Raw genomic sequence first — 52,796 nt, 5'->3', positions numbered from 1 at the left:
AATGACTTGAAGGTTTTCTTCTTTCAGCAATGTATTGACCACATCCGGCTTATCATCAAAGTAATAATCCAGACCTAAACGTCTAATGATTTCTATTTTTTCACCGTCTTGCATGCCATAGAAGAAACGGTCATCTTGAACTGGGAAGCCTTGTGCTTTCATCCATTCTTTTGTTCGTTCTCCGTGTTCTTTCGGTCTTGCGGTGATGTAATAGATTTCATGACCTTGCTGATCGAGTTCAAGTAATGTTTCTAGAGCATTCGGATAGACGGGGCAGTCCGTATAGTAGATGTCTTCTAAAGACGACTTCCACATCTCGCCGCCTTGCTCGTCCGTCAGATCAAACAGCTCATGAATTTCAACACGCTCTAATTTCTGGAACTGATCGAGCGGCACGTTTTTGCCTAGTTTTTGATTGTAGATGTTAAACGCGTGCTTGCGTAAATCGATTAATGTATCGTCGATGTCGAAACCAAATTTCATGGTGCAACTCCTTTAGCTGTGATAGATAGGGTAGCCTGTAAGTTTAAAATCTTTACCGATTTTCTCAATTTGTGTAGCGGACAATTCAATGGCCTGATTCATTTTTGCGAAGCCAGTACCTTCTAAAAACGTAGGTGCGTCTTTCCCGCCAATCAGCTTCGGTGCCAAGTATAAAACCACTTTATCAATCAACTGATGTTCGAGAAAAGCCGCATTGATGGTCCCGCCTCCTTCAAGGAGGACAGAAGAGACGAGACGCTCGCCTAAAATTTCAACGACTTGTTGCACATTGACGTGTTCTGAGCTGTCTGTCCGAAACACTTGGATTCCCCGAGACTGCAGTTCTGCTTCTTTGTCAGGGTCTGCATTTTGACTTGTGAAAATCCATGTTTCTGCTTGTTGGTCGACAACCACTTTAGCCGTTAACGGAACCTTCAAATGGGAATCGATCAGTACACGGATCGGATTGCGACCGTTCGGGATTCGCGTCGTCAATTCGGGATCATCTTTTAACACGGTATTCACACCGACCATGATGGCCCGGTGCTCATTTCGCAAGTGATGCGCGTCTTTTCTAGATTCTTCTGAAGTAATCCATTTGCTGTCTGACGTATGTGTGGCAATCTTGCCGTCTAGCGTGATTCCTGATTTCATCGTGATGAACGGGGTCTTTTGCGTGATGAATTTGTTGAATACTTCATTCATTTGACGAGACTCTTCCTCACAAACGCCTGTGATGACTTCAATGCCTGCTTGCTCTAGGATCTTGACGCCATTGCCTGAAACTACTGGATTAGGATCTAATGTAGCAATGACTACTCGTTTGAGACCCGCTGCTACGATGGCTTCCGCGCACGGCCCCGTTCTGCCATGATGGGAACACGGCTCAAGCGTGACATAGATGGTGCCACCTTTTGCATGCTCACCGGCCATACGAAGAGCATGGACCTCCGCATGCGGCTCCCCTGCTTTTAAATGAGCGCCGACTCCCACAATTCGGTTGTCATTGACGATCACAGCGCCCACTAACGGGTTTGGATCTGTCTGTCCTTTCATGGCCTGCGCATTCTTAAGCGCCAGCTCCATATAAAATGTATGATCAGTCATGAATGAGTGTTCCTTCCTCTTGGATATGGCCAGACCGTTTTACTTTTGTCTGCAGATATTTCTCATTGAACTCGGACAAATCTCCCCATAACGGCTGGCGGTCGGATACTTCTAGACCTGCTTCTAGCAGAGCATGTAATTTTTTCGGATTATTCGTCATCAATCGAATTGGTTTAGAGCGAAGTGTCTTCAAGACTTGAATGGCATCACTATAGTTCCGTGAATCGTCCACAAAACCTAAGCTTTCATTGGCATCTACAGTATCGTAGCCATTTTCTTGTAGAATATAGGCCATCGCTTTACTGAAGAGACCAATCCCTCTTCCTTCATGATTAGCCAAATAGAACAAAGCCCCTGTACCGTGATCCACAATCATCTTCATCGACTCTTTCAATTGATAGCCACAGTCGCATCGTTTACTTCCGAAGATGTCTCCTGTATGACAAATCGAATGCATACGGATAATAGCATCTTCTTCATTTGCGAAATCCCCATAGACTAGGACGCTTGATTGCTGGAGTTCAGCTAAATTCGATGAAGAGAGCTTTTCAATGATGCGACTCACATCTTTTGTCACTTCAGTGCAATTTAACCAGCAGTACCACTGAAAGACGACAGTTTCTCCGTACAGATTTACAGGCAGGCGAATCGGGCCGACTAAGTAAAGCGCCCCTTCCTCTGTATGGACTAATTGAATTTTATCCTGTAATACCGCAACTACTTTTGAATCTAATTTTTCTTGTATCATACCAAACACTCCTGTTCCGGTTCTGAATTTTGAATGAGTTTTCCATCATTCTATCACGAAGAATCCAAAACCCGTGAGGAAAAGAACTTGGGATTTTTCAAGTAATGACGGGCTTCGACGGCCTTTAGATAGTACATAAACTTTAGACAAACAGAAAAAAAGACTGCAAATCTAGTAGCGATTTGCAGTCTGTTATTGAATATCCAGAGCCATTACGTAAGTCGCCTCATCCTCTCCCCAATACTTCTCTACGACTACTTTATCGTCATGAACCATAAGAGTAGATTCATAAAATTTCAATTTTTTGAATATTTTCAGACGCGTTCGACTACTTCGGTAAAATTTAGTGCCTGATAAGCAATAGCATATTTTACCGTTCTCTTAAAATGAGTTTGCTAGTAATAGAAGTGCTAGATGGAATACCCAATAGTTATTTGATAGATAAAAAATGCAAAAACCAGTAGTGCAAGAATCGGTGTTCCGTATTGGATGATTGGGTGGATGCGACTACTCCCTAAAAACCTGAATAAAAGAAAGAACACGATTTGCATGACACTAAAAGTATAGAGATACATGATAAATGAAGATCTTTCTTCTTCAGCTGTAAGATCTCCCGGAGCTTGTTCTGCAGCAAAAAATCTAGCACCTCCCGTAAAGAAGTCTGCAAATCCTACTGAAAACCACGTAAATAAGCTGACTAGAAGTATATAACTGAGTGATTTGATGATTTTTCTCATAGTGCCCTCCTAAAGTATGAAACGAACTATTCTTGTGGGGAAACATCCTCCCATATAGAGTAGCCAACTGTTATATCGTAAATAAAAAGTACAAAGATAATGATTGCAAGAATTGGGGCTCCGTATTGAACAATTGGGTGAATACGAGTCTTACCAACAAATCGAAATAGTAAAAAGATAAAGATGTTAACTATCGTTATGGAATGGCTATTAAAGTAGAAAGAGGACCACTCTTGTTCATCTGTTAAGTCTCCCGGTGCATATGAGCTGGCATCGATCCGCGAAACCATTATTGAAATGTCTACAATAATAGCTAAAGCACACGTAGTCAAACCAACGATAAGTATGTAACTAAACGTTTTAATACTTTTTCTCATAAATCTCCCCAGACTGTGAAGTATGTAGATTCAATTTCCGACTCAGCTAGCAACTTTAAATTTGATGCTCCATTCTTCAGCAAGGTATTGTAGATGTTTGCTAGTAAACTATCATCCTTCACGATTACAGTAATGAAGCTCGTATCCACCACTAGGATGATGAATTGACAATCACTCGAGACGAATTCTTGGAAGTTTGTTATAGGACGAATGCTTTCTACGTCGGGGAAGGCCTTCCATTCAGCGAATACTAGATAGTGGGGATGGTCTGCAAGGCTTTTTATAAATTGCTGGTTTGAGAGTGTTGTAGGTGCTCTGAAAGCATCCTTCATATTCCCATCGACCATTTGATAGACTTCACTGACCTCAATTGCCCACGTCCAGGATTCCTGATTAAAAGCATCCATTACAGGGCTTAGAAAATATCCATAGTCATTTGGCAATTCGCATTTGATTGCTTTCATAAACTCTCTTCCCCTTTACGCTGAATTTCCATTCCATATATTTCTTTATTTTACCATCAGAACAACATATTTGATGTACTTCCTTTTGTTATACTTAAGAGACGTTTTACTGATTCGGAGGATGCATCATGAGATTAGTTTCTACAAAAGATACCGGTAGGTTATCTACTGAAAACATAGGATTCAAAAATTAAACCAGTGTACAATTTTTCAGTTATACATAGGAATTCAAAAACCCACTCACCTCAATTTGAGATAAATGGGCTTCGTTTAGTTTGAAACTACTTAGCTTTCGCCACTTCGCGAGCAAAGACTTCGAGATGCTCCGTGATTCCTCGTTCGAGAGTAGGAAGGTCTCGTGGATCTTCGATTTGAACATCCTCTACTTCATTCTTCAATAGCTTGGCAACATTCCACCGAGGAAACTTCGAGTTTGAGTTGTCTCCTTGCTCGAAAAAGAAAAAGAACTTTTCTCGCCAAAGCAGCTTCATCAACTTAGGCGTTGGCTTGTAAGAGAGGTAAGCCTCATCTTGATTGGCCCTAGTGATCATCTGATTATAGAGGTCGTGAGGACCCTGATAGTACACTCGAATCGTGTACAGGCCTGCATGCTCTTCAAGTAATGTTTTAAACTGATAGGAATCTTTCATCAACTAATCCTTCTTTCCCGCTTCTAACAACAAAAATAGCGGTTTTTTCCTGCAAGCTTTGCTTTATAAAGCGCTTGATCGGCTTGACGGAGTAGTTCAGGTAACTTTACATCACTTGATAGTTCGTAGACAATAATCCCCATGCTTGCGGATAGGTTCTCTTCCGGTTCCCACTTGCTTAACATGTCTAATAATTCATCTGCCTGTTTTAGCAGCTCTGGTTCAGAAAGTTCTCCTGTACGATGGACGATGAATTCGTCCCCTCCAAGCCGAACAGCAAAAGCTTGTTCTTGCTTTGCCACAAAGTGACGTAAACGATCAGCTACTTCTTTTAGTACTTCGTCTCCTCTGTCATGTCCAAACGTATCATTAATGCCTTTAAATCCGTCTAGATCCAACAAAAATAAAGTACCCGGAGCTGTACGTTCCTTGTCGAAAAATCCGACTAAATAATGGCGGTTGTACAGGTCTGTTAGAGGGTCTCTATATGCACGTCTTTCCAGTTCCAAGTAATAGGTGAACAGTCGGACAATACGTTGCAACAACTCTATCGTATGGTCATCATACTCACTAGCCTTACTGTCCGCTACGCAAAGCGTACCGAAACGTTCGCCATTCAATTGAGAAATGGGCAACCCAAGGTACGACTTAATGTTAACATCTAGTAGGAGGCTGCGCAGATGCGTAGATTCCATCTCATTTTCGACGTCCGGATACTGTAAAGGACGTTGCTCTTTAAAGTTAATTCGGTGACACACAGAATTTTCTAATGGGACTGTCATTCCTTCAGATATGGCAATGTCGGCATGCTCATCTGATACTTTTAAAATAACTTGCTCCGAATCACTCAATGAAGAAAGGTAAATCAACTTATCTGGTAAAATTTCCTTAGCTAAATCAATCACATCTTCTGCAAGTTCGTCAAAATTTCGATAAAACGGAATGTCTTGATTCACTGAATTCATATGGATCCCCCCGTTCCCTTCATACTATAGTTTTATTATACCGTATCGGAAGTAGATTTAAAGTTGAAAAGACGGCAGTTTTCGCACATCTATTTACTGAAATAAAACATATATTTATTGATATTCGATAACATCAACTTTATAATTGGTTTAGTAAATGGTTGTGAAGGAGAGATCTTTATGAAAAAAGGAACGACTCTGTTTTTAAAAGCGGCTCTAGTGGCGATTGCGCTTCCCGTTGCCGCACTTTGCATTTTCTTACTACCTCAACTTGTGCTAGAAGCTTTTGAGCAAATGAATGGGGAAAATGTCTTACCATTCATTATACTTGGACTGGTCACTGTAGCTCTTTTATCTGCCGTCCCGTATTACATCGCTTTATTTCAAGCATATACATTACTCCGTTTGATTGAAACTAGTGACGCTTTCTCAAGTGCTTCTGTACAAGCTCTGCGAAAGATTAAGAAGTCAGCGTTTTGGATCAGCTTGTTTTACACAATAGGATTACCGTTTATATTTATGGTCGCACAGTGGGACGATGCACCAGGTCTTGTGTTAATCGGGATGGTCATCGTTGGTGCTTCGATTGTAGTAGGTGTGTTTGCGGCAGTTCTCGAGGCTTTGCTTCAAGAAGCCATCACGTACAAAACTGAAAACGAATTGACGATTTGAGGTGAGAAGATGGCGATTATTATAAATATTGATGTGATGTTAGCAAAACGCAAAATGAGTGTAACCGAACTGTCGGAGAAGGTGGGTATCACGATGGCTAACCTCTCCGTATTAAAGAACGGGAAAGCCAAAGCTGTCCGCTTCTCGACGCTTGAAGGAATCTGCCGGGCACTCGATTGTCAGCCTGGAGACATCTTGGAGTACGCCCCAGATTCAAAGGAGACAACCTCTGATGATTAGGCCTTTATTCACTTACAACTGGCAGGTTCGAGACGAGTGGCTGACCTGGTGCGATGAGTTGACTCACGAGGAATTGGTGAAGAAGCGCCACGGTGGCATGCAGTCGTTCTTGCATACCCTCTATCACGTCGTCTACTGCGAGCATATCTGGGTCAGTCAGTTGCTCGGCCGCGAGATCCATGTGCAGCCGATGGAAGAAGTGACGTCGCTCGATGAAGTCCGTTCGTTTGCCGATTCGACTCGTCTTCTTACTGAGGAATGGTTGGCACGCCAAGGAGAGTTCCAGCAAGCGATTCTTGACCTGCGAGGACGTACGTTCAGTCACGCGAAAGTCATGACTCACATTGCAACTCATGAGGTGCATCATATCGGCCAGCTGTCCGTATGGGCACGAGAAATCGGACGTGCCCCTGTGAATTGCGATTTGTTGCCAAGGGAAGTTGACATTTAATCAACGTGAGGATGTGAACAGATGGACAACCAAAATAAAAATAATCATGCCCCTGTCTGGGCATATGAAAAAGTAGAAATCAAAAGCCACAACTCAAACTGGAAAACTAAAGGTGCTCAGTATAAATGTGATTTATTAGATTTACTCTCTGCATATGGAGTCCGAACTATAGAGCATGTAGGTAGTACCTCAATTCCGGAAATGCCTGCTAAACCGATAATTGATTTGATAGCACTAGCGCCTTCTTTTGAGAATTTAGATGATATTGTTACGTTGCTATTACAACATGACTGGAATTACATTCCACCAGAGCTCGACAGTCAACCTTGGAGAAGGTTTTTCGTCCATGTCAAAGATGATAAGCGAATGGCTCATCTTCAACTAATACTTAAGGCAGATTCTCGTTGGAAAGAGCAGGTGGATTTTCGCAATCTCTTGATTGCTGAACCTGATCTCGCAAAACAATATGCTGCACTGAAAAACCGATTGGCAACTCTCTATTCTAATGACCGTGAGAGCTACACTCGACATAAAAGTAAGTTTGTACAAACTGTATTGAATTCAGAAAAGGATAGTCCGTCAATCAGTTGACAATTCATAAAATCAGTATAGTTGCATACGCTTTAGACCCACCGTATAGTGGATAAGTCATCTTTAAGCAGATGAAAGATACACATTATGAAAAGAGGTTTTCCCATGAAGGTTTTTGTACTAAACGGGTCTACACGCGTCGAGAGCAACACGGAAATGTTAACAAATCAAGTTCTAGAAGGTATTCCTCATACGACCAGATATTTACGCGACTATACTATTGTACCGATTGAAGACAAACGCCATGAACCAGATGGATTTGCTGTAGTGCCTCAAGATGATTACAGACAATTGATCAGGGAAATGCTTGAGCACGACATCGTCATCTACGCAACTCCTGTCTACTGGTACGGGATGTCAGGAATTATGAAGAACTTTATTGACCGGTGGAGCGAAAGTCTTCGTGATCCAGAAATTGATTTCAAAGCTCGCATGAGTCAAATTCAATCTTATGTTGTGACCGTAGGCGGAGACTCACCTTATCAGAAAGCGTTACCTCTGATCCAACAGTTCCATCACATTGTTGATTTTGTCGGAAGTCCTTTAAAAGGATATCTAATCGGTGAAGGGAATCGTCCAGGTGACGTGCTTCAAGATGCTCGCGCATTAGCAGGTGCCGCTGCTTTGAATCAACAAATCCGTTCAGACGTTTAATTCTATACAACACAACAAAAGGCTTGCCTTTCCAATCGGAGAGACAAGCCTTTTTGATATTAGTTTAGATGTGAATTGAACATAGCGAAGGCTAACAAAGCAAATAACAAGGCAATTGCAAAGCCTCCTACCACTTTACCTACTGATTTTGATGACGTCGGTGTCTGCTGATTCTCGGTTTGGTTACCTGATTCTTTTTCCATGCGTCACCCTCCTGTCGTACGGATTTGATATAAGTATACACTGATACTTGGTGACAGGTAAAATCATATAGATGTGATATTTTAAATAAATTTCTGCAAGACCTTGCCCTTACCATCAACAACCTCAACTTCTGCGTAAGCTCCGTTGATTAAGGTGACTTGAGGCGGGACATGCCCACAATCAATGTCATAAATGACTGGCAAACCAAGATCCTCTGCAAGATCGGCATAGACCTCTTTTATTGTATAGTTATCAACTGGTCCATTAGCATCGCTGCGTCCAAAGAGAACGCCGGAGCAATTAGCAAACCAACCTGCAAGTTTCATTTGTACTAGGGCACGACGCAGATCCGTCGTCTCCATATCACAGTTCTCGAAGTACCAGAGGATCGGTTCATCTTGCAGATACTCTTTTTGGAAAGTCGCTACATCCCCAAATGGTGTTCCCACAACATTTCGGATAATATCGATACAGCCACCAAGTAAACGACCACTCACCTGTTCAGGAGCATTTGAGACCGTCTTCCAGTCAGTCTGCTCCGTCAGATGAAATATGATTGGCGTTGGATTTTCGTGACTCCATTCTCTTTGATACTTAGCTGAAGAATGCTGCTCTACTGAATCTCCTGCTTGCGTCATCAACACGTGTTTCCACAGTGCCGTTGTATCGTCTGAAGCCTCTCCTCGTAAATCCACCAAGTTCGCTCCGTGAGCAGTTGCAATTCCTGTCTTCAGCGTCATCGCAAACAACAGTAAGCTTGTGTCTGAATAGCCAAGCACCCATTTCTCTGAGAGCAGGTCGAAATCCAGGTGTTCCAGAATCTCAATCAATAGCTCGCCACCCCAAGGTGGAAGCACCATATCGATTACAGGATTTTGCATCATGGAAGTGAATTCAATAGCTCGCTGCATTGCTGGCGCAGACTTCGCCTTATCCTGTGTCCAAACTGTATCTCCAATCACTAACACATGCCCTTCTCTCTCAAACCGCTCTTTAGCTTTTGTGAGAAGGTGATGCAGTTCCTTTCTGACCCCAGACGACGGTGCGGTGACACCAATTGTCGCGCGCTCTTTCAGTTGTGGATAGCGAATCATCACGAATCTCCTCCTAGGATGGTCTTACGATAACGGAAATAGCTGATGGCGATTCGGATAACTGTCACTATCCAAAGCAGTGTCATAAATAAAAGCAATCCCACCAAGACACCTGAAATAGGATCTCCCTGATTTCTCTCAGGCATCTGAGAAAAGTTCATTTGAAATAAGTAAACCATCATGACAGAGAAATAAATCCCCCACATAAAATTCATCGCATAAGTTTTATTCAAACGCTTTAATCGATTCGACTTTTCATAACCAGCAGTAGGCTTTTCCTCACCTTCCGCATATTCCATAGACCAGATGGTTGTGTTTAAAAAACTAAGAGAAGATGTATGATGCAGTGTCCACCCGAAATCTTTAAATACAGAATAGTACGACGTACGGACTCGGAAGTTAAAATCACAGATATACGCCCGGTGATGCGGGGTTCCTTTCTGAAAGGAGAAGCCTAATGAATGCACGCGCCGTAACGAAAATCCCTGCTGAGCCATTTCTTCCAGCCAGTGTTCTGTGCGAAGTGGATCATAAAACCATAAGGGGCGCCACTTGAATTTTAGTTGGTCACTAGAGCCGGGTGTCACTTCAAGTTGCATCTCCTGCTTCTTCAACTCATTGTTTTCCAAATACATCGTATACATCCAAACTAGTAGAAAGAGGGTCCCAAAGAAAATACCTACTTGGATACCAACCCCACCACTCCCCATTCCCCCTGAAGACAGCAACAGATCCATCATTAAAAAAGGAATAGAAATCAACAAATAAGTAAATAAGATGGTCATAGTGATATAGAAGTGGATCTGATTGCGGAAGAGTAATTGATCACGAACCGGATACAAAGTAGGTTCTGTCGCCTCTAACACGTTCCAGTTCTTTTGACTGACAGCTTTTGACCACCCAGCCTGTTCAAGCCTTGAAGATGCATCTGCGCCTTTTTTGATAGTGGTAATCCTATAGTGCTTTTTTTGCTCCTGGCCTTGTTTCAATGTAAACTGCCTGGTCAGCAAATGAATATCTTCTAAGTGCCAGCCTTCAGCGGATTGCCTTGAAAGCCAGTCTTCCGTGTGTTGCAATCGGTAACTCCAAAACGGCCGAAACACTTTTTTCATAGAAACTCCCCCTTGTACCGCTCTTTGTTTCGGTGCAGCTCATCCAAGCGGTCAAACTCTAGCCGCAGAATCTGTTTTCCAATGTCAGTGATCTCATAAATTGTTTTTCGCTTCTCGTCCGAATAGACCGTGATCATGTCATCATCCTGCATCTTACTAAGCGTGCCGTATATGGTTCCTGAGCCCAGTTTCAAACGTCCCGCAGTCATCTCTTCGACTTGTTTGATGATGCCGTAGCCATGCCTTGGTTCTGTGAGAGCAAGCAATATGTAATAAGCGGACTCGGTCATAGGAAGGTAGCGTTTGATGCGTTTGTCCATTACCAGACCTACTTTCATTATGTCGTATCTCGACTATATCACGTTGCGACATAATAGACAACCTATTTTTGGGAACTAAAAAAAGAGCCCCGAAGGACTCTTCTATTTCACTACTAAAACCGGCGCTTTGACTCTCTTCACTACTTTGTGGCTGACACTCCCTAAAACCATCTCTTGTAGCGAGTTCAAGCCACGGCTCCCGATGATCACAAGGTCGGCTCCCTGTTCATTCACATATTCTACAATCGTTGGTCCCGGCTCGCCGTGAAGGATTTTCACCTCATAAGTGATGGCTTCCGCAATTAGAAGTTCTTCCACCGGACGAACCTTTTGACGCCTTTCGTACTCAAGTGCTTCATTGCTCTCCGCATGGAGCACCTCATACTTCGCTTTTTTAAAGTCGGCTACATACACCACTTCAATCTTCCCATCACCGAGCTTGGCAAGTGCCACGGCATGCTTGGCTGCTCGAAGAGCATTGTCTGACCCATCCGCTGCTAACACGATATGTGAGTACATGAGTATTTCCCCCTTTGTCTAGTGAACAGATAGTTTTGCGTCTGCTTGATTGTATATGGCGAGCTTGTCCACAATCTTGCGACTGGATGAATTGAGTCCTGTAATGAGGACTTCGTTCTGATTTTGACGAAGCTTCATAACCACCTTGTCGATTGCACCCACAGCTGAGTCGTCCCAGACGTGAGATTCAGTGAAATCGATATGAATCTTACTTTCTCGTTCTGTCAGGTCAATTCCTGCAACGAAATCTTCAACAGATGCAAAGAATAATTGGCCCTGTACGTTGTAGCGGATGACGCCACTCTCTATCGCCTTGTCTACTTTTAGTTTCGAGATCTTCGCAACGAAGAATATCGCACTGAGCAAGACTCCGGCTAGTACGCCTTTTGACAAATCGTGAGTAACGACAACGATGGCTACAGTAGCTACCATGACAAACGCATCGGCACGAGGTGCTTTTCGTATATACGTAAACGATCCCCAATCAAATGTTCCAATCGAAACCATAATCATGATTCCGACAAGAACTGGCATCGGAATTTGAACGACCAGGTCGCCCAACACGATGATCAAGAACATCAGTAAAGCGCCAGCTACAAAAGTCGATAGACGCCCACGTCCTCCACTTTTCACATTGATGACCGACTGACCGATCATTGCACAGCCTGCCATACCCCCAAAGAAACCTGTTACAAAGTTGGCAATCCCTTGACCACGAGATTCTTTATTTTTATCGCTTTCCGTATCTGTCATGTCATCTACAATCTGAGACGTCAACAACGACTCCAGTAAGCCCACAATAGAAAGGGCGAGCGCATATGGGAAGATGATTTGTAGCGTTTCAAATGTAAACGGCACATCTGGAATAAAGAAGCTTGGCAGCGTCTGTGAAATCGTTCCTAAATCTCCTACTGTGCGAAGTTCAATTCCTGAGAAGATAACGACCGCTGTCAGGGCCACAATCGCAATCAGTGGTGCGGGGACCGCTGTAAAGAAGCGCGGTAAGATATAGACGATAGCTAGTGTGACTGCTACAAACACATACGTCATCGTACTGATCCCTAAGAAGTGCGGCACCTGCGCCATGAAGATTAAGATGGCCAAAGCATTCACAAAGCCAATCATCACAGCACGCGGAATGAAGCGCATAAGTTTGGCTACTTTCAATACACCAAATACAATCTGAATGATTCCTGTTAGAATGGTCGCAGCAAGTAAATAATCCAATCCATAATCTCGTACGAGAGGAACCATTAAAAGTGCCATAGCACCTGTTGCAGCCGAGATCATTCCCGGTCTTCCGCCGACAAATGCGATAATCACTGCTATACTAAAAGATGCGTAGAGCCCCACCATCGGGTCCACTCCAGCAATGATTGAAAATGCGATAGCTTCTGGAATAAGGGCAAGTGCCACTACAATTCCAGCTAATATATCTGCACGAATGTTTCCAAACCATTCGTTCTTAAGTTTAGTTATCAACGTATACACCTCTTACTATTTGTTTAGACTCAATCAGTCTATCACGGTTAGTCCCAAAAAGGAACCCTTTTGAAACCCGATATAGTAAGAGCTTCTCGAAAGGATGAATCTCATGAACTATGGCTATATAAGAAATACCGCAATTGATAGTGAAGGAACTATGCAACGACAGGCTCTTTCCCCCTATGCAATTGATCAGATCGTTTACGAAGAACAGTACCGTTCTAATGACCAGCTAGCAGAGATGATCGACGGCTTACAAGAAGGTGATCAGGTATACACAGCATCTCTCACTTGTTTTGCTCAGTCATTGAACCAACTGCAAGCACTTCTCGAGAGGTTTACCAAAAAGAAAGCGGTCCTCTACTTTGTAGAAGAAGACATCCAAATCGACCAGACACTTAAACAATCGTTCACCGAACTAGTTCATCTCTTAACCACCTTTCAAACACAAGCAACAAGCTTGATGACGAAAGCAGCAATGGAAGAAGCGAAGGAACGTGGTGTCACGACTGGACGGCCTCGAAAAAAGGATGACAATGTGAACCGGGCTATTGAACTCTATCTAAGTGGCGATTACACACTCAAGCAAATCAAAGAGCTGACGAATATCAGCAAATCTACGCTCTACCGCTATTTGAATGAAGACTATTAAAAAAAGAGAGGCCGCGGCCTCTCTTTTTTTGTGCTCTATTTAGTTTCCTGTTTTCGCAAACTCTTCGATACGACGACCAATAGCGTCACGCACATCTTGGAACACGGCCCATACTTCTTCGTCTGTCCCTGTCGCTTTCGCAGGGTCTGGGAAGCCCCAGTGTTCGCGACGAACCGATGATGGTGTCACTGGACATTTATCAGCTGCATCTCCACAAAGAGTTACAGCGATTGTTGCACGATTTAACAACTCTGAATCAATGATGTCAGAAGTGTTTTCCGAAATGTCGATTCCTACCTCGTTCATAGCTTTGATTGCCTTTGGATTCACACCGTGTGCTTCGATTCCTGCACTGTATACTTCCCACTCGTTCGAATCAAGAAGCTTTTTTGCCCAACCATCTGCCATCTGGCTACGGCATGAGTTGCCTGTACATAAAAAGTAGATGATTTTCTTTTCCATTTGAAAACACTCCTTCTAGTGGATGATTAATAACCAAATATAGAGACCGAGTAGTGTGATAAACAATGTCGGAATCGTCAAGATGATACCCGTCTTAAAGTAAGTTCCCCAAGAGATCTTGACGCCTTTCAAGCTCAACACATGAAGCCATAAAAGCGTTGCAAGGGAACCGATTGGCGTAATCTTTGGCCCCAGGTCGGAACCGATGACGTTCGCATAGATCAGTGCTTCGCGGACAATCCCCGTTGTGTTGGTGTCAGCAATAGCAAGTGCATCAATCATGACGGTTGGCATGTTGTTCATTACAGACGATAAGACGGCCGCAATAAAGCCCATTCCAATCGTCGCCGCAAACAGGCCTTGGTCCGCTGTCCATTGGATGACGTCCGTTAATACAGCTGTTAGACCGGCATTTCGAAGTCCATATACGACTACATACATCCCAATGGAGAAGAATACGATAGCCCACGGTGCGCCTTTGATGACCGCTTTTGTATGGACAGCTGGACTGCGACGAGCTAGAGCCAAGAAGACGATAGCTACAATCCCTGCGATAAATGATACCGGAATGTGTAAAGGTTCACTCGCAAAGTAACCGACTAATAGCACGGCCAAAACAACCCAAGAAATCTGGAACATCCGGTTGTCTTTGATGGCCTCTACCGGCTGCTTCAAATCGGATACATTGTAGTTCTTTGGTAAACTTTTACGGAAGAACAGATACAATACTAAAATACTCGCCCCAAGCGAGAAGAAGTTCGGGACAATCATGCGGCTCGCATATTCGATAAAACCGATTCCAAAGAAATCTGCAGAGACGATGTTCACTAGGTTACTGATGACAAGTGGCAACGACGTCGTATCCGCAATAAATCCACTTGCAATAATGAACGGGAAGATCATTTTCTCTTCAAACTTCAAGTTCCGTACCATCGCTAGTACGATTGGAGTTAGAATTAACGCCGCTCCGTCATTTGCGAAAAGTGCTGCGACGATGGCACCAAGTAAGATGACATAAATAAACATGCGCAGTCCATTCCCACCTGCGATGCGCGCCATATGTAAGGCTGCCCATTCGAAGAACCCGATTTCATCGAGTACAAGGGAGATCAAGATGAGCGCAACAAACGTCAGTGTGGCATTCCAGACAATGGACGTCACATCTTGGACGTCACCAAAGTCGACGACACCGACGAGTAAAGCAAGGACGGCACCTGCAGTGGCAGACCATCCGATTGACAAGCCCTTAGGCTGCCAAATAACAAAAAGCAGCGTCACCAAAAAGATGGACGCTGCTGCTAAGACTTCAAACAAAGTTCCAGACTCCTCTCTAGTTGCAGCTGACACGTAGACCGTTTTTGGTCAATTCTTCAATGCGACCACTTTGCTCTACTACTGCATCAAGCACAGTCTCCAACATTTCCGCATGCGGATAGTTCGGATTCAAAGAGTAGAAAATCCAGTGGCCATTACGCTTCTCTTGCACAATGCCTCCGTCTTTCAACTTCTTCAAATGCTGACTGATTGCCGGTTGGCTGATATCGAACATTTCAACGAATTCACAGACGCAGCATTCAAATGACTGCATCACCTTTAACATTGTAAGGCGAGTTGGATCGCTGATGAGTTTTAGAAGTTGAGACATATGGTCAATGGATAAGTGATGGTGAATAGTTTGCATAGAAGTACCTCCATCTATCGATGATTATATAATCGTTTTATTATATAAGTCAATTGTTATTTGAATTCTTTATGATTCCATATTATAGTGCGCTTATTTTCTCAAATTTTCAAGTCCTGAATTTCAGAAATGTATATATAGGTAGAAATAGTGAAAAAAATAGAGTGCAGCGAAGTTCCACTGCACTCAAATCCCACCTAAATTTTCCGTAATTTTTCAAGTATTACTTGTACATCATAGCCTACTTGGAAGTCGTACAGTTCGGCTTCCTTACCTTCTACTGCCGACACAAATGCATCGATCAGCTCTTCTGTTCGGACCTGCTGGTCGAGTGGGATTATGGTCATCTCTTCTCCCACCTTTCCTGCTGACAGGTTGGAGTAGTTCGAGAGCTTCACCGTGCCTTCTGTTCCGTAAGCCGTCAGCTCAATGTCTTGGCTATGCGTGCCCGCCGTGTTAGTGATGCCATTGAAGTAGACGTTTGCTCCTTTTTCGAGAGTCATCGTAGCGAAAATTCCCGTCTCAGACTTCGTCGGATCTTCTGGTAACTCTAAATCAGAGACCACTTGTGTAATCGGCCCAAATGTGCGAAGGATCTGCTGGACAAGGTGCCCTGCCACTTCAAACACAAAGCCGCCTTGCTCACGTGTACTGATCCAGCTGTTCTGTTGGCGAGGACGTGGCCATTTCGGAAACTCCATGCGAAGCTCGACGCGTCGTAGCTTACCCACATAACCTTCATGCATAAGCTTCTCAAACGCACGAGTGCCTTCTTCGTAATTGAGCGGGAAGTTCATCGCGTTCACGACTCCCTTTTCTTTTGAAAGAGCGAGCAGTTCGGCTGCTTCGTCTACAGAGTTCGCCAGTGGCTTCTCGCAAAGAATATGAATCCCCTTTTCAAGGACTGCAATTGCCACTTCATGGTGCCACTTTGGAGGGACTGCCACGTAGACGATATCGAGAGTCTCATTATCAAGTAGGTCTTGGTAATGCGTGTATGCAGTTGTTTGGAACTGAACTGCTAATTCGTTGACTCGCTCTTCGTTCACATCACAGATTCCTGTAATCTGAAGTTTTGGATGGTTCTCAAAGCTATTCATCATACGCTCGGCCATCATACCAGTACCGATGACACCGATTTTTAAAGGTGTGGTCATTTGGTTTATCCCCTTACTCTACAGTTTTTTGACGAATTCCGACTTTAATTTCATGGCACCAAAGCCATCGATCTTGCAGTCAATGTTATGGTCACCTTCCACCAAGCGAATCGATTTCACTTTCGTTCCCTGCTTTAAGACAGAAGAGCTGCCTTTGACTTTCAAGTCCTTAATGACGGTGACAGCATCCCCATCAGCTAACAGATTGCCGTTTGCATCTTTTGCGACGATTCCTTGTTCGGTAGAAACTGGCGCCTCAGTTGGTGACCATTCATGGGCACATTCTGGGCATACTAGCATATCCCCGTCTTCGTATGTATAGGGAGATTGGCATTTTGGACACGCGGGAAGAGTTGTTGTCATGGTGTGAGCTCCTTTTGTTTCGTTTCCCTAAGTGTAGCATTATGAGGTGGTCTTCGGAAGATGTGTCAGTTGGCTTGTCCACGGAAATGAAGAGAGTGAGTTTAGGTTTTGTGCCCTTAGCCCACTGGTTTGTGCCCTTAGCTCACACTTTTGTTTCCCTTGCTCTCCTATTTGTGCCCTTAGCCTGCCCGTTTGTTTCTTTTCGCCCTCAAACAGAAAAAAAAGCCGCAATCGCGGCTCCTCCAACTAGATTTAAGCTAAAGCTTGCTCCAAATCCTCTAGTAAATCTTCTACATCTTCAATCCCGACACTGATTCGCACCAATCCGTCCACAATGCCAAGCTCTGCACGGCGTTCTGAAGGGATCGAAGCATGCGTCATACGAGCTGGTACAGAGATCAAGCTTTCGACCGCCCCTAGACTCTCCGCCAATGTGAAGTAGCGAAGTTTCGCTAGGACCTCGTCTGCTTTTTCTGCGGAACCGACATCAAACGAAATCATTCCACCAAATCCGCGAGACTGCTTCTCCATGACGTTACGGCCTGGATGTGCAGCAAGCCCTGGGTAGTAGACCTTCCCTACTTTGTCGTGTGCATCTAGATACTCGGCAATCTTTTGTGCACTCGTGATGTGCTCTTCTATACGAAGACCTAGTGTCTTGATCCCGCGAATCAATAGCCACGAGTCTTGTGGCCCCAACACCGCTCCAACTGAGTTCTGCACGAAGTGCATGTCAGTCGCCAGTTGCTCGGAATTCACGACGACAAGACCCGCCACAACGTCACTGTGTCCACCCAAATACTTCGTCGCACTATGAAGTACGATGTCCGCGCCTAACTCTAAAGGCTTCTGCAAATAAGGTGTCATGAACGTGTTGTCGACAATCGTCAACAAGCCTTTCGACTTCGCCAGTTCCGTCAATGCAGTTACATCTGAGACTTTCAATAACGGGTTTGTCGGTGTCTCAATGAATAGTGCCTTCGTGTTCGGCTGAATAGCCGCTTCTACTGCTTCTAAAGAAGATGTATCTACAAAGGTTACATCTAAACCAAATCGGTTTAACACTTTCGTCAATACGCGGTAAGTTCCGCCGTAGACGTCATCTGTTGCGACGATGTGGTCTCCTGAAGAGAACAGCATCATTACAGAAGTGATAGCCGCCATTCCTGAACCGAACGCAAATCCTGCGTGCCCGCTCTCTAAATCTTTGATCAGTACTTCAAGCGCGTGGCGCGTCGGGTTTCCTGTCCGAGAATATTCGTAGCCGTTGAATTTGCCGACGGCCTCTTGTTTATAAGTGCTCACTTGATAGATAGGTGTTGAGACGGCTCCTGTTGTGGCGTCTCCTACGATTCCTGCATGGATCAACTTCGTTTTTTCACGCATGTGAATCCTCCTCTTTCCATAGTTCGTATACATCTTTACTTAAATAACGTTCACTTGAATCGGCAAATACGGTGGCAATGACACTTCCTGCTGGTAACGTTTCCGCTTCTTTCAGGGCTGCCGCAAATGCTGCCCCTGCAGAGGAACCGACGAGCAGTCCTTCTCGTTTCGCTAACTCGCGCATCCAGTAGAATGCTTCTTTGTCCGTGATGGTGTGAATGCCTTCCATCAATTCTTTCTTCATGAAAGGCGGTAGAAATTCCATGCCGATGCCTTCCGTGTCATGAGGACCACTTTCCCCACCGTTTAGAATCGAACCTTCAGGCTCAACGATGACGGTACGAATGCTCGGGTCTTGCTGCTTCAAATACGTGGCGACTCCCATAAACGTTCCACCTGAACCTCCTCCTGCTACAAACGCAGTAAGATTCCCTTCAAGTGCTTGGTAGATTTCCGGGCCCAGCGTGTCGACATAGGCACCAGGGTTAGCCGGATTCTCGAATTGACCTGGAACAAAACTGTTCGGAATCTCTTTAGCGAGTGAATGGGCCTTTGCAATAGCGCCTTTCATCCCTTCAGAGGTCGGAGTATTTACGAGCTCCGCTCCTAAAGCTTTCATCAGCTTTTGCTTCTCGATACTGAACTTCTCCGGTACAACACAGATGACTCGGTAGCCTCGTCCGATTGCTGCGAGTGCGAGCCCGATACCAGTGTTACCTGCCGTCGGTTCGATGACCGTTCCACCTGGCTTCAGTTCGCCTCGTTTTTCCGCATCACGCAATAAGGCAATGCCAAGACGGTCCTTGACACTGCCTCCCGGATTTAGATATTCCAGCTTTGCCACGATGCGACATTGATTGGGGACCGGGATCTGTGAGATTTCAAAGAGCGGTGTGTTCCCAATCAACTGGTGCACGTGTGTATAGATCATGCTTCTTCGCCTTCCTTGAATACGATATGCCACTCGTCTTTCTTCGCTAACATGTCGCGTGCAATCTCTTGCGCGCCTTCAAGTGAATGATTCGCTGCCCAGCCGCACTGCACGACGTTACATGCTGGCACTTCTGTCGCTTTCAAGACGTCTTCTAACGTGTTTTCAAGGACAGTCAAAATTTCATCGTAGTTGTCATGGTTGATTACAGATAGATAGAATCCTGTCTGGCACCCCATTGGGCTGAGGTCCACCACTTTATCTGTATGGTTACGGATGTTCTCAGCCATCAAGTGCTCAAGAGAGTGAAGACCTTTCATCTCCATGAACTCTTCATTTGGTTGCTTGAAACGGATGTCATACTTCAGCACTGTATCTCCTGCTTGTCCTGACTTCGTCCCTGCTAGACGGACATAAGGGGCGTCTACTTTCGTGTGGTCTAGGTTGAAGCTTTCTACATTCATTTGTTTCATGCGGTTTCTCCTCCTCGTGTGGCATCCATGAGCCAGACATAATCGTTCATTTGTGTAAACGTGACTTTGAAGCCTGCTTCTGTAAACAACTTTTCTAAGATGGGAATCGTCGTGTAATACTCACGTTCCAGGTCTTCGGCAACTGCAGTGAAGCCTCGTGCTTTCTCTTTTGCAATCTGGTCCTGTTTGGCTTGCTCTGTGATAAAGGCCGTGTCTGCAAAGACGACTTTCCCGCCAGGCGGTAAAAGCTTCGCGTACGCTTCGAGGGCCTGACCTTTTTCTTCGTCAGTCAAGTGGTGGAAGACGTAGCTGCTGATGAAGCCATTTACTTGTTGTGGTGCGGTAAAGTCAATCAAGTCTCCTGCTTGAACAGGAAGTTCAGCAAAACGCTCTGCGAATAGTTCACGCATCTTGTCATGAGGTTCTACTGGAATTACTTCGACGTTTTTCATAAGAACCCTTTTCGTCAAATTGCCTGTCCCAGGTCCAAACTCAATTACAGTTCCAAAAACTCGAGTTGCCACAGCCTCTAAAATCTCTTCATATCGTTCAAACACATCCGCATATTGAGGATCTTGGCCACTGACACTTGCATCGTACTGCTCTGCCCACTCATCAAAGATGTGTAAAAATTCTTTACCCACGTTTTTTTCCTCTCATTCTAAATATAATTAATCCTAGTCGAATACTAAGGATATTTATAACATATGTTTTTAAAATTGAAAAGTGAAACGTTGTCATAGCCTCATACGTTAGTATGTAGAGAAGGGGTGGATTTATGGCGGGCTTCGAAGAGTTTTTAATGTTTATACCCATGATGATCCAATCTGTGCTTTTCATTTTTGGAGGAGCCATTTTAGGGTGGATTTTTTGGAAGAAGAAGTGGTTCGGCCTTGCCTATGCAGGTTTCGGCCATTTTATAGGTGTTCTAGTCGCTTTACTTGCGACCATGTGGGTAGCACGTGATGATGGAAGTTTAGGAATTGCTATTATCGTAATTTATCCTTTTTTCACCTGTCTGTTCATCATCATCGGGGCACTAATAGGACGCAGTAAACAAAAGCAAATTCAGTTAGAAGATAAGAGAGGCGACGACTATGTTGGAATCGACCAGTAGTTTACAGTGGATTTTCATTTTCTTTCTGCTGTTCGGCGGTCTTCTAGCCGGGTGGGTCTTACGTGCTCAAAGACGAGAACTCGCTGCAAGTGTCGCTTTCGGACATTTTTATGGATCATTAGCAACCGTTGCCTTCGTACTCGGGATGGTGCAGGAGAATCCGGAGAGCGGTGTAGTGGTACTTGCGGTATATCCTCTTTTCACAACGATCGGGATGATTGGGAACGGGATTCGCTATAAAACGAAAAGCAAAAAGAACCCTACTGTCCGCTAAAGGTCAGTAGGATTCTTTCGTTTAGTAGTAGACGCCTCCGCTATAGATTTCTTCCACGGGGCGATCTGCAAGCTCAGGAATCCATAAGCGAGCGTACTCACCTTTTCCATCATAGTCTAAGCCCTGTTTTGTGACATTGAATTTCCGTCCAGGTCGTGGGTCATTCCCGACTCCTGCTACATACATCCAGTTTCCATAGTTGCTGGCCGTGTCGTAATCGATGAGCCAAGATTCAAACCATGCCGCGCCTAAACGCCAATCCAGATTCAAATCATGCACCAGATAGCTTGCTGCATTTTGTCTGCAGCGGTTCGACATGAACCCAGTCGCTTTAAGTTCTCGCATCGCTGCATCGACTAGCGGTGCTCCTGTTTTGCCTTCTGCCCATTTTGCAAAGTCTACCGGGTCTCTTCGAGTAGAAATGCGTCTGCCGTTTAGACCTGTACTACTAAAGATTTTCTCTTTATGGACGCGATGGACTAATTTGAAATAGTCTCTCCATAACAGTTCAAAAACCACCCAATACGTACTTTGGTTGGCGCTGTATTCTCGCTCATAACGTTTAATGTGCCAGTAAATCATCCGTGGAGAAAGACAGCCTAGTGCCAGATACGGCGAAAGCTTTGTGGAATCATTCCAAGCAACTAGACCGTTTCTTGTCTCTTTATACGTATCTATAGCTCGTGTACCAAATGTGAAATCATGTAACCTAGCAAGCCCCGCCTTTGTACCACCGCGAAAACCACTAGGCGGCTCTTGTGTCCAATTTTCTTTACTGTGCGAATCCGGTCTCGTAAAATGTGCAATCGGTGGATAAGCTGGATGCACAAATAACTTCGCTTCTACTGCTTTTCGGAAAGGTGTGAATGTTTTGGGCAGTTCTTCTAATAGAAATGGCAAATCTTCAGGATGAATTAAATGGTCTCCGATAAACGACTCCATTTCAAGATCCGGAAGACGCTCCCAGATGTCTTGTTCTGCCTTTCGCTCTTCTGTGCCTTCTAAATCGTGGTAATAAAGTTTCGTCACGTCGTGCTCTTTTGCGTAGTTCGCTAAGCTCTCTCCCACTTCTCCATGCAGCTCATCTAATGGGATACCTGCTTCGTCTAATTGTTCTCTTAAATCATCTAAACTCTCCCGAATAAACTGTGCGCGAAACTCGCGCTGCTTCGGAAACCCGAACTCCGACTGCTGTTGAAAGCGCGGTTCATGACAGTACACTGCTCGAACAGGCTGTCTTGAAGACACGGCTTTCAGCAGGGGTTCATGATCTGCCGTCCGCAAATCTGTGCGAAACCATACAACCGTTGTTGACATGTCAATCCCTCGCTTTCAGTTAACGTTTTACAAACTTTATACAGTAATTATACAATAGAAACACTAGCTTGTCATTTATTAGTCGAACCTTAGAAAGAGGTGAACCGATGCAACAGATTGTCTGGTTAAAACGAGATTTACGGGTGCACGATCACCAACCTTTAGCTGAAGCCGCCAGAACGGGTCCTGTCCTCGTGCTTTATGTAGCAGAACCATCCATATGGGAGCAATCCGACCTCTCCCTCCGTCACTTTCACTTTGTACTAGAAAGTCTACAGGAGTTGGAACAGATCGTTCGTTCTCTCGGTGGGCAGATGGCGTACTTCGTTGGAGAGATGGAGGATGTCCTAGAACATTTATATCAAGCATACGGTGAATTTCGTCTCCTGGCTCATCAAGAACACGGAACACCTGCCACTTTTGAACGTGACAAACGTCTTCACACGTGGATGACATCACACGGACTTGTCTTTGATGAGTTTGCACAGAATGGGATTGTGCGAGGTGCGAGGAAGCTGTCAGGGCTTGCCGATCATTGGGAGGCTTACATGCAACAGCCTCTCATTTCCGTGCCTCAGTATTTCCTCTCGTCCGATACTCTTCCGGAAGCATTTTCAGAACGCCTTGAAAGTCTGGAGAGGTTTGAAGTGAAGGGAAGAGCACTCTATGCGGGACAAAGGGGCGGGACACGTGAAGGTAAGCAGTTACTAGAGAGTTTCTTATCAAATCGTTTCCCTAAGTATCACGTGCACATTTCGAAGCCTTGGGAATCTCAAGTGTCAAGCAGTCGCTTGTCCCCATATCTAGCGTGGGGGAATCTGTCGATGCGTGAGGTGGTCCAGGCAACACGACTGAAGCAGCAACAACTATCAGACCGATTTGAAAAGCGAGCTTTAGAGATGTTCGAAGCTAGGCTTCGCTGGCAAGGTCACTTTATACAACGCTTCGAGTTTATGCCTGAACTTGCGGAACAAACCTTGAATCCTGCGTTTGATTCGGCTCGCACTACAGAAGATGAGGCATTGTTCCGCAAATGGTATTACGGTCGGACGGGGATTCCGATGGTAGATGCCGCAATGCGAGCACTGCATGAGACGGGATGGATCCACTTCCGGTCTCGTGCGATGGTGTTGTCTTTTGTTTGCAATACATTACGCTTCGATTGGCGACGTCCCGCACATGGGCTTGCGCAACTCTTTATCGATTACGATCCTGGCATCCATTTCAACCAAATTCAGATGCAGGCGGGTTCCTCAGGCTTTCACACAATCCGTATTTACAATCCTGTGAAGATGGGGCAAGAGCAAGATCCAAACGGTCGCTTTATCCGACGCTACGTTCCTGAGCTTCGCGGCCTTTCAAACACGTTTATACATGAACCGTGGCTCTCCCCTCATTTTGCAGAACTCGATTATCCGGAACCCGTCGTCAACATTCATGACGCGAACCGATTGTCTCGTGAGTTGTTCTACTCGATCAAGAAACATCCTGATACTGTCACCCGTGCCGAGGAGTTGTTAGAGCTTTTTGGGAGCAGTCGGTCTTCTGCGCCAGATAAACGACGCACAGAAGGTGAACAACTGACGTTTGAGTTGGATGACATTTAAACAAACTCCCTAAGACCTTTGTCTTGGGGAGTCTCATTATCTAGTAAGCCTATAAATCCCTTTACGGTCTCTTTCTAAAGCACCATTGTTGTTCATAACGCGAATCATGGCCTGATTAGCAACATCAGTGCTTCCTACATAATGTTTTGCCCCCAGTTTTTTTAGAAATCGCAACGCTTCTCCGTGACAGGGAGTCGCTTTTCCTCGCGAACGCCACTTTGGCATGATTCCAAAGTAAAACAGACGTCCCTCGTCTTTCGTTCCTGCTTCGATGTGTGGAATGGCGATCCCTATTACTTCATCTCCTTCTAAGAACAACATGGCAAGTGAACGCCATTCCTCCCCGAGCTCAAGTCCCAACGACTCCATGATTTGTTCAATTGTAAACAGGTTGTTTTTATTCGCCGAACCGCTTCGACATGCTTCATAAATAGTTGCGAACTCGGCATCTGAATAGTCAGAGTTTCCGAGTGTTATATAGGCATGGGTCGGCAACTCTTCTAACTGCTCAACATCCCGTTCATGCTCGACAATCGTAGAGACGTGATGAAATCCGAGCTCGTTCAAGTGTCTCTCAAACTCAGGATCCATAAGTAACGAAAGGTAAGGCGTGTCTCCCTTCCTCCAATTCGCCACCAAATTCTCAAGAGCTCGCACAACCTCTTCTTTTGTTATACCGATTTGCTTCTTTTGATCCGCTAACGTGTATTCCCCTGGTTTGGTGATGATCTCAAACATAGCGATCCTCCATCTTAAGAATTTCTTCAGAATCTTCGTAGCTATTTCCTAATATTCTCCACTTATACTCAAACTATATCAGAAAGGACGTGCTTCCATGATCTTAATTTCAGAGCTCAACCACACTTTTAAAATCGGTAAGAAAGGACAAGAGAAAGATATCCCAGTCCTGCGAAATGTGAATTTAGACGTAGCGAAAGGAGAAATAGTCGCTATTCTAGGTAAAAGTGGTTCTGGGAAATCAACGCTACTCAACTTATTAGCTGGCTTTATGACTCCTGAGTCTGGTTCCATCCAAGTAAACGGTGAAGAACTTGTCGGAAAGACGGAAACCGAAAAGGCGAATTTCCGCTTACAAAATTACGGGTTCATCTTTCAAAGCTTTCAATTGATGCCTGGTCTCACGGCATTTGAAAACATTGAACTTCCTCTCAAACTCCAGGGTGTGGGCAAGCAACAGCGTATGATTCGCGTGAAAGAATTACTCCAGCAAGTAGGGTTAACTGACGTTAGTGATCACTATCCAAATGAACTCTCAGGAGGGCAACAGCAACGCGTCAGTATTGCACGGGCACTCATTGGCCGTCCTTCTATTCTACTCGCTGATGAGCCGACGGGAAGTTTAGATTCCGAGACGGAGCAAGAGATCCTGCAATTGATTCAGCTACTCAACCACCATTACGGCATCACATTTGTGATCATCACTCACGACGAAGAAGTGGCACGTACTGCGCATCGTCAGTACCGCATGCACGACGGTGCCATCCAGGAGGAAATGCATTATGTTAGCTAAAGACCAACGCGAGTTTATCTCACAGCATATGAAGCGCAACAAACTACGAGTGTTTATGACTATACTTGCCGCCGCTATGGGTTGTGCTTTTTTGATTATTTTAGCTTCAGTCGGATTTGGGTTACATAAGACGATTCAAGACGAGGTCCTCTCGAACCGCATTGTCACAGAAATTGAACTGGCTGGAAAAGAAGGCGCAGATGAGCGCGTCACTCCAGAAGAAGTCGATGCCATCCGCAAGATGGAACATGTTAAGACGGTAGTAGAGCGCGTCATGGTTCCAGGTTCCGCCACTGTGAAATTGGGCGAGAAGGAAGGATATGGAGAGTTAGTCTACACAGACTTAGCTGCTGAACAACTTGCCAACTTAGCTTTAGATAGCGGGAAGATGCCTGCTTCTTCAGAAGAAGTTATCGTAGGCTATCAGTTTGCCAACAGCTTTTTGACAGAAGAACAGTACAAAGAAATCGAGGCAGCTGACGACTATTTAGCAAAAGAAACGGAGCTTGCACAAGCTATTCGAGACAAATTGGTTGGACAGACTATCACCGTAGATGTAGTGGACTATGAGACAAATGAAGTTCGCGCCACACAAACCTATACTATTTCGGGCATTGCTAAAAAGCCAGGCCGTGATTGGTACTATGATCAAAAGATTTATGCAGACACATCGAAAAGTTCGGAAGTTCTAGCTGCTTTTGATATCGAAGCACCTGATCGCTCCATTACAGTACATGCCACAGATTTTCAATATGTAGAAGATTTAACAAACTCACTAAAGGATCAAGGTTTCTATGTCTATTCCGTCACCGAAGAGTTGGGTGAAATGAACATGTTGTTTACAGCTATACAGATTGGTTTAGTAATTGTAGGAACTGTCGCTGTCTTGATCGCTTCCATCGGTATCTTCAACACAATGACAATGGCGGTGACAGAGCGAACTCGAGAGATTGGAATCATGAAAGCTATCGGCGCACCTCCTTCTCTCATCCAGCGGCTCTTCCTACTTGAAAGCACACTAATCGGGCTCATAGGGACCGTCATCGCTGTTGCCGTCTCTTATGCTTTAAGCTTTGTCGTCAATATTGTAGTACCTATAATCGTGTTCGGCTCGATAAATGAAGAAGCACCGACAGACATGACGATTACAGTCTCGTATATTCCGTGGCAATTGGTGCTGATTGCTGCAGTTATTAGCGTCGGTGTCGCTGTGTTGTCCGGATGGCGCCCAGCACGTAAAGCAACAAGTATCGATGTCATCCAAGCTTTAAAAGAATTCTAATAGTAGAGAAAGCCGTCCACTGACGGCTTTTTTTAATTCCAGTTGCAGCATTGTTCAGGTCATGGTAAAGTAATGACATCTATTAAATCGTAATCATTACGTTTTAATAAAAAGTTTGAGGAGGATCCTGTAGATGGCTAAGAAATCTAAAGTAGCACGTGACAAAAAGCAACGTGAACTAGTGGCTCGCTATGCAGAGTTACGCAAGGAATTAAAAGAAAAAGGGGATTATGCGGCTCTTGCTAAGCTCCCTCGAGACTCTTCACCAACGCGTTTGAAAAATCGTTGTGAACTGACAGGTCGTCCACGTGGTATTATGAGAAAGTTCAAGCTATCGCGTATTGCATTCCGTGAGTTGGCACATAAAGGACAAATTCCTGGCGTCAAAAAAGCCAGCTGGTAGGTGAACAAGATGAACGAGATTGCCCTTCATTTGGCCGCTCAAAGTGAAATTAAGAAAATCCCCACGGAAGACCGTGAGATTTATGAATTTGTCGTTGCATACGAAGAGCAATTGGCTGATCGAGCTTCAACAGAAGAGGAATTTCAAGTCTTGTTGTTAAGTCGTGAACCTTATGAAGCGGCAGCTGCAGAATTTGCACGAAGTGGTCCTGAGATTGTGGCAATCGTGAATCATTGGGAGCGGCATATACAGTCAAAAGTAAGTGCCCGGATGAGACGACTTGGATGGTATCGACTCCACCAATCTCCTACCACAACCTCGTCGATGTCCTTCGTTTTGACACTATAAAAAACTACTCGCCACTTAATTAAGGGCGAGTAGTTTTCATTTGTCCGTCTCTTCTTTTCGAAACACCCAAGCTCGTTGCACGACAAATCCAAAGATAAATAAAATCGTGTCCACTAATACCTTGAGAATTACTTCCCCGCGTCCTAACCATTCCGTATACAACAGATGCACCGATCCCGCAGAGGCTGCCATAATAAAGGCAGCTAATAGATAATACCGCACAAAGGACTTACTAGACCCTTGACCAAATACTTTGTGACGATTCACAAAGTAGTTGAACAAACTAGACAAGACCCTAGCAGCAATCGTAGCAAAGATGATAAACATCTGAGGAGAGTCCTCTTTCCACAAGTAAATAAATAAACTATAAAGTCCAATATCGAGTCCAAATGAAGCTGCTCCCGATAGACCATACAATAAAAAGATTTTATAAATATGAAAGGAATCTCGTAGCGGGTGGAAGTGGGACGACTTGTTTTCGTCTAAATACACCGTTTCAATTTCCACTTCTTCAATTTCAATATGGTTTCGTTTTAAACAACCGAGCATATTCATCTCGTACTCAAATCGTTCTCCAGGTATCGAGAGAAACAGAGGCAAGTGCTTGACTGGCAATCCTCTAAGACCCGTTTGCGTGTCTTTCAACACAGTCCCTGTCGATAAACGAAATAATAAACGTGTAAACCGATTACCAAACCGACTGCGGAACGGCACATCTTTGCTGGTGAAGTCGCGACTTCCTAATACAACGCACTCTGGACACCCTTCCATGTGCTTTGCAATCTTCTGCATGTCAGATAGAAGATGCTGTCCATCGGCGTCTATTGTGATGACTCCATCGACCGGTAATTTTTCGTTGAGTATGTAGTGAAAGGCTGTCTTCAATGCGCGCCCTTTCCCTTGATTCTTTGCATGGTGTAAAACCGTTACTTCAGGGAAGGGTTTCAATGCTTCGAAAAACGGCGCAAATTCTTCTTCTCCTCCGTCGTCTACGACAATGATCCGGGAAAACTGAGAAGCAATCAGCTCATCGATGACCGCACGGCATTTGTCATCGGGCTTGTATGAGGGAATAATTATTGCAAGTTCCATGGGCCACCTTCTTTCATCTTCGCTGCATTGCTTCTTTACCCGTATTTCAATCATTTCAATACAATTTGTGTCATGTTTGATAAATCGATTTCAGCAATTGGCTCGTTTACTCGTAAACGCTCTCCTAATTGCTCGACAAGTGGCACTAAGTTCGGCTCTTTTTCAAAGTCCACTTTTTTGTGGAATACTGCATAGAGCGTCAAATCTCGAAGAGTCAGATAAAGTGGCAGACGTTCCAGCCATTCACTTTCTAGCGGTCGCACTCGTGTATAGCCCTGTAAGAACGGTTCAAAGAATGCCATGGCTTTTTCTGACCGAACACTTAGGGGTTCATTTCGATACCTCGCCCATACCGTGTAATAGAGAGGAATACTTACATCATGAATGAAGTGGAAAAACATCGTGTCATCGAAATCGAAAACATGAAGATCGTTTCCGTCAATAAAGAAGTTCCCTTGATGAATATCGGAATGGATGATGCCATAGACGTCTGAAGTCGTTGGCAAGTTGCGAATCTCTGAGACGACTTTTTCGTTGAGTTCGATAATGGCTTTATCTTTTATAGGATCAATCCACTTTGCAATATCAATCAAATCGTCCTCATCCCAGTGAGGACGAGTACCATGTTGTACTATATAATCACTTGCTGCGTTATGGAATTTGGCTGTTAGTTCTCCCCAAGCCTTGATATGTTTATCTGTAAACGAATCTTTCAATTCGTATGCAGAAACGCCAGGTGCTTTATCGAATAAACAAATCAAAAAGCTTCCTTCTTCAAGCTCAATCTCCTCGACGAGTTGTCCATTCCTACTCAGATGGTTTTTAGAGACGTGAAGTCCCTTTGCATGCAAATCATTGACCCATTCGAGCTCTGCTATGACTTGATCTTTGGTGCGATGGGACGTATGCGTTAAACGCAGCATGTATGGTTGTTTGTCTTTTTTCACTTCATAGACGTAGTTCTCAAAATCTCCTCGTTTAATAGCTTCTGTTGCGTCGGCCCCAAAGAATTCAGCAGCCTTTTGTAATCGTTCAGTTGTAAACAATTTGTCGATCCATTGTTCCATTTGTAACGCCTCTCTTTCTCCCTGTTTACTTTCTATTTCGAGTTGCAAAACTCCTGCTTTCCTTCTTCGGGGGGTTGCGCAACAATTTTCAGTCTGCTATGATGAGGGCGAAAAAGAACTACATACCGGAATCTGCACTAGGGGTGCCCAAATTGGCTGAGATGAGAGCTTGAGCTCCGATCCCTTATGACTCGATCAGGATAATACCTGCGTGAGGAAGTGTAGTGACTCTTTCTTGAATTTTTATGGGAATTAGTGGCTACATCTTTCGCGGATGTAGCTTTTTTCTTTTTCTCAAAAACTTTAAGGAGGCGTTCCCATGCACTGTGGAACAAGCAAAATCATCGGCTGTCGTTTCTCTTTACATCCGATGGATTCAGAATTCATTTCAATCATCAAAGGCGCACTAGCAGAAGTCGATCTATCGGCTGTTTGGCGTCATACCGATGACGTCTCGACTGTCATCCGAGGTGAAGGCCCTCATGTCTTCAACGCTCTGGCAGCCCTAACCGAAAAAGCGGCCTCTCATGGCAAGCACATCGCGATGAACGCCACCTTTTCTGTGGGGTGTCCTGGAGACACGTCAGGTGACAGCTATATGGGCATCGACCTAGCTACGAAGAACGAAATTCCTGAAGGCCCTTATGTGTCCAGTCAGTTCTCTCTATATCCACTGAATCAGAGCGACTATATGGAGACTATCTACCGTGAAATCGACCGTGCTAAAGAGCGCGGTGTCTACAATGAGTCTATGCATTATGCGACAGGCATCCACGGGTCTCTTCGTGATGTGTTTGCCTTTTATGAAGAGACTTTTAGCGAAGCACAAATTGGTGAGCACCCACACGTCGTCATGACTATCAATATGAGCATTCACAGCCCGTCTCACGGAGGTGGAAACGATGCTCGCTAATTGGAAATTGAAAGAAGTCGTCTTGATGTCGTTACTCGCAGTCGTGTTCGGAATCATCTATTTGGTGTTCCTCCATGTCGGAAACATCTGGTCGAGTTTGATTGGACCGATTGCCTACGAGTGGATTTTCGGCGTATGGTTCCTTGTGTCAATTGTAGCGATGGCTATCATTCGCAAACCTGGTGCCGCTGTCATTCCTGAAGTCATGGCGGCTGCTATTGAAGTGTTACTTGGGAATGCAGTGGGCCCTCGTTTAATTTTGACTGGCCTGGTCCAAGGACTTGGTGCAGAAGCTGCCTTTGCCGTCACCCGTTACCGTCGCTTTGATCTGCCCGTGTTGATTTTGGCTGGTGTTCTTGCTTCTGTGTTTAGTTTTGGATACGGCTACCTATTAGGTGGCTTCTCTGCACTATCCCCTTGGTATGTTCTTCTCATGCTCGGCATTCGCATTTTAAGTGGAGCCGTCATTGCCGGATATGGCGGAGGGTTACTCGTAAACGGCTTGTATGCAACGGGGTCTCTTCGCGGCTACGCGATTGCCCGTCAAAAGCGTGATGCCCGTGTCTGACGTACTTGCATTTTCAGATGTGGCGTTTCGCTACCCTGACGAACCATCACCAGTCCTAGAAGACGTCTCTTTGAAACTTCACGTGGGTGACAAATGGCTTGTTAAAGGACCGAGTGGGTGTGGCAAGTCTACCCTGTTTTATTTACTCAACGGACTGTATCCGGACGCTTGCGACGGAGAACTGACAGGCACTCGGATACTTTTCGGAAAACCATATGAGCAGTACCGACCTGGTGAGATCAGCCAGGTCATCGCCACGGTCTTTCAAGATCCGGACAGCCAGTTCTGTATGCCGACAGTTGAAGAAGAGCTTGCATTCACTTTAGAGAACCAGTCCGTTCCACGTGGCCAGATGGAAGAACAGATTACTCGCACTTTGGAAGAGACGGGTCTTACTGCATTTCGTCATCGCGTGATTCAAACGTTATCCGGCGGTGAAAAGCAACGTGTAGCAACGGCTTGTGCACTCATTATGAAGCCGAAGATTGTTTTGCTCGATGAACCCCTTGCTCATCTGGATCCGATGACTGCACGAGAATACGTACAGTGGTTTTCGGCGCTCCAGCAGCGTCATGAATGGACGGTCCTTGTCATTGACCACCAAGCAGAACTTTGGCGCGATTTTTTTGACCACGTGATAGAACTCGGAGAACACGTCCCGATTTCTGAAACCAAACGAACAACTCCCTCTAGTTCAAAACCCGTTGGATCCGGCTTATTCAAAGCAAGAGTCAATGTTCCCGGAATTTTGAATACTGCGGAATTGCAACTAGAATCAGGGACAATCACCGTGCTGGCTGGCCCAAACGGTGCTGGCAAATCTACACTGCTTAAAGCTGTAGCAGGTCTCATCCCTTCCGCAGAACGCGAGGTGTATACCCAGTCAATTGGTTACGTCCCCCAGTCGCCCGAGTTTTTGTTTATGACCTCTTCTGTTAGACAAGAAGTGGCACTCGGCGGAGGAATACGTACAGAAACGTATATTGATAAACTTCTACTTGGTGCAGTCGCAGCATCCAACCCATTTGCCGTGAGTCAGGGTCAGAAACGTCGAACGGCTCTTGCTGCAATGTTAAATGATGCGCGTTCCGTGTTGCTACTTGATGAACCGACAGCAGGTCAAGACGCTTATGCACTAGAGGAGTTAGAAGATGCGCTCTTTCAAGTAGTGACAGATGGAGCTGCCCTGTTAGTAGTGACCCACGACATGAACTTTGCCTCTCGCATTGCAGACGCGTTACTCCTTATACGAGATGGTGACATGAGTGGACCATTCGTCCCAAGAAGTGTCTTCTCCAATCCGGCACTTCTTGAAAAATACCGTTTAGTGGCATCAGAAGGAGGTAGTATAGATGTCAACATGGCTGCACCGGTTGAATCCTTCTATTAAAATGCTTGTGACGTTTGTATTCATCTTTGCGCTCGCGTTCTATTTTGATCCTTGGACTCCTCTTTTGATGTTCGGTGCGGTGCTAGTCGTACAGGTCCTGTTTTCTCGAATTGATTGGAAGCGCTGGCTAATGCTTATGCTACCGTTCGCTCTTGGTGCCGTTGGATATTTTTGGACGACGTATGTGTTTGGTACGGCTGAAGACCGTTTGGATACCGCCTTATCTCTTAGTTTTCGAGTCTTTGCTTTCTCGTCTTTATCGTTGTTGTTTGTGTTGACGACATCTCCGATGACATTCATCATGAGTTTGATGCAGCAGTTAAAGTTATCACCTAAACTTGCCTACAGTTTACTTGTCGGCTATCAGTTCTTGCCTGTGCTTAAAGAAGAGTTCATTCAGATTCGACAAGTTCAGCAGCTTCGTCGTCCTCAACACAATCAGACGACTTGGAGTCGTCTAAGGTCGTTGCCAACAGTGGCGATCCCCCTTCTCGCAGGTGCTGTGCGCAAGGCAGAGAAAACGGCGTTCGCGATGGAAGCTCGTGGGTTCACAGGGAGCCGGGAACGTACGTATTTTCATGAGGTCACATGGCATCGATTTGATTTCTATTTCGCTGCCCTTTTAACGCTAATCTTTTCGCTATGTCTCGTTGTGGGCGCTTTTCTTTGATTCCGCGTTCCAGGTTGCTACAATGCAACTAGGAAAGGTCGGATACATATGAATCTACAAAAGAAATGGGTCATGGTCGTCATTGCGATCTTTTGTGCCCTTTTATGGGGGAGCGCGTTCCCTGCCCTAAAACTGTCTTACAGCGAGCTTGGCATTCCCAGCACGGGAATCGCTGAACAAATGTGGCTTGCGGGACTTCGCTTTCTCTTCGCAGGACTTGTTGTCCTGATAGGTCTGCTCCTCATCAAGCGGAGCGCGTTACAACTCACTCGTCGCCAGTATGGGATCTTATTGATTTTCGGAATCGTTCAAACGACGCTCCAGTATTTGTTCTTTTATGTTGGAGTATCGAACACGTCTGGTGTGCAGTCCTCCATTATCATCTCAAGCAATACGTTTTTCACGATTCTGCTTGCTCACTTTATCTATGCCAATGACCGACTCGGTTGGCAAAAGTGGGTAGGCCTTGCAGCAGGATTTACCGGAATCTTCTTCGCGAACTGGGGGCAGTCCTTTGACGGCAGCTTTCAATTCTTAGGCGAAGGGTTCTTGTTGCTGTCTGCCCTCACGAGTGCTATCGGAACCATTATGGCGAAAGAGATGGGAAAAGGGATTCATCCGTTCACCTTGTCCGGCTGGCAATTGACGTTAGGTGCGATTTTACTCTTAATCACCTCCTTCCCTTTTGCAGATACAGGTTCGCTAACCTGGACACCACTTGCAATTGGTTTACTTATATACATGGTAGCTCTATCTGCAATCGCTTTTGCTCTGTGGTTTGCGATTCTTCAGTATCATAAAGCGAGCCATGTCGGCATTTACAAGTTTTTCGTACCTGTCAGTGGCGTGGGATTGTCTGTCCTGCTTTTACCAGGAGAACCGTTTACATGGCCCATCCTAGTGGCCCTCGTTTTTGTCGCCTTTGGAATCTATAGTGTGAACCGTTCGTAAATCGACCGCCTACTTTGGGCGGTTCTTTTTTGAGATTTTTTCAAATCTCGTCAACTTTTTTAGATGCAACGAGGTACTATAGGTGTAACAACAAGGAGGGCTTGTATGGACCGGTCACAATTCCAACAACTGTATACAGACTTTGCCCCCGATTTGTATCGCATGGCGCTTGCCATCACGGGACGCCGTGAATTAGCAAAGGATGCGCTTCAAGAGACATTTCTTCGCGTCTATCGATTTTCAGATCAGTGGGATTCGTCACGCCCGATTCGGCCATGGTTGTATCGCATCTTAATTAATGAATGTCACCGATTACTCAAAAAAGAGAAGGCTCAAGTTCCTATGGAAACGCATCATTTGGAGACGCTCGTTCCTTCTGGAGAAATACGAGTCGACATTTTAGATGCCGTGGCCACTTTGCCTGAGGAATATCGTGTTCCCCTCCTTCTGAAATATATGGAGAACTGGAAAGAACGCGAAATTGCGGAGGCGCTGTCTTTGAACCTCAATACTTTAAAATCGAGACTCACTAAGGCGCGGGCCTTGATGCGCGAAGCATACGGGGAGGGATGACTTATGGAAAAGTGGGAACAGGAATTGAAACAGTTTAAAACCGAACATCAGCAAGACTTAGACGAAGTCTGGCGCTCTCTGGATCAAGAAATCGTAAAGGAACAACGCCGAAAAAGGAGGAAGCAAGTCATGAAACGATTTACTCTTGCAGGGGCTGCTCTGATTGCACTGTTGATAGGAGCTACCCTATTTTTAACGATGAATGGGAATGACACAGAGCAAGCGGTAGAAACACCTGAAGTGACAACCCCAGAACCGTCACCTACTCCCCCTTCCTCAAATGCTTCTGAAGAGGAAGAACTGACTGAGGGAGAACCCGGGTATACTGAACAAGAACTCACTAAACTAAATGACTCTTATCCGGAAGAACAAGAAGTACCTCTGGAAATCGAGGGGATGACAGAGCAAATTCAGATGGTACGAGTGGTTCCTGGAAACTTTGGCTACGTGTTTTATGCAGATGACGAACGTTACGAAATCGCATTTGATGAAACGACGACTTCCGTTAAGGCTCGGGATCAAATCGGTGGTGACTATCCTGAGGTTGGTTTTCAAGTAGAAATGATTCCTGATAAGAAGCCAACAGAAGTGGCTTCAGAGCAAGCGGCTCAACTTGAACAACGATTTCCTGGAGCAACGATTGAAGCAGAGCCCGTGACGGAACCAGTAGTCGGCTATAAACTGCACGTTCGAGAAGGAGACGCCCCGTCGAGTGAAGTAAGAACCGTCTACATTTTGGATAAACAACATGAAGAATCGACAATTGTCATTACACAAACTGTATTTCTAGAAGCACAAGAAGGGCATGGTGCGCGATTCCATTCTATGCTGAAGACATTTACTGTACTAGACTAGGTGTGAGCACGGGAGAATCGGGAATAAAAGGACTAAGGAAGGGAGAGGTTTAGTAATGCGCAAATCGATGCTTTATGCACTCGTATTGACAGCTCTCATGATTGTTCTGATTTTTTTCTTATCCTCTGACTACCTCCCGAATAAACCAGGTGAGTTGGTTGATGAACAAGAAATAGATGAATCCAAACCTGCTGATGAGCAAGAAGTGGTGACCACTCCTGATGTCACGGAGCATCCTGAAACTAAGAAGCTTGCCATTGAAATCGATGGTTCTGAAGAAATGGTAGAACTTAAGAGATATTCAGATGAAACGAATACATTTGTTATTTATATAGACGAGGTACACTTTACTTATGAAGAAGGCTTGAGCCAAACAATCACCTCCAAAGAAAGTCGACTCGCTACGCTAACGATCGAAGGCATTCCGGATCAAACTCCCGAAGAAGTCGCTCGGACTCGCGCAGAGCAGTACCGTGAGGACTTTTCTGTGAACGGACCTAGCTCCATTTCAGACCCTGTAGATGGTCTCCATTTGAAAGGAACTTCTGATGGCGAGATTTTGAATGTCTATATTTCTATCAATCCCGCTCAAGATACGGTATTTGTAGTCACAGCTCGCTATCCAAAAGCGATGGAAAGCACAATTGGCGCTCGCATCGAAGCAATGGCAACAACGTTTGAGATGGAAGACACGCGAGATGTTCAATAAGTGAAAGGCCCCTCGTCCAGTAATGGAACTGTGAGGGGCCTTTTTTTACAGGTCGTCGAACCCGTTATCGACAACATTCACTTTTACGTACTGACGGGATTTCTGCTCAAAGAAATCCGTTTTCCCTTGGTCAACTTCTTCATACGCTTTGATCCATCGAATCGGATTTTGACGAACCGCTGGATACGGCTTGTCCGCACCCAATTGATTGCATCGCACATTTGCCATAAAGCGAATGTACTCTTCGACATCGTCTACTTCTAAACCATCAATCTTCGTACCAATGACTTCATAGGCCCAGTCAATCTCGAGCTCTGCTGCTTCTCGGAACGTTGCTGTCACTTTCGCACGTTGTTCCGGAGTGTCTAGATGTGGATGTTCTTCGAGTAGCGTTTGATAGATCTTTACGAACAAGTCGACGTGCAGCTGCTCGTCTCGGTTGATGTAGTTGATCATCGTACTGGTCGCAACCATCTTCTGATGACGCGCCAGGTGGTAGAAATAAGCGAATCCGGAGTAGAAGAACAGTCCTTCTAAAATGACGTCGTAAATGACTGCATCGAGTAATCCTTCCACTGTCGGCTGTTCTGCAAACGACTGATAACCGGACACGACGAAACGATTTCGGGCTTTCAAACTCTCTTCCGTTCTCCAGTAATCAAACACACGCTTCTGCTCAGACTCGCTGACGAGACTCGACAGCACATACGAATACGAATGGTTGTGAATGACCTCTTGCTGTGCGAGGATGATCATCAACGCAGACAAACTAGAGTCCGTCAGATAATCCGCAACCTTCCCTGCAAAATCGGTCTGAACGCTGTCGAGTAGGGCAAGTAATCCAATGATTTTCAGAAAGGATTCTCTTTCGTCTTTCGACAGCTCCGGGAACTGCCGAATATCTTGACTCATATTGATTTCAAACGGCGTCCAAAAGTTCCCCAGCATCTTCTTATACTTCGGATACGCCCAGCGGAACCGGACGTCGTCCCAGTTTAAGATGTTCGAGGACTCGCCGTTGACGATTCCTGTTGAGCGGTTGGGTGCCTGTTCATCTAGTAATACACGGTGTTTCAATTTCATTGCAGGTTCCTCCTCAGCTTGAGCACGAATCACAGTCGATGAGTTCTATCGAAGTGGACCGTACATAATACGTAGATTTCATTTTTTGCTTCCAGGCATCTAAGTGAAGCGCTAGGAGCTCTTTCGCTTGAATCGTGTTTTGCACGTAGAAGTTTAGAGATACACTCTGGTCGATATGCTTTTGTCGTGCCGCATTTTGACGAAGCGTCCAGTGTTGATCGATGTAGTACGCCGACTTGTAATACCACGTCGTGTCTTCGTTCAGTTCTGGTGCGGTGACAGGAATCTTATAATCTTTCTTCTCTTCGGAATAGCGTTTCTGGAAGATCGGATCGATGCTCGCTGTCGTTCCTGCGATGATTGCAGTCGATGAGTTCGGCGCCACAGCCATCAAGTAGCCGTTGCGAATACCTGATTCTGCTACTTGCTGCTTCAGCTGTCTCCAGCGAGTTCCTGAATAGCCACGCTTTGTAAAGTAGCTACCTGTATGCCAATCAGACCCTTCGAATAACGGATAGCTACCACGTTCAGCAGCAAGATCTGCTGATGCTTTAATCGTCAGATAGGCAATGTCTTCATACAATTCGTCTGCAAGCTCTACAGCTTCTTTTGACTCCCAACGGATACCTTTCTTTGCAAGCAAGTGATGCCAGCCGAATGTACCAAGACCGATGCCGCGGTAGCGCAAGTTGGTGCGTTTCGCTTGAGGAATCGGTAAGTCATTTAGCTCGATGACATTATCAAGCATACGCACTTGTACCGGAATCAACCTTTCGAGGACATTGTCTTCGACAGCTCTCGCTAAATGAATTGAGGACAAGTTACAAACGACAAAGTCTCCTGGTTTGCGTTTCGTCACGATAACGTCGTCTTCTATCGTTGTGGATTCGAACGTCGTGGCGGACATATTCTGCATAATTTCTGTACACAGATTGCTTGAATAGATCATACCTTCATGGGAGTTCGGGTTTTGACGATTCACTTCATCACGGTAGAAATGGAACGGTACTCCGGTCTCGAGTTGACTCTTCATAATGCGTTTCATGATGTCTATGGCCGGAATCACTTCTTTTGAGAGTTCAGGATGATCGACGCACGCTTGATACTGTGTTCGAAACGTCCCTCGCCCTTCCTGCTCGTCGTACGAGTCTTCTAAAGCAAATCCCATCACAGTGCGAACTTCATGTGGATCAAATAGATACCAGTCTTCTCGAGCTTCCACTTTTTCCATGAACAGATCCGGAAGGCAAATGCCTGTGAAGATATCGTGCGCGCGAAGTCGCTCATCCCCATTGTTTAGACGTAAATCAAGGAATGCCAAGATGTCTTTGTGCCACGCATCTAAGTAAACCGCAATGGCCCCTTGACGCTGACCAAGTTGATCAACGCTGACAGCCGTGTTGTTGAGTTGCTTGATCCACGGGACGACTCCACTCGACGCATTTTTAAATCCGCGAATACTCGAACCACGACTGCGGACCTTCCCCATGTAGACACCTATACCTCCACCATACTTAGACAGAGTCGCGACGTCGGTGTTGCTGTCATAGATGCCTTGCAGGCTATCATCTACTGTATCGATAAAACAGCTGGAGAGTTGTCCGTTCGGCTTGCCCGCGTTTGCGAGTGTTGGTGTAGCAACAGTCATATAGAGATTGCTTAGTGCCCAGTATGCCTCTTTCACTTTAGGCAGACGGTCGGCTTTCTCATGACGATGTAGTGTCATCGCAATCATCAACCAGCGCTCTTGTGGCAGTTCCACGATATCCCGGTTAAAGTCACGTGTCACGTAGCGATCCACGAGCGTCTTTAAGCCGATGTACGTGAACAGTTCGTTACGTGAGCGGTCCAGCCACTGGCTCATCTCAGTCAGTTCTTGCTGGCTATAGCTTGTGATAACCTCTGCTTGATACAAACCCTTCGCTGCGAGACGGTTGGCTTCACGGGCGAAAGCTTTGTGCACGTCCTCTACAGCTACTCCTCGTTTTGCAGCTACTTGGTGATAGAGTTGTTCTTCATAAAGCGTTGCAGCCACAAACGTGTAGTACGGATGGGTCTCATCGAGAAGGTTCAGTGCTTCTAAAATCATCGCTTGTTGCCAGGCGTCCTCCGCGCCTTCTGGGTGACGGATCTTCCAACGCTTTGAAACGCGCCAGAATTCGTCTAGTTGCGCAGCCGTAAATTGCTGCTTCAGTCGTTCTTCACTACGAAAGAGTGTATGAGTCGTCATCGGGATTCCTCCTTTTTGACACAAAAAAGCGACGGCCCCCTTTTTTCGGGAACCGCCGCTTGTAAACGACGAAAAAACGCGCATGCCGATCCGGCCTCTCGCGTTCCCTTCTCAATCCCCGAAGAAGGTGAAGCTCGTGCGAGAACAGGCAGGTCTACTGGCTCGTGCATCTTCCTTCTGCCTTGCCTTCCCACGTTCTCACGCAGTGGCTTGTGTTGGCAGTCGTCCGCACTTACAGTTGCGGGGACAGCTCCAGCTTCTCACTGGATTCCCTATTAAACCATAGATATGGTACCTGTAACTCGCTAAATCACTAAATGTTGTGTACTTGTGTTTTATTAAACCATAAGTTTTGTGAGAAAGGAAGTCTTGACATTTGGGAAATTAGTTCAGTTTCACAAAGATATTGACACTATTCCGTACGACTTGATGTTTTGCTACAATTACAGGAGTTGGAAAAAGGAGATGATCAGATGACAATTCGAAGATATGGAAATCGTAGTGATTGGAAGCGAATATTAACACGAAACTATCGAGAAATGAACATGCAAAATAGAGAGTTTGAAGGCGTCATAAGCTTCCTTGAGATGCATGAGGTAACACATCCTTTAGATGTGAACTATCCACATCAAAATATTCGAATTGCTGACAATGGGTATTCATGGCTGCAGCATTTCCCACTCGATAAAAATCACGCTGTAACCACCATGTTCGATGAGTCAGGGCATGTTATTCAGACCTATATAGATATCTGCTTACAAAATGGAGTCGATGAAAACGGTCCCTGGTGGGATGATCTTTATTTAGATGTTATCGTTTTTCCTACTGGAGAAGTACTGCTACAGGACGAGGATGAATTAGAAGAAGCCTTGGCGAATGGAACAATTTCAGAGAATGACTATCGACTAGCCTGGAAAGAAGTAAGCCTTATTCGCGAGGCATTGGCTGAAAATACATTTTCTTTACTTCGCCTGGCACAGCAACATCGCCAGCTCCTCTTATCCATCTCAAAGGATTAAGGCCTAAACCGATTCAGGTAAAAATCATGCTAAGTACGCCCACGATAAATTGTAGTACAAAAAGAAAAATTCCTAACTTTAGCCTGTTCACTAAATAGTTTGTTTCTTCTTCAGATATTCGTTCTTTAGTTAGTAATTTATAGTTCCTAAATATCCAGAACCATATTAATAGAAATATAGCGATATAGATCCCCTTAAAAATCATAGTTCACCCCTTTCCGGCAGAAATCAAACTTTACCCACTTTTGACTGTAAATCATTCACTAACATTTGAAATGTCAGTTCCAGAATATCATGTTAATTTCTTCATAGAGATTCTTTAGAATAAATTTAACGCCCGAACTCGATCTTTTAGCGACCTACTCACTCCCTTTAACGCCCCCGGCCTTTCCTTTAACGCCCGACCCCTCTCGTATAACGACCCTAGTGATTTTATGGAAACCAAATACTCCACACACCCAAACAAAAAACCCGCTCCCCAAAAGGGAGCGGGCCAACTAGTTCTTATAAAAATACGATGAATGCTAGAACCGCTGCAAGAACCATACGATAAATCGCAAACGGTGTAAGCTTGACGCGCGCGATGAGTTTCAAGAAGAACTTGATAGAAATCAAAGCGAACACGAAAGCACTAACAAAACCTACTACATAAAAGCCTAAATGGCTCATATTAATCTCTTCAAAGTTCGAAATCAACGATACGGCACTCGCACCAAACATGATCGGCACTGCCATGATAAACGTAAAGTCAGCAGCCGTCTTATGATCAAGTCCTAATAATACCCCACCGGAAATCGTCGCACCCGAGCGAGAGAATCCAGGCCATAATGACAGACATTGGATCAAGCCGACTTTTAACGCTTTGCCATACGTCATGTCATCAAGCGTTGTGATGCTTGGGTTTTTCGGTCCAAACTTGTCCGCGACAATCATGAAAATCGCTCCGACGAACAAACTGACAATAACCCATTCAATAGTGAACAAATACGAATCAATTACATCTTCAAACAACAACCCTAAAACTCCTGCTGGTAAAATACCGATCAATACATGCCCCACATTGAAACGGTGACCCGGAGCTTGTCCCTCCATCTTATGTAACCCTACTAAACTCAGTAGACGTTTCCAAAAAATGAAGACGACCGCTAAAATCGAGCCAAGTTGAATCACGACCTTAAACGTGTTCGCTGACCCTTGCCCTAAAAAGTCTTTCGTCTGCAGCCATAAATCATCCACGATGATCATGTGTCCAGTGGAGGAGACCGGTGCAAACTCCGTCATCCCCTCTACAAATCCAAGTAACAGTGCTTTTAACAATTCAATAATTTCCATGAGATCTCCTTATGCATGTTTCTTTTTCTTATTAAAAAACCAGATGAGCCATCCGATAGCCACAACAACCAAGATGACATAAATAATATTTGAGTAGATGTCGAAGTATCCGACTAAGGAGTGCCAGTTCTCACCTAATGCTGCTCCTGCACTAACCAAAATCGTATTCCAGATAACCGTACCAAGAGTCGTAAACAACAAGAACGTACTAAAGCGCATGTTGGACATCCCCGCTGGAATCGAAATCAAGCTTCGTACTAGAGGCACTAAACGCCCTAAAAATACAGCCCAAGGTCCAATCCGGTCAAACCAAGCATCTGCACGGTGGATATCATGTTTCGTAACACGTAACCAACGTCCATGCTTTTCAACAATCTTCTCTAGACGCTCTACATCCAACTGCAGACCGATAAAATATAAAATCACAGCTCCCACTACAGAACCCAGAGTCGCCACTGCAATCACACCAGGAATCGTCATTGATGTAGTTGTCGTCATGAATCCACCAAGCGTCAAAATAATCTCTGACGGAATCGGAGGAAAGACGTTTTCAATCATAATTAGTAAAAAGACGCCCCAGTAACCAAAGTCACTTAGCCAGTCTGTTATCCATTGTTCCATAATAAGCCGCCTTTACAATAAGTTCGATACGGAAACGTTCCCGAATCGGCTCTATTTGAAACGTCTACTAGATGAAAAAGTTCCATTCATTAGTATAGCAGATAGCAAGTTGTAGTGCCTCTACATCTTAAGACCGATTCGAAAATCGGCACTACGCCCGTTTGGGGATACCAAGAACCCATCTATACTCAAGGTATACAAACAAGGAGGGAAACATGATGAAAAAATTTCTGTACATTGTACTCGGCATTACCGGCGCTATCGTCGTCCTTGCCAACTTGGGCTCGCTGATCGGGCTCGCCTTTTCCGCACTGCTCGTTATTGGAGGACTGCACTACTTCCTTCAAAGTCATTCCACGCTTGGTAAGGTCTTTTGGGCAACTGTTGGAATCGTCGGCTTACTAACGGCTGTTTCAAACATCCCAGCCTTTCTAGGACTCGCTGCTATCGCTTTGATATGGTATGCGATCCGTAAATGGAATGGTGAACCGGTCGCGATGAAAACGAAATCGAACGACCCTTTCGAAAACTTTGAACGTGAATGGAAACAGATTACACGAAACTAAGGAGGAACCACCCATGACAAACGTATTTCAACGATTAGCGGAAACATTCGAACACGACGTCCGCCAACTGTTTAACCGCCAGGAAGTACATGCATCCACTTCAAAAACAGCTGCAAATCCCATTCAAGCTTTAAACACCTACATCAGAGACGCAGAAAAACGCACCGAGCAGACGAAACGCTGGGTAGAACGTCAAGCTCAGTTGAAAACAAAGCTTGAAGAAGAACAAACGGAGGCGAAGACACTTTTAGTGAAGCGTCAAAGCCAGTATGAACTTGCCTTGTTGACAAATGAACAAGATCTCATCGACTATGCGAGAATGGAAGTCGATACCTACGAAAATCGAATCCATGTCCTTACATCTAGCATCCAACGTGCCACAGAAGAATTGATTCTTCTTGAGCGTAAACATGAAGAGATGAAGCATAAAGTGAAAGATATGAAAGTGCGTCAACTCCAACTGATGAGCACAGAGAATGTAGCGAAAGCGCATCGTGATATGGATCAAGTGATTGAAGAGTCTCTCCATTCTCGACCACTTGCTTCTCAAGAAGACATGGAACGTTATTTCGAGCAGCCCAAAGCACCTGCTCACGAGCCAGAAGTGCCTGCTTCAACTCTCGAGGAACGCTTAGAGCAGCTGTCAAAAAATCAAGAGACAAAAACTGAATCACGTGTAGAATAGAAAGCAGAGGGAGTTCCCTCTGTTTTTTCCAACGATAGGGGGAAATCACATGTCTTCAAACAATCAAACCAATCGCTATTCCTTACTCCTCATTGGATTTATCGCATTATTGGCCGCAGAGACATTGGTGTTCGAAAACGGCTCGATTGTTGTTGTTGTTGTGGGACTAGTCCTGCTTTACATGGGGATGCGCCGCAGCAATCGCGTGTTATTTTGGATTGGCCTTGTACTCCTCTTTATTACGGTCTTTTCTATGGTCACGACCCGACTGATTTTATTCGGTTTAGTACTGTACATCTTATATAAAGTATGGAAGAAAGAACCTATTCCGTCATGGGAGCAGCTCCATTTTTCGGATTCGGCTACAGACTCACAGGTATTGCAGCAACGGATGTTTTCCACACAAATCACGTCTTCTGAGCCTTACGCCTGGAAAGATGTGCATATCCAAAGTGTATTTGGAGACTATGACTTGGATCTGACAAACACCATCTTGCCGAAAGGTACATCGTTCATCTCGATTCGAAAGGTTTTGGGAAAGACGACTATTCTTGTTCCTTATGGGGTAAATGTACGAGTTTACTACTCAACTATTGTAGGAGAGGCTTGTCTGTTCGAAGAACCGGTGAAGCGGTTGTGGAATCAGAGCTATCATATCGAAAACCGCACGCAACTAGACACGGACACTCCAGAACTCATCATAACTGTGGCAAGCTGGCTGGGTGATTTGGAGGTGCTTCGTAAATGAGGCAGTTCACTGTATTGTTTTTAGTCTTCGCCGTTATCTGGCACGCATTGGTTTTCACATTGCTCACTTTATTATGGGGATGGCCCACGTTTGAGACGTGGTCTCCTCTTTACGAGCAAACATTTGCGGACCTCCCACTCGGTTTCTGGATCAGTTTTGTGATTTTTGGAATCAGTTTACTGTATTTTTTACTAGCCAAGCGCTCAGTAAGTGAACTGGATCGGACGGTTCAATCTGCGCTCACTTCTTTATATGAAGGCGATGGATTACCGAAACGTTTGAATGGTCGTGTCAGCAAACGACTGGTGACCGGTTTTGAAAGAACCGCTCAATTACTGGATACCCAACGAAAGACGCTAACTCGTATATCTGAAGAGAAAGCGGAATCACAAGCGAAGTTGATTCAAGAACGCGTCGTCGAGGAACGCCAAAGACTCGCACGAGAGCTTCACGATTCAGTATCCCAGCAACTTTTTGGCGCCTCTATGCTCGCATCAAGCATGATGGAGATTGAAGCACAGAATGGTGCCCCGTCTCGCAGTCTTGAACAACTCGAGCGAGCTATCCATCAAGCCCAACTGGAGATGCGGGCACTTCTACTGCACCTTAGACCTGCTGGACTACATGACCGGACTCTCTCAGAAGGTCTGGATGAACTTCTCCAAGAACTGCAGCAAAAAGTGCAACTCAAATTAAAATGGCACCTTGATTCTGTAAAACTATCTAAAGCTTCAGAAGATCACTTGTTCCGCATTGCGCAAGAGACCCTCTCCAACACCCTTCGTCACGCACAGGCAACAGAAATGGAAGTTCGGTTAATGGATCAACCGCAGCTCATCATTTTCCGAGTACAAGACAACGGCGTCGGATTTGATTCGACCAAGTTAAAGCCTGGTGCGTATGGTCTAGGAAACGTCTACGAACGTGCTGTCGAGATGGGTGCGACCGCTAAAGTGGTATCCGTGCCAAATCAAGGTACTTTTGTAGAAGTCCAAGTCCCTAAACGTCAGGAGGAAGTTCGATGATTCGTATACTACTAGCAGATGATCATGAAATGGTGCGTATTGGAGTGGCCGCCTATTTGCAGGCACAGCCGGATATGGACGTCGTCGCAGAAGCATCTGATGGCGAAGAAGCCATTGAACTTGCTCTAGAACATCGTCCCGACGTCATTTTAATGGATATGGTCATGCCAAAGAAGACGGGCGCTGAAGCAACAGCTGCCATTGTCAAAGAGTGGCCGGAAGCACGCATCATGATGGTGACGAGCTTTATCGATGACGATAAAGTGTATGCTGCTTTAGAGGCTGGCGCAGTGAGTTACTTGTTGAAAACGTCCAAAGCTTCTCATATCGCCGAAGCGATTCGCAAGACATTTGATGGACAGGCTGTATTAGAACCGGAAGTGACGACGAAGATGATAGCCCGCATGAGAGCACCTGAACGTGCGTTACATGACGACCTGACGGAGCGTGAGATGGAAATCTTGCTACTAATGGCAAAAGGATTGAGCAATCAAGAGATTGCCGATCATGCCTACATCACTTTAAAAACCGCCAAAACTCATGTGAGCAATATTTTATCTAAGCTCGACGTCCAAGATAGGACGCAAGCCGTGATTTATGCCTATGAACATCAGCTTATTTCTAAAGGTTGAACGTTTACCTTTGACTAAAGAGTGGAAAAGTGACACTAAATAAGCTTTTTAGAGAAGGGAGACGCACGCGATGAAACCAGTAGAATTGACTCCATTAGAGATTGAACATGGCTACGTCAACTTCTTATTCCCTTTCGCTTTTCTTGAAAAGAAACGACAAGAATTGATGAAAGAGCTCGAAAATGAAAACTATACTTTCTTTTGTCTGGATAAAACGGAACTAGAAGATGCATTTTACGGAGAGAGCATAGAAGTGCGACATGCGGAACTGGAACAGTATTTTTTCCCGTTCGTTGAAGATAAGCTATTCCCTTCTAAACCGAATCCCGATGCATTCAGTCGCTTCTCCCGGTCGTTTGAAGAGGTTGGCGAACTGCTCGTGGACGGTAGGTGTACGAACTTCCAAATTCATAGTTTAGATATCACGTTATGCCCTTTCGGGATTGGTCTGATAACCATTCGTTTAGAAGTGAATGAAAAGCATCAATTGCATGAGTTTTTGAACTTCATTCACCATTTCCGAGTAGTCGAAGCCAAACTTGAGGAAGAACGCGGAGGTATCATTCGAGCCAATGAGCGCACGTACACATCCACGAGTGACTACATATTTGAACATATGATCCCTTGCCTACACCCGTTCATTTTACGTGAGCACCGGTTACCAGGATATTTTGGCACACTCCCTTATTTTGAAGATGAACGTATGTATAGTTCTGCCTTCTTATTTGCGACACCGGGTCAAGAATTGACAGATGATCAAATCTACCGGCTTGGTCAATTAGACGGCATTAACCTTAAAGGCGAACCATTCATTTCGAGTACGTCGCCTGATTATGTCGATCGCTATATGAAACGACATACGCATGATCGCTCTGCCCCCTTCACCTACACGGTGACATCCGAATACACGCACTCTACCCTGACTGTCTGTGACCCAGAAGATATGCATGACGAGTTACGCCAGTTCATGAGCACGCACTATTATAATTTGTTACTACATTACTTTTATCGCATCATGCTACTTCGTCTTTCTTTTGAACATAGTAATGTCAGTTGGAAAAAAGATGAGTCCTACGTAGAAGAATTGATTGAAATGATTTCTAAATTCTCGGCTCGTTACTACTTCGGAGAGGTCTCTGTCCGTTCTACAGGAAAAGAACACGCTAAAACCTTCGTCGATATTTTTCATTTGGATGAAACTTTCCGCGAAGTTCGCGATACATTGAACGAATTGTACCGAACGCAGGAAAATCAAGCAGACAAGCGCCAAAACTATCTTCTATTCATGTTGACCACATTCACGGTCGTCTCTGGAATTTACGGGATGAACTTGGTCATCGAAGACTGGAAAGGCTTTACGGACTGGAGTAAAGTGCCGGGCTATTCCTTCTTCGAGTGGATTTCTTTGATTGTCGCGCTGACAGGAATCGGGCTTTCTTTCCTACTGATCCTAGTCACTCTTGGTGGTACCCTACGAAAACGGTACCGTCGTTATAAACGGAGCCAATTCTAAACTTCTCTAGTACCTCTAGAGGAGTTTTTTTAATTATCTCGAATGGTATATAGACAACCTGAAAAGAGGTGTTCGTGATGATTCAGCTCCACTCATTAACTAAAAAGTTTTCAGAGAAACAAGGGTTGTTTGACGTTTCGTTTACTGTTGAACCAGGGACTGTGTTTGGTTTTATTGGTCCAAATGGTGCAGGTAAATCCACAGCCATCCGCCATTTGATGGGCTTGTTGAAACCCGATTCTGGTTCTGCGACTATTGGGAGTTTTGATTGCTGGAACGACTCAGAGCGTGTGAAAGCGTTAGTCGGGTATCTTCCTGGAGAGATTAGCTTCCCTGCTGACTTGACGGGCGAAGATATCTTGACACTGACTCGCCGCATGGATAAGACGTCTCCCGAGCGAGAGAAAGAACTGCGTGCCTTGTTCCCTATCGATACCTCAGTGAAAGTTCGCAAGATGTCAAAGGGAATGAAACAAAAGCTCGCTATTATCCGGTGCTTCATGAAAGACGCCCCTGTCTATTTATTAGATGAGCCTACTAGTGGCTTAGATCCATTGATGCAAGAACGATTTTTGGAGCTCGTGTTGAAAGAGAAAGATGCTGGTAAAGCGATTTTGATGAGTTCACACCACTTCCCTGAAATGGAGAAGACTTGTGACCAAGCAGCTCTCATCCGAAACGGTCGGATCATCATGCAAGACTCCATTGAAGGTTTAATTGCGAACAGTCGAAAACTGTTCCATATCGAATTTGCGTCTGCTGAAGATGCAGTGGCGTTCGCTGGTTCTCTCAACGGTCACGTGATTGGAAATCGCGTCGATGTCTCTGTTTCGACTACTGATGAACTGAATACTCTGCTCCAAAAAGTCAGTCAGTATCGTGTCTCTTCTTTCCGCTCGGCGCCTGCGGACCTGGAGATCGTCTTTATCCATTACTACGCTGAGGAGGGGTCGTTATGATACGCGCTTTACTCAAAGACAATTTAGGGTGGATTCTCGGTTATAGTATCGGAACAAGTCTTTATATTTTGATGATCGCGGCCATTTATCCATCGATTGCTGAGACCGGCCTGATTGATGCCAAGTTAGACTCCCTGCCGCCAGAACTTCTTGAAATCTTTCAGTTTGATCCTGCCACGATGATGGACAGTGTATTGAATATTTTGTCTGGGAACTATTACGGCTTGATCTTCCAGATTGTCGCTTTGTTGTTTGCACTAACGGCTGCCTCTCGTTTGCTTGCTCGTCCCATTGATTCTGGAGAACTGATGTTGTACTTAAGTGCACCGATTTCTCGTAGCACCTACGTATTTAGCGTTGCCGGTATCGGAATCGCTGCATCCGCTCTTGTGGCGTTATTAAATGCTCTGGTGTTGTGGGGAAGCGATATGGTGTGGAACTTAGATCTAAATTATGAAGCGGTTGTAGCATTATGCGTATCAAGCTTCTTCTTATTAACTGCTTTATTTGCAGTGGCCCTCTTCTTCTCAACATTGTTTAATGAATCACGAAAGTCGTACCTTCTCGGTGCAGCGCTATTTGGTATCATGGTGGTTTTGATGATTGTAAGTGGTTTGAGTGTAGACTATGAGTGGCTAAAGAGCTTCTCTCTCTTCACTTTGTTTGATGCAAACGCCATTATTCAAGGAAGTAGTGACTGGGTGCTCCATTGTGTGATTTTAGCTTTAATAGCTGTGGTGTTCTTTATACTTTCATCGTTCACCTTTAAACGACGAAATCTGACACTTTAATGTTTTGAGAATCGAAATACTAGTGGTAAAATGAAGACCGAATCGAAAGGAGAGGTTTTCATGGAATTTGTCACATTAAGTAATGGTACTAAGATTCCCCAAATCGGCTTTGGCGTTTGGCGTGTCGATAACGATACAGAAGCACCATCAGCCGTAGAAGAAGCATTGCGTGCAGGCTACCGTCATATCGATACAGCGGCTGTCTATAAAAATGAAGAAGGCGTTGCAAAAGGAATCGCCGCATCTGGCGTTGCCCGTGAAGAAATCTTCTTGACGAGCAAAATCTGGAATGACGATATCCGCGAGCGTCGCACGAAAGAAGCATTTGCTGAATCTCTTGAGCGCCTGCAGACAGACTATATGGACCTTTGCTTATTGCACTGGCCAGTAGACGGTATTGTAGAAGCATGGGCTGCGCTTGTTGACCTCTATCAAGAAGGCAAAATCAAGTCGATTGGTGTTTCCAACTTCAAGCAACATCACTTGGATCAGTTAGAAGAAGCTGGTCTAATGAAACCAATGGTGAATCAAATTGAATTGCATCCACAAAACCCACAACGTGCGTTTGTGACATCTCTACAAGAGGCTGGCATTCACGTAGAAGCGTGGAGTCCTTTGATGCAAGGGAAGTTCTTAGAGTTCCCACTATTTGAAGAGCTTGCAGAAAAGCATGGCAAAGCCCCTTCTCAAGTGGTCCTTCGCTGGCACTTACAGCACGGTCACATCGCTTTACCAAAATCTGTGACACCTGCTCGTATCCACGAAAACTTAGCTGTATTTGACTTCGAGCTTTCTGCAGACGACATGGCAGCAATTGATGCCATCGCAACAGATGTTCGTCTAGGTCCAGATCCGGACGAAATTGATTTTTAATAGTTGTATAGAAATGAACCCCGAATCTTAAATGGATTCGGGGTTTTTTGATTTTGGATTTCTTAATTAACGACCGGTAGGCTGAGTTTAGCGACTGAAGCTGGTGATTTAACGACCTTGAGGCGACGTTTAGTGCCCTGCGATCTTCCATTTAATGCCCCAAATGATTTTATGGGAACTAATCGCTCGTTCTTAGTCGTTCCATCTCACTAGCGACTTGATGAGCTCCAGTATCGGGTTCTTTCTTCAATTGGTCAATGATAGTAGCATAATCATGATCTTTCCAATTTTGACTCATCTTATAAGCAGCTTGTACTTCCGTAGTCTCTACTACAAAGCCTACAATTCCTTTGATCTCTCGCTCAAGAAGTTCTGGTGTTACCGTCTCCCAAAGAACAGGATGTTCCCTATGCTGTTCATAGGTAAACATCAACTGTTTCAAGTCGTCTCGTAGTTCCTCATCGGTCTGTTTTCGAATCGGACCGTAAACATGAACGGCTTGATAGTTCCACGTCGGCACCTGCTCTTCTTCATACCAAGAAGATGATATGTAGGAATGAGGTCCCTGAAAGATCACAAGTGCTTCCTTCGTTTCTTCCCATGTTTTCCATTGCGAATTGCCATATGCAACGTGTCCACTGATTAGCAGGTCCTCACCATCCCTTCGAACAATCACGGGTATATGGGTGGCCAAAGGACGTCCCTCTCTTGTAGTTACAAGTGTCGCAAAGCTATGCGTTTTCAAGAATGACCAAATTTCCTCCGAGTCTTTTATATGGAATCGTTTAGGAATATACATCAGCGCACCTCTTCTTTCACCACTTTTACGAGTATGTAATCAATCTGTTCGTCATCGCCCATAAAGAAAGAATGCTGACCTATCTGTTCAAATCCTATCTTCTTGTAAAAAGCTAGAGCATTGTTATTGTTTTCCCAGACACCAAGCCAAATTTTTGATTTCCCTAGTTCCTTCGCTCTCTCCAGCGCTTTATCATAAAGTAGTTTACCTAACCCAAGTTTCTGAAACTCTTGCAAAACATAGATCCGTTCGATTTCTAGATGATCAGCGTCCATAGGCTCTGTCTGTGCAGCCAACTGGTTGATTTTTAAATAAGCGGCGACTACTCCATCTGTTTCTACTACATAAAATTCAGAATGCGGATTCTCCAATTCCTGACGAATCTTGGCATCAGCAAATGCCTTCTCTAGATAGTCGTTCATATTCTCTTCTGTGTTGTAGGCTACGAACGTCTCAAAATACGTTTGGCGACCTATCTGTTGAATAGCGGTTGCATCTTCTATTGTGCATTGTCTTATAGTGAATGGCATCTTCAATCAATCCTTCTTAATAGATTCGTTTGTTTCCTTTTTTCACAGTTTCCCAGTCTTTTTCGATATTCCCTCTAACTTTAACCAACATTTTTTCTAATAGCTTTGCTTCATCCGCATTCAGGCCGTTCAATGCCACTTCCTCTGAATACTTATGCTCTTTAAGAATATTAGGGTATATTTCTAAACCTTTTGCGGTCGGGTATAAATATTTATTTTTACGGTTCGACTTTCCCACTCGTTTTTCTATCAGACCATTAAGCTCTAATTTCTGTATAGCTCTAGCTGCGGTAGTACGATCAACTTTGATTTGTTCCGCTACTTTCTCTTGAATTATGCCAGGCTGCTCGCAAATTCGGACTAAGTATAAGTAATGGCCTTTTGCTAAATCAAACTCTTTAAACTCAATGTTACTGATGGAATCAAGAGCTCTAGCAATCATTCCAATCTCTCTAAGAATCTCCGTCATTTACTCACCTCTGATCTATCATTTGTTATAGTTAATCTAAACTATTATTGTTGTAAATGCAACAAAAATAGTTGAAAAAAATCCCCCTTCTCGAAAAGAGAAAGAGGATTTGGTTTAATAATCACCTAAAATTTCACGCTGCGTGCGTTTCGGAAGTTTTTCCAACACCTGCTCATACGAATGGCGAATCAACTTTGCAGTCAACTCATCCGGTAACTCTGCATCTCGGTAAATCGAGTTCCAATGCGTCTTGTTCATATAGTAGCCAGGAACAAT

At 44.8% G+C, this 52,796-nt stretch carries 65 protein-coding genes and 2 riboswitches (1 of these 67 only partly in view); of the genes, 31 read left to right on the top strand and 34 right to left on the bottom strand.

All coding sequences use genetic code 11. The features are described 5' to 3' along the window. From CQS04_RS05155 to CQS04_RS05120, 7 genes are all read right to left on the bottom strand, one after another. On the bottom strand, positions 1 to 483 hold a 483-nt coding region (locus tag CQS04_RS05155; protein WP_100353118.1), incomplete at its 3' end, for a 5' nucleotidase, NT5C type. Between the two features lie 12 nt (positions 484 to 495). Continuing rightward, positions 496 to 1,590, bottom strand: a complete 1,095-nt coding sequence (gene ribD, locus CQS04_RS05150; RefSeq protein ID WP_100353117.1) for a bifunctional diaminohydroxyphosphoribosylaminopyrimidine deaminase/5-amino-6-(5-phosphoribosylamino)uracil reductase RibD — start codon at positions 1,588 to 1,590, stop codon at positions 496 to 498. After that, on the bottom strand, positions 1,583 to 2,338 hold the full coding sequence (locus tag CQS04_RS05145; protein ID WP_100353116.1) for a GTP cyclohydrolase II: 756 nt from the start codon (positions 2,336 to 2,338) through the stop codon (positions 1,583 to 1,585). Before CQS04_RS05145 ends, ribD begins: the two co-directional genes overlap by 8 nt. A 410-nt stretch (positions 2,339 to 2,748) precedes the next feature. Beyond that, complete coding sequence (locus tag CQS04_RS05140; protein WP_100353115.1) at positions 2,749 to 3,075, bottom strand: hypothetical protein; 327 nt, start codon at positions 3,073 to 3,075, stop codon at positions 2,749 to 2,751. A 373-nt stretch (positions 3,076 to 3,448) separates the two neighbouring features. Further along, positions 3,449 to 3,916 (bottom strand): DUF2691 family protein, encoded by a 468-nt coding sequence (locus CQS04_RS05130; RefSeq protein WP_100353113.1) that lies wholly within the window; start codon positions 3,914 to 3,916, stop codon positions 3,449 to 3,451. A 281-nt stretch (positions 3,917 to 4,197) separates the two neighbouring features. Next, positions 4,198 to 4,566, bottom strand: a complete 369-nt coding sequence (locus tag CQS04_RS05125) for a hypothetical protein (RefSeq protein WP_100353112.1) — start codon at positions 4,564 to 4,566, stop codon at positions 4,198 to 4,200. 23 nt (positions 4,567 to 4,589) lie between these two features. Next, a complete protein-coding gene (locus CQS04_RS05120; protein WP_100353111.1) occupies positions 4,590 to 5,531 on the bottom strand; it encodes a sensor domain-containing diguanylate cyclase in 942 nt (313 codons plus the stop codon). Positions 5,532 to 5,711: 180 nt separating this feature from the next. On the opposite strand from CQS04_RS05120, the gene CQS04_RS05115 reads away from it, so the two are divergent. From CQS04_RS05115 to CQS04_RS05095, 5 genes are all read left to right on the top strand, one after another. Next, the gene (locus CQS04_RS05115; protein ID WP_100353110.1) at positions 5,712 to 6,203 is read left to right on the top strand and encodes a DUF2975 domain-containing protein; all 492 of its coding nucleotides are present in this window, start codon (positions 5,712 to 5,714) and stop codon (positions 6,201 to 6,203) included. Positions 6,204 to 6,212: 9 nt separating this feature from the next. Next, entirely contained in the window at positions 6,213 to 6,443 is a 231-nt protein-coding gene (locus CQS04_RS05110) for a helix-turn-helix domain-containing protein (protein ID WP_094944621.1), read from the top strand. Continuing rightward, the gene (locus tag CQS04_RS05105) at positions 6,436 to 6,894 is read left to right on the top strand and encodes a DinB family protein (protein WP_100353109.1); all 459 of its coding nucleotides are present in this window, start codon (positions 6,436 to 6,438) and stop codon (positions 6,892 to 6,894) included. The genes CQS04_RS05110 and CQS04_RS05105 overlap by 8 nt, the downstream gene beginning before the upstream one ends. A gap of 21 nt (positions 6,895 to 6,915) precedes the next feature. Further along, the gene (locus CQS04_RS05100) at positions 6,916 to 7,485 is read left to right on the top strand and encodes a GrpB family protein (RefSeq protein ID WP_100353108.1); all 570 of its coding nucleotides are present in this window, start codon (positions 6,916 to 6,918) and stop codon (positions 7,483 to 7,485) included. 105 nt (positions 7,486 to 7,590) lie between these two features. Further along, on the top strand, positions 7,591 to 8,139 hold the full coding sequence (locus CQS04_RS05095) for a flavodoxin family protein (RefSeq protein WP_100353107.1): 549 nt from the start codon (positions 7,591 to 7,593) through the stop codon (positions 8,137 to 8,139). A gap of 59 nt (positions 8,140 to 8,198) precedes the next feature. Here the strand turns inward: CQS04_RS05095 and CQS04_RS13725 are convergent, their stop codons facing one another. The 6 genes from CQS04_RS13725 to CQS04_RS05070 all read right to left on the bottom strand — a co-directional run bounded on the left by CQS04_RS13725 (position 8,199) and on the right by CQS04_RS05070 (position 12,870). After that, entirely contained in the window at positions 8,199 to 8,342 is a 144-nt protein-coding gene (locus CQS04_RS13725; protein ID WP_165775463.1) for a hypothetical protein, read from the bottom strand. Positions 8,343 to 8,423: 81 nt separating this feature from the next. Beyond that, positions 8,424 to 9,437, bottom strand: coding sequence for a S66 family peptidase (locus CQS04_RS05090; protein WP_100353106.1), 1,014 nt, complete (start codon positions 9,435 to 9,437; stop codon positions 8,424 to 8,426). Then, positions 9,437 to 10,549, bottom strand: coding sequence for a DUF2812 domain-containing protein (locus tag CQS04_RS05085; protein WP_100353105.1), 1,113 nt, complete (start codon positions 10,547 to 10,549; stop codon positions 9,437 to 9,439). Before CQS04_RS05085 ends, CQS04_RS05090 begins: the two co-directional genes overlap by 1 nt. Further along, a complete protein-coding gene (locus CQS04_RS05080; RefSeq protein WP_100353104.1) occupies positions 10,546 to 10,869 on the bottom strand; it encodes a PadR family transcriptional regulator in 324 nt (107 codons plus the stop codon). Before CQS04_RS05080 ends, CQS04_RS05085 begins: the two co-directional genes overlap by 4 nt. Before the next feature lie 102 nt (positions 10,870 to 10,971). Beyond that, positions 10,972 to 11,388, bottom strand: coding sequence for a universal stress protein (locus tag CQS04_RS05075; RefSeq protein WP_100353103.1), 417 nt, complete (start codon positions 11,386 to 11,388; stop codon positions 10,972 to 10,974). 18 nt (positions 11,389 to 11,406) lie between these two features. Further along, positions 11,407 to 12,870, bottom strand: coding sequence for a SulP family inorganic anion transporter (locus tag CQS04_RS05070; protein ID WP_100353102.1), 1,464 nt, complete (start codon positions 12,868 to 12,870; stop codon positions 11,407 to 11,409). Positions 12,871 to 12,982: 112 nt separating this feature from the next. On the opposite strand from CQS04_RS05070, the gene CQS04_RS05065 reads away from it, so the two are divergent. After that, positions 12,983 to 13,525, top strand: a complete 543-nt coding sequence (locus CQS04_RS05065) for a recombinase family protein (RefSeq protein WP_165775462.1) — start codon at positions 12,983 to 12,985, stop codon at positions 13,523 to 13,525. A 39-nt stretch (positions 13,526 to 13,564) separates the two neighbouring features. On the opposite strand, the gene arsC is transcribed toward CQS04_RS05065, so the two are convergent. The 9 genes from arsC to CQS04_RS05015 all read right to left on the bottom strand — a co-directional run bounded on the left by arsC (position 13,565) and on the right by CQS04_RS05015 (position 20,622). Next, on the bottom strand, positions 13,565 to 13,987 hold the full coding sequence (arsC, locus tag CQS04_RS05060) for an arsenate reductase (thioredoxin) (RefSeq protein WP_100353100.1): 423 nt from the start codon (positions 13,985 to 13,987) through the stop codon (positions 13,565 to 13,567). A 15-nt stretch (positions 13,988 to 14,002) separates the two neighbouring features. Further along, on the bottom strand, positions 14,003 to 15,301 hold the full coding sequence (locus CQS04_RS05055) for an arsenic transporter (protein WP_100353099.1): 1,299 nt from the start codon (positions 15,299 to 15,301) through the stop codon (positions 14,003 to 14,005). Between the two features lie 16 nt (positions 15,302 to 15,317). Further along, positions 15,318 to 15,668 (bottom strand): ArsR/SmtB family transcription factor, encoded by a 351-nt coding sequence (locus tag CQS04_RS05050; RefSeq protein ID WP_100353098.1) that lies wholly within the window; start codon positions 15,666 to 15,668, stop codon positions 15,318 to 15,320. Between the two features lie 197 nt (positions 15,669 to 15,865). Further along, on the bottom strand, positions 15,866 to 16,825 hold the full coding sequence (locus CQS04_RS05045; protein ID WP_100353097.1) for a Gfo/Idh/MocA family protein: 960 nt from the start codon (positions 16,823 to 16,825) through the stop codon (positions 15,866 to 15,868). Positions 16,826 to 16,843: 18 nt separating this feature from the next. Continuing rightward, positions 16,844 to 17,188 (bottom strand): zinc ribbon domain-containing protein YjdM, encoded by a 345-nt coding sequence (locus CQS04_RS05040; RefSeq protein WP_100353096.1) that lies wholly within the window; start codon positions 17,186 to 17,188, stop codon positions 16,844 to 16,846. Positions 17,189 to 17,440: 252 nt separating this feature from the next. Continuing rightward, positions 17,441 to 18,574, bottom strand: a complete 1,134-nt coding sequence (locus CQS04_RS05030; RefSeq protein WP_100353094.1) for a bifunctional cystathionine gamma-lyase/homocysteine desulfhydrase — start codon at positions 18,572 to 18,574, stop codon at positions 17,441 to 17,443. Then, positions 18,567 to 19,505 (bottom strand): PLP-dependent cysteine synthase family protein, encoded by a 939-nt coding sequence (locus CQS04_RS05025; RefSeq protein WP_100353093.1) that lies wholly within the window; start codon positions 19,503 to 19,505, stop codon positions 18,567 to 18,569. The genes CQS04_RS05030 and CQS04_RS05025 overlap by 8 nt, the downstream gene beginning before the upstream one ends. Next, complete coding sequence (locus tag CQS04_RS05020) at positions 19,502 to 19,978, bottom strand: S-ribosylhomocysteine lyase (RefSeq protein ID WP_100353092.1); 477 nt, start codon at positions 19,976 to 19,978, stop codon at positions 19,502 to 19,504. Before CQS04_RS05020 ends, CQS04_RS05025 begins: the two co-directional genes overlap by 4 nt. Further along, the gene (locus tag CQS04_RS05015) at positions 19,975 to 20,622 is read right to left on the bottom strand and encodes a class I SAM-dependent DNA methyltransferase (RefSeq protein WP_100353091.1); all 648 of its coding nucleotides are present in this window, start codon (positions 20,620 to 20,622) and stop codon (positions 19,975 to 19,977) included. Before CQS04_RS05015 ends, CQS04_RS05020 begins: the two co-directional genes overlap by 4 nt. A gap of 170 nt (positions 20,623 to 20,792) precedes the next feature. On the opposite strand from CQS04_RS05015, the gene CQS04_RS05010 reads away from it, so the two are divergent. Continuing rightward, positions 20,793 to 21,095 (top strand): hypothetical protein, encoded by a 303-nt coding sequence (locus tag CQS04_RS05010; protein ID WP_165775461.1) that lies wholly within the window; start codon positions 20,793 to 20,795, stop codon positions 21,093 to 21,095. Beyond that, complete coding sequence (locus tag CQS04_RS05005; protein WP_100353089.1) at positions 21,076 to 21,369, top strand: hypothetical protein; 294 nt, start codon at positions 21,076 to 21,078, stop codon at positions 21,367 to 21,369. Before CQS04_RS05010 ends, CQS04_RS05005 begins: the two co-directional genes overlap by 20 nt. 21 nt (positions 21,370 to 21,390) lie before the next feature. Here the strand turns inward: CQS04_RS05005 and CQS04_RS05000 are convergent, their stop codons facing one another. After that, a complete protein-coding gene (locus CQS04_RS05000) occupies positions 21,391 to 22,686 on the bottom strand; it encodes a DASH family cryptochrome (protein ID WP_100353088.1) in 1,296 nt (431 codons plus the stop codon). Positions 22,687 to 22,793: 107 nt separating this feature from the next. Here CQS04_RS05000 and CQS04_RS04995 point away from each other — a divergent pair, with 107 nt between their 5' ends. Beyond that, positions 22,794 to 24,293: an FAD-binding domain-containing protein gene (locus CQS04_RS04995; RefSeq protein WP_100353087.1), complete on the top strand. Its 1,500-nt coding sequence runs from the start codon at positions 22,794 to 22,796 to the stop codon at positions 24,291 to 24,293. Between the two features lie 36 nt (positions 24,294 to 24,329). Here CQS04_RS04995 and CQS04_RS04990 read toward each other — a convergent pair whose 3' ends face one another. Beyond that, positions 24,330 to 25,031, bottom strand: a complete 702-nt coding sequence (locus CQS04_RS04990) for a GNAT family N-acetyltransferase (RefSeq protein WP_100353086.1) — start codon at positions 25,029 to 25,031, stop codon at positions 24,330 to 24,332. A gap of 97 nt (positions 25,032 to 25,128) precedes the next feature. Here CQS04_RS04990 and CQS04_RS04985 point away from each other — a divergent pair, with 97 nt between their 5' ends. The 4 genes from CQS04_RS04985 (at position 25,129) to CQS04_RS04970 (ending at position 27,857) form a co-directional block, all read left to right on the top strand. Next, complete coding sequence (locus tag CQS04_RS04985) at positions 25,129 to 25,824, top strand: ABC transporter ATP-binding protein (RefSeq protein WP_100353085.1); 696 nt, start codon at positions 25,129 to 25,131, stop codon at positions 25,822 to 25,824. Next, entirely contained in the window at positions 25,814 to 27,106 is a 1,293-nt protein-coding gene (locus tag CQS04_RS04980) for an ABC transporter permease (RefSeq protein WP_100353084.1), read from the top strand. Before CQS04_RS04985 ends, CQS04_RS04980 begins: the two co-directional genes overlap by 11 nt. 133 nt (positions 27,107 to 27,239) lie before the next feature. Beyond that, positions 27,240 to 27,509, top strand: a complete 270-nt coding sequence (rpsN, locus tag CQS04_RS04975) for a 30S ribosomal protein S14 (protein WP_100353083.1) — start codon at positions 27,240 to 27,242, stop codon at positions 27,507 to 27,509. A 9-nt stretch (positions 27,510 to 27,518) separates the two neighbouring features. Continuing rightward, positions 27,519 to 27,857, top strand: coding sequence for a hypothetical protein (locus CQS04_RS04970; protein ID WP_100353082.1), 339 nt, complete (start codon positions 27,519 to 27,521; stop codon positions 27,855 to 27,857). Positions 27,858 to 27,893: 36 nt separating this feature from the next. Here the strand turns inward: CQS04_RS04970 and CQS04_RS04965 are convergent, their stop codons facing one another. Next, complete coding sequence (locus CQS04_RS04965) at positions 27,894 to 28,949, bottom strand: bifunctional glycosyltransferase family 2/GtrA family protein (protein WP_100353081.1); 1,056 nt, start codon at positions 28,947 to 28,949, stop codon at positions 27,894 to 27,896. Positions 28,950 to 28,999: 50 nt separating this feature from the next. After that, a complete protein-coding gene (locus CQS04_RS04960; RefSeq protein WP_100353080.1) occupies positions 29,000 to 30,016 on the bottom strand; it encodes a phosphotransferase enzyme family protein in 1,017 nt (338 codons plus the stop codon). Positions 30,017 to 30,145: 129 nt separating this feature from the next. Then, a riboswitch (TPP riboswitch) is annotated at positions 30,146 to 30,251 on the top strand. Between the two features lie 84 nt (positions 30,252 to 30,335). Between CQS04_RS04960 and CQS04_RS04955 the strand changes: the two genes are divergently transcribed. From CQS04_RS04955 to CQS04_RS04920, 8 genes are all read left to right on the top strand, one after another. Continuing rightward, the gene (locus tag CQS04_RS04955; protein ID WP_100353079.1) at positions 30,336 to 30,929 is read left to right on the top strand and encodes a YkoF family thiamine/hydroxymethylpyrimidine-binding protein; all 594 of its coding nucleotides are present in this window, start codon (positions 30,336 to 30,338) and stop codon (positions 30,927 to 30,929) included. Beyond that, complete coding sequence (locus tag CQS04_RS04950) at positions 30,919 to 31,497, top strand: ECF transporter S component (RefSeq protein ID WP_100353078.1); 579 nt, start codon at positions 30,919 to 30,921, stop codon at positions 31,495 to 31,497. Before CQS04_RS04955 ends, CQS04_RS04950 begins: the two co-directional genes overlap by 11 nt. Continuing rightward, positions 31,490 to 32,887 carry an ABC transporter ATP-binding protein gene (locus CQS04_RS04945; protein WP_165775460.1) on the top strand — a complete coding sequence of 466 codons (1,398 nt, stop codon included), beginning with the start codon at positions 31,490 to 31,492 and terminating at the stop codon, positions 32,885 to 32,887. Before CQS04_RS04950 ends, CQS04_RS04945 begins: the two co-directional genes overlap by 8 nt. Beyond that, the gene (locus CQS04_RS04940) at positions 32,850 to 33,557 is read left to right on the top strand and encodes an energy-coupling factor transporter transmembrane component T family protein (protein WP_100353076.1); all 708 of its coding nucleotides are present in this window, start codon (positions 32,850 to 32,852) and stop codon (positions 33,555 to 33,557) included. Before CQS04_RS04945 ends, CQS04_RS04940 begins: the two co-directional genes overlap by 38 nt. A 48-nt stretch (positions 33,558 to 33,605) precedes the next feature. Beyond that, positions 33,606 to 34,508, top strand: coding sequence for a DMT family transporter (locus CQS04_RS04935; protein ID WP_100353075.1), 903 nt, complete (start codon positions 33,606 to 33,608; stop codon positions 34,506 to 34,508). Between the two features lie 105 nt (positions 34,509 to 34,613). Further along, positions 34,614 to 35,081 (top strand): RNA polymerase sigma factor, encoded by a 468-nt coding sequence (locus CQS04_RS04930; protein WP_165775459.1) that lies wholly within the window; start codon positions 34,614 to 34,616, stop codon positions 35,079 to 35,081. Between the two features lie 3 nt (positions 35,082 to 35,084). Beyond that, positions 35,085 to 35,936 (top strand): hypothetical protein, encoded by an 852-nt coding sequence (locus CQS04_RS04925; RefSeq protein ID WP_100353073.1) that lies wholly within the window; start codon positions 35,085 to 35,087, stop codon positions 35,934 to 35,936. A 55-nt stretch (positions 35,937 to 35,991) separates the two neighbouring features. Then, the gene (locus tag CQS04_RS04920) at positions 35,992 to 36,645 is read left to right on the top strand and encodes a hypothetical protein (protein WP_100353072.1); all 654 of its coding nucleotides are present in this window, start codon (positions 35,992 to 35,994) and stop codon (positions 36,643 to 36,645) included. Positions 36,646 to 36,690: 45 nt separating this feature from the next. Here the strand turns inward: CQS04_RS04920 and CQS04_RS04915 are convergent, their stop codons facing one another. Together CQS04_RS04915 and CQS04_RS04910 are read right to left on the bottom strand one after the other, a co-directional pair. Next, positions 36,691 to 37,728 carry a ribonucleotide-diphosphate reductase subunit beta gene (locus CQS04_RS04915; protein WP_100353071.1) on the bottom strand — a complete coding sequence of 346 codons (1,038 nt, stop codon included), beginning with the start codon at positions 37,726 to 37,728 and terminating at the stop codon, positions 36,691 to 36,693. 13 nt (positions 37,729 to 37,741) lie between these two features. Beyond that, the gene (locus CQS04_RS04910; RefSeq protein ID WP_100353070.1) at positions 37,742 to 39,958 is read right to left on the bottom strand and encodes a ribonucleoside-diphosphate reductase subunit alpha; all 2,217 of its coding nucleotides are present in this window, start codon (positions 39,956 to 39,958) and stop codon (positions 37,742 to 37,744) included. Positions 39,959 to 40,089: 131 nt separating this feature from the next. Beyond that, positions 40,090 to 40,272: riboswitch (cobalamin riboswitch) on the bottom strand. A 159-nt stretch (positions 40,273 to 40,431) separates the two neighbouring features. On the opposite strand from CQS04_RS04910, the gene CQS04_RS04905 reads away from it, so the two are divergent. Continuing rightward, the gene (locus CQS04_RS04905) at positions 40,432 to 40,977 is read left to right on the top strand and encodes a ribonuclease FAU-1 family protein (protein WP_100353069.1); all 546 of its coding nucleotides are present in this window, start codon (positions 40,432 to 40,434) and stop codon (positions 40,975 to 40,977) included. 504 nt (positions 40,978 to 41,481) lie between these two features. On the opposite strand, the gene CQS04_RS04895 is transcribed toward CQS04_RS04905, so the two are convergent. Both CQS04_RS04895 and CQS04_RS04890 read right to left on the bottom strand, forming a co-directional pair. Continuing rightward, complete coding sequence (locus tag CQS04_RS04895; protein WP_100353067.1) at positions 41,482 to 42,309, bottom strand: undecaprenyl-diphosphate phosphatase; 828 nt, start codon at positions 42,307 to 42,309, stop codon at positions 41,482 to 41,484. 9 nt (positions 42,310 to 42,318) lie between these two features. Further along, the gene (locus CQS04_RS04890) at positions 42,319 to 42,930 is read right to left on the bottom strand and encodes a DedA family protein (RefSeq protein WP_100353066.1); all 612 of its coding nucleotides are present in this window, start codon (positions 42,928 to 42,930) and stop codon (positions 42,319 to 42,321) included. 218 nt (positions 42,931 to 43,148) lie between these two features. Here CQS04_RS04890 and CQS04_RS04885 point away from each other — a divergent pair, with 218 nt between their 5' ends. The 9 genes from CQS04_RS04885 (at position 43,149) to CQS04_RS04845 (ending at position 50,722) form a co-directional block, all read left to right on the top strand. Continuing rightward, complete coding sequence (locus tag CQS04_RS04885) at positions 43,149 to 43,496, top strand: lmo0954 family membrane protein (protein WP_100353065.1); 348 nt, start codon at positions 43,149 to 43,151, stop codon at positions 43,494 to 43,496. 13 nt (positions 43,497 to 43,509) lie between these two features. After that, positions 43,510 to 44,181 (top strand): PspA/IM30 family protein, encoded by a 672-nt coding sequence (locus tag CQS04_RS04880; protein WP_100353064.1) that lies wholly within the window; start codon positions 43,510 to 43,512, stop codon positions 44,179 to 44,181. 49 nt (positions 44,182 to 44,230) lie between these two features. Next, the gene (liaF, locus tag CQS04_RS04875) at positions 44,231 to 44,929 is read left to right on the top strand and encodes a cell wall-active antibiotics response protein LiaF (protein WP_100353063.1); all 699 of its coding nucleotides are present in this window, start codon (positions 44,231 to 44,233) and stop codon (positions 44,927 to 44,929) included. Beyond that, positions 44,926 to 45,954 (top strand): sensor histidine kinase, encoded by a 1,029-nt coding sequence (locus CQS04_RS04870; RefSeq protein ID WP_100353062.1) that lies wholly within the window; start codon positions 44,926 to 44,928, stop codon positions 45,952 to 45,954. The genes liaF and CQS04_RS04870 overlap by 4 nt, the downstream gene beginning before the upstream one ends. Further along, positions 45,951 to 46,586, top strand: coding sequence for a response regulator (locus CQS04_RS04865; RefSeq protein ID WP_100353061.1), 636 nt, complete (start codon positions 45,951 to 45,953; stop codon positions 46,584 to 46,586). Before CQS04_RS04870 ends, CQS04_RS04865 begins: the two co-directional genes overlap by 4 nt. Before the next feature lie 70 nt (positions 46,587 to 46,656). After that, on the top strand, positions 46,657 to 48,099 hold the full coding sequence (locus tag CQS04_RS04860; RefSeq protein ID WP_100353060.1) for a magnesium transporter CorA family protein: 1,443 nt from the start codon (positions 46,657 to 46,659) through the stop codon (positions 48,097 to 48,099). Positions 48,100 to 48,176: 77 nt separating this feature from the next. After that, positions 48,177 to 49,058, top strand: a complete 882-nt coding sequence (locus CQS04_RS04855; RefSeq protein WP_100353059.1) for an ABC transporter ATP-binding protein — start codon at positions 48,177 to 48,179, stop codon at positions 49,056 to 49,058. Further along, complete coding sequence (locus CQS04_RS04850; protein ID WP_100353058.1) at positions 49,055 to 49,849, top strand: ABC transporter permease subunit; 795 nt, start codon at positions 49,055 to 49,057, stop codon at positions 49,847 to 49,849. Before CQS04_RS04855 ends, CQS04_RS04850 begins: the two co-directional genes overlap by 4 nt. Before the next feature lie 60 nt (positions 49,850 to 49,909). Further along, complete coding sequence (locus CQS04_RS04845; RefSeq protein ID WP_100353057.1) at positions 49,910 to 50,722, top strand: aldo/keto reductase; 813 nt, start codon at positions 49,910 to 49,912, stop codon at positions 50,720 to 50,722. Between the two features lie 178 nt (positions 50,723 to 50,900). Here CQS04_RS04845 and CQS04_RS04840 read toward each other — a convergent pair whose 3' ends face one another. The 4 genes from CQS04_RS04840 to CQS04_RS04825 all read right to left on the bottom strand — a co-directional run. Then, a complete protein-coding gene (locus tag CQS04_RS04840) occupies positions 50,901 to 51,521 on the bottom strand; it encodes an FMN-binding negative transcriptional regulator (RefSeq protein ID WP_100353056.1) in 621 nt (206 codons plus the stop codon). Further along, entirely contained in the window at positions 51,521 to 52,051 is a 531-nt protein-coding gene (locus CQS04_RS04835) for a GNAT family N-acetyltransferase (protein ID WP_100353055.1), read from the bottom strand. Before CQS04_RS04835 ends, CQS04_RS04840 begins: the two co-directional genes overlap by 1 nt. A gap of 16 nt (positions 52,052 to 52,067) precedes the next feature. Beyond that, the gene (locus tag CQS04_RS04830; RefSeq protein WP_094944540.1) at positions 52,068 to 52,520 is read right to left on the bottom strand and encodes a MarR family winged helix-turn-helix transcriptional regulator; all 453 of its coding nucleotides are present in this window, start codon (positions 52,518 to 52,520) and stop codon (positions 52,068 to 52,070) included. Between the two features lie 114 nt (positions 52,521 to 52,634). Continuing rightward, positions 52,635 to 52,796: the final stretch of an MmcQ/YjbR family DNA-binding protein gene (locus tag CQS04_RS04825; RefSeq protein WP_100353054.1), read on the bottom strand. The gene runs 207 nt beyond the window's last position; 162 of the gene's 369 nt are visible here — the last part of the coding sequence; its start codon lies off the right edge, out of view; its stop codon occupies positions 52,635 to 52,637.

It is taken from the genome of Chryseomicrobium excrementi (genome assembly GCF_002798305.1).
GTDB classification, from domain to species: Bacteria; Bacillota; Bacilli; order Bacillales_A; family Planococcaceae; genus Chryseomicrobium; species Chryseomicrobium excrementi.
The sequence above is the reverse complement of the archived record's forward strand: the minus strand, read 5'-3'. Positions and strand labels throughout refer to the sequence as shown.

What these genes read in the sequence shown, in the direction of transcription:
- ribD (WP_100353117.1), bottom strand. Translation starts at nt 1,590, where the DNA reads ATGACTGATCATACATTTTATATGGAGCTGGCGCTTAAGAATGCGCAG.
- CQS04_RS05145 (WP_100353116.1), bottom strand. Translation starts at nt 2,338, where the DNA reads ATGATACAAGAAAAATTAGATTCAAAAGTAGTTGCGGTATTACAGGAT.
- CQS04_RS05140 (WP_100353115.1), bottom strand. Translation starts at nt 3,075, where the DNA reads ATGAGAAAAATCATCAAATCACTCAGTTATATACTTCTAGTCAGCTTA.
- CQS04_RS05130 (WP_100353113.1), bottom strand. Translation starts at nt 3,916, where the DNA reads ATGAAAGCAATCAAATGCGAATTGCCAAATGACTATGGATATTTTCTA.
- CQS04_RS05125 (WP_100353112.1), bottom strand. Translation starts at nt 4,566, where the DNA reads ATGAAAGATTCCTATCAGTTTAAAACATTACTTGAAGAGCATGCAGGC.
- CQS04_RS05120 (WP_100353111.1), bottom strand. Translation starts at nt 5,531, where the DNA reads ATGAATTCAGTGAATCAAGACATTCCGTTTTATCGAAATTTTGACGAA.
- CQS04_RS05115 (WP_100353110.1), top strand. Translation starts at nt 5,712, where the DNA reads ATGAAAAAAGGAACGACTCTGTTTTTAAAAGCGGCTCTAGTGGCGATT.
- CQS04_RS05110 (WP_094944621.1), top strand. Translation starts at nt 6,213, where the DNA reads ATGGCGATTATTATAAATATTGATGTGATGTTAGCAAAACGCAAAATG.
- CQS04_RS05105 (WP_100353109.1), top strand. Translation starts at nt 6,436, where the DNA reads ATGATTAGGCCTTTATTCACTTACAACTGGCAGGTTCGAGACGAGTGG.
- CQS04_RS05100 (WP_100353108.1), top strand. Translation starts at nt 6,916, where the DNA reads ATGGACAACCAAAATAAAAATAATCATGCCCCTGTCTGGGCATATGAA.
- CQS04_RS05095 (WP_100353107.1), top strand. Translation starts at nt 7,591, where the DNA reads ATGAAGGTTTTTGTACTAAACGGGTCTACACGCGTCGAGAGCAACACG.
- CQS04_RS13725 (WP_165775463.1), bottom strand. Translation starts at nt 8,342, where the DNA reads ATGGAAAAAGAATCAGGTAACCAAACCGAGAATCAGCAGACACCGACG.
- CQS04_RS05090 (WP_100353106.1), bottom strand. Translation starts at nt 9,437, where the DNA reads ATGATTCGCTATCCACAACTGAAAGAGCGCGCGACAATTGGTGTCACC.
- CQS04_RS05085 (WP_100353105.1), bottom strand. Translation starts at nt 10,549, where the DNA reads ATGAAAAAAGTGTTTCGGCCGTTTTGGAGTTACCGATTGCAACACACG.
- CQS04_RS05080 (WP_100353104.1), bottom strand. Translation starts at nt 10,869, where the DNA reads ATGGACAAACGCATCAAACGCTACCTTCCTATGACCGAGTCCGCTTAT.
- CQS04_RS05075 (WP_100353103.1), bottom strand. Translation starts at nt 11,388, where the DNA reads ATGTACTCACATATCGTGTTAGCAGCGGATGGGTCAGACAATGCTCTT.
- CQS04_RS05065 (WP_165775462.1), top strand. Translation starts at nt 12,983, where the DNA reads ATGAACTATGGCTATATAAGAAATACCGCAATTGATAGTGAAGGAACT.
- arsC (WP_100353100.1), bottom strand. Translation starts at nt 13,987, where the DNA reads ATGGAAAAGAAAATCATCTACTTTTTATGTACAGGCAACTCATGCCGT.
- CQS04_RS05050 (WP_100353098.1), bottom strand. Translation starts at nt 15,668, where the DNA reads ATGCAAACTATTCACCATCACTTATCCATTGACCATATGTCTCAACTT.
- CQS04_RS05045 (WP_100353097.1), bottom strand. Translation starts at nt 16,825, where the DNA reads ATGACCACACCTTTAAAAATCGGTGTCATCGGTACTGGTATGATGGCC.
- CQS04_RS05040 (WP_100353096.1), bottom strand. Translation starts at nt 17,188, where the DNA reads ATGACAACAACTCTTCCCGCGTGTCCAAAATGCCAATCTCCCTATACA.
- CQS04_RS05030 (WP_100353094.1), bottom strand. Translation starts at nt 18,574, where the DNA reads ATGCGTGAAAAAACGAAGTTGATCCATGCAGGAATCGTAGGAGACGCC.
- CQS04_RS05025 (WP_100353093.1), bottom strand. Translation starts at nt 19,505, where the DNA reads ATGATCTATACACACGTGCACCAGTTGATTGGGAACACACCGCTCTTT.
- CQS04_RS05020 (WP_100353092.1), bottom strand. Translation starts at nt 19,978, where the DNA reads ATGAAACAAATGAATGTAGAAAGCTTCAACCTAGACCACACGAAAGTA.
- CQS04_RS05010 (WP_165775461.1), top strand. Translation starts at nt 20,793, where the DNA reads ATGATGATCCAATCTGTGCTTTTCATTTTTGGAGGAGCCATTTTAGGG.
- CQS04_RS05005 (WP_100353089.1), top strand. Translation starts at nt 21,076, where the DNA reads ATGTTGGAATCGACCAGTAGTTTACAGTGGATTTTCATTTTCTTTCTG.
- CQS04_RS05000 (WP_100353088.1), bottom strand. Translation starts at nt 22,686, where the DNA reads ATGTCAACAACGGTTGTATGGTTTCGCACAGATTTGCGGACGGCAGAT.
- CQS04_RS04995 (WP_100353087.1), top strand. Translation starts at nt 22,794, where the DNA reads ATGCAACAGATTGTCTGGTTAAAACGAGATTTACGGGTGCACGATCAC.
- CQS04_RS04990 (WP_100353086.1), bottom strand. Translation starts at nt 25,031, where the DNA reads ATGTTTGAGATCATCACCAAACCAGGGGAATACACGTTAGCGGATCAA.
- CQS04_RS04985 (WP_100353085.1), top strand. Translation starts at nt 25,129, where the DNA reads ATGATCTTAATTTCAGAGCTCAACCACACTTTTAAAATCGGTAAGAAA.
- CQS04_RS04980 (WP_100353084.1), top strand. Translation starts at nt 25,814, where the DNA reads ATGTTAGCTAAAGACCAACGCGAGTTTATCTCACAGCATATGAAGCGC.
- rpsN (WP_100353083.1), top strand. Translation starts at nt 27,240, where the DNA reads ATGGCTAAGAAATCTAAAGTAGCACGTGACAAAAAGCAACGTGAACTA.
- CQS04_RS04970 (WP_100353082.1), top strand. Translation starts at nt 27,519, where the DNA reads ATGAACGAGATTGCCCTTCATTTGGCCGCTCAAAGTGAAATTAAGAAA.
- CQS04_RS04965 (WP_100353081.1), bottom strand. Translation starts at nt 28,949, where the DNA reads ATGGAACTTGCAATAATTATTCCCTCATACAAGCCCGATGACAAATGC.
- CQS04_RS04960 (WP_100353080.1), bottom strand. Translation starts at nt 30,016, where the DNA reads ATGGAACAATGGATCGACAAATTGTTTACAACTGAACGATTACAAAAG.
- CQS04_RS04955 (WP_100353079.1), top strand. Translation starts at nt 30,336, where the DNA reads ATGCACTGTGGAACAAGCAAAATCATCGGCTGTCGTTTCTCTTTACAT.
- CQS04_RS04950 (WP_100353078.1), top strand. Translation starts at nt 30,919, where the DNA reads ATGCTCGCTAATTGGAAATTGAAAGAAGTCGTCTTGATGTCGTTACTC.
- CQS04_RS04940 (WP_100353076.1), top strand. Translation starts at nt 32,850, where the DNA reads ATGTCAACATGGCTGCACCGGTTGAATCCTTCTATTAAAATGCTTGTG.
- CQS04_RS04935 (WP_100353075.1), top strand. Translation starts at nt 33,606, where the DNA reads ATGAATCTACAAAAGAAATGGGTCATGGTCGTCATTGCGATCTTTTGT.
- CQS04_RS04930 (WP_165775459.1), top strand. Translation starts at nt 34,614, where the DNA reads ATGGACCGGTCACAATTCCAACAACTGTATACAGACTTTGCCCCCGAT.
- CQS04_RS04925 (WP_100353073.1), top strand. Translation starts at nt 35,085, where the DNA reads ATGGAAAAGTGGGAACAGGAATTGAAACAGTTTAAAACCGAACATCAG.
- CQS04_RS04920 (WP_100353072.1), top strand. Translation starts at nt 35,992, where the DNA reads ATGCGCAAATCGATGCTTTATGCACTCGTATTGACAGCTCTCATGATT.
- CQS04_RS04915 (WP_100353071.1), bottom strand. Translation starts at nt 37,728, where the DNA reads ATGAAATTGAAACACCGTGTATTACTAGATGAACAGGCACCCAACCGC.
- CQS04_RS04910 (WP_100353070.1), bottom strand. Translation starts at nt 39,958, where the DNA reads ATGACGACTCATACACTCTTTCGTAGTGAAGAACGACTGAAGCAGCAA.
- CQS04_RS04905 (WP_100353069.1), top strand. Translation starts at nt 40,432, where the DNA reads ATGACAATTCGAAGATATGGAAATCGTAGTGATTGGAAGCGAATATTA.
- CQS04_RS04895 (WP_100353067.1), bottom strand. Translation starts at nt 42,309, where the DNA reads ATGGAAATTATTGAATTGTTAAAAGCACTGTTACTTGGATTTGTAGAG.
- CQS04_RS04890 (WP_100353066.1), bottom strand. Translation starts at nt 42,930, where the DNA reads ATGGAACAATGGATAACAGACTGGCTAAGTGACTTTGGTTACTGGGGC.
- CQS04_RS04885 (WP_100353065.1), top strand. Translation starts at nt 43,149, where the DNA reads ATGAAAAAATTTCTGTACATTGTACTCGGCATTACCGGCGCTATCGTC.
- CQS04_RS04880 (WP_100353064.1), top strand. Translation starts at nt 43,510, where the DNA reads ATGACAAACGTATTTCAACGATTAGCGGAAACATTCGAACACGACGTC.
- liaF (WP_100353063.1), top strand. Translation starts at nt 44,231, where the DNA reads ATGTCTTCAAACAATCAAACCAATCGCTATTCCTTACTCCTCATTGGA.
- CQS04_RS04870 (WP_100353062.1), top strand. Translation starts at nt 44,926, where the DNA reads ATGAGGCAGTTCACTGTATTGTTTTTAGTCTTCGCCGTTATCTGGCAC.
- CQS04_RS04865 (WP_100353061.1), top strand. Translation starts at nt 45,951, where the DNA reads ATGATTCGTATACTACTAGCAGATGATCATGAAATGGTGCGTATTGGA.
- CQS04_RS04860 (WP_100353060.1), top strand. Translation starts at nt 46,657, where the DNA reads ATGAAACCAGTAGAATTGACTCCATTAGAGATTGAACATGGCTACGTC.
- CQS04_RS04855 (WP_100353059.1), top strand. Translation starts at nt 48,177, where the DNA reads ATGATTCAGCTCCACTCATTAACTAAAAAGTTTTCAGAGAAACAAGGG.
- CQS04_RS04850 (WP_100353058.1), top strand. Translation starts at nt 49,055, where the DNA reads ATGATACGCGCTTTACTCAAAGACAATTTAGGGTGGATTCTCGGTTAT.
- CQS04_RS04845 (WP_100353057.1), top strand. Translation starts at nt 49,910, where the DNA reads ATGGAATTTGTCACATTAAGTAATGGTACTAAGATTCCCCAAATCGGC.
- CQS04_RS04840 (WP_100353056.1), bottom strand. Translation starts at nt 51,521, where the DNA reads ATGTATATTCCTAAACGATTCCATATAAAAGACTCGGAGGAAATTTGG.
- CQS04_RS04835 (WP_100353055.1), bottom strand. Translation starts at nt 52,051, where the DNA reads ATGCCATTCACTATAAGACAATGCACAATAGAAGATGCAACCGCTATT.
- CQS04_RS04830 (WP_094944540.1), bottom strand. Translation starts at nt 52,520, where the DNA reads ATGACGGAGATTCTTAGAGAGATTGGAATGATTGCTAGAGCTCTTGAT.